The following is a 57,671-nucleotide window of genomic DNA, read 5'->3' as shown; positions in this document are numbered from 1 at the left end:
AAAGGTAACTTTTTTAGTCCGATACAGCGGTTGAACACATGTGAACTCATAGTAGTTACACTGCTTGGAATGGTGATTTCTGTTAAACTATAACAGTTCTGAAAAGCTTGATACCCGATTTTAGTAAGCCCATCGGGAAGATTGATGTCTTCGAGTTTGAGGCAAGAAAAGAAAGCGAAATCACCGATTTCCTTCAAACTATCGGGAAGTGTAATGGATGTGATTTCGCCGTTAAATCTTGTGTTGCGAAAAGCTTTATCCGCAATGGCTGTTACAGTGTAGGATTCTCCATTCAAGGAATTTGTTGCTTTTTCTGGAATAGTTACTTGGGTCAATAAGGTGGTTGCTTCGGGTCCTTTGACTTTGGCGGTTGTGTCACTTGTTATCTCGTATGTAAGACCGTTAAAGTTAAATGTATCGCCCGTCTCCGCCGCAAATGCAGAGACTGCCCCGACAGGCAGAAATGTCAGTGCCATGCTGAATGCCAGCAGCAGGCTGATAAGTCGCGTTTTCATATAAATTCCTCCTTGATACGACTTTTGCGGGTGGATCTTGTCTGCGCGGATCGTGGACAAAAAAGATTCACAATTCCTTATTCTACCCCCCCAACAGAAATCAAGGATTTTAGACAAGATTGGAAGGATGCCTAAAAATGGCAGAGATTTTTAGAGGATCTTAGAAAAATAACAACAAAAATCCCCGCCGACAGAGGGAAAGCGGAGCAGGGCATCATGGAGGCCAAGAGCGCAGACACCTTCAAGCCCGAAGGCTGGACACCGAAGTTCAACGTGATCGAGACTTGGAATAAGGCATTCCCCAAGCACTAAACAAAAAGCCCCCGGTATTCGCAGTACCGGGGGGCTTTTTGTTGTATTGGGTCAGAGCTTGTGTTATACTGGCAATGCGGCCCTTCTGGCATCCTGTACGGGTTGCGGCTCCCTGCATCTGCTTCGTGCCTTGGGCGGCACTCGCATCTTGCAGGCCGCGGTCCCAACAGCTCCTCCCTGTTTCCGCCGCTGGCGGCGGTCGTCGTCGTTGCATAGCACAGGTAGTAGCCTATTATCTGTGCAAGTGGCTTGACAGCCTGATGTGCAAGGGCAGTAAGCACTAACAAAAAGACCCCATCTGGAGCGGCAACTCCGGATGGGGTTCTTTTTTGCGTGGAAATCCATGATGAACAGCATATCATCACATAGCCTACTTTTAGTATATGCAATCCCGCGCAAAAGTCAAGCGGGCAGATAAAAATTAACAATTTGCCGTTGGAATGGCCCGCAAAAACCCCCGCTGACAGAGGGAAAAGTGTCAACGGGGGTCGGGGTGATGTCGTATTTCGGTGGGAACTCCTTCAGTCAGAACCTGACGGTTCTGCCAGCTCCCTCGGTGAGGGGGGCTGTCTGCGCAGCAGACTGGGGGGAAGTTGACGTTTGCCGTTTAATCGTCTGCGCTCTCGTCCAGATTGCCCAGCTTCTTGGCCTGCTCCACAACGGCAGGCACCAGCATCTCGGGCAGAACCTCGTAGCGGGCAAACTCGGTGGTGAACCAGCCGCGGCCCTGCGTGGTCTGCCGGATGAAGGTGGTAAAGTTTGCAAGCTCTGCCAGCGGCACTTCAGCGATGATGGTCTGCAGGCCGTCATCGTCCGGCTCCATGCCCAGCACGCGGCCGCGGCGCTTGGTCACATCGCCCATGATATCGCCGGTGTTGTCGTTCGGCACATGAGCCTTCAGGGTGTGGATGGGTTCCAGAATGACCGGGCCGGCCTCCGGCATAGCGGCCTTGTAAGCCAGCTTTGCGGCCATAATAAAGGCCATCTCGGAGCTGTCCACCGGGTGGTAGCTGCCGTCCAGCAGGGTGGCTTTCAGGCCCACCACGGGGTAGCCTGCAAGCACGCCCTTTTCGGCGGCAAGGCGCACGCCCTTTTCAACAGCCGGGAAGAAGTTCTTGGGCACGCTGCCGCCGAATACCTTCTCCTCAAACACCACCTGCTCGCTGTCACAGGGCTCGAAGTTGATGATAACATCACCGAACTGGCCGTGACCGCCGGTCTGCTTCTTATGACGGCCCTGCTTCTGGCAGGCCTTGCGGATGGATTCGCGGTAGGCGATGCGGGGTGCTTCCAGCCCGATCTCCACGCCGAACTTGTTCTTGAGTTTGGCCTTCACCACGTCCAGATGCTGCTCGCCCAGACCGCCGATCACCTGCTGATGGGTCTCGGCGTTGTTCTCGTAGCTCAGGGTGGGGTCTTCTTCCATCAGGCGGGCCAGCGCGCTGCTGATCTTGCCCTCGTCGCCCTTCTTGGCCACAGTGACGGCCATGAACAGGCTGGGCTTGGGGAACACGGGGGCGGGCAGTTTGACCACGCGCTCAGCGTCGCACAGGGTGTCGCCGGTCTTGGCGCTCACCAGCTTTGCCACTGCGCCGATGTCACCGGCAATGATGCCGTCGGAGTCCACCTGCTTTTTGCCAATGACGGTGAGGGGCTTGGAGATCTTCTCCACATCGCCGGTGCGGGCGTTGGTGAGGGGTTCGCCTGCAGTCACCTTGCCGCTGACCACGCGCAGGTAGCTCAGCTTGCCCACGAATGGGTCGGCCACGGTCTTGAACACGTAGGCGGCGGTAGGCTCGTCCACGGTGCAGTGCAGTTCCACCGGCTCGCCGGCGGCATCCTCGGCCAGCGTGCTGGCTTCGTGCTCCGGGCTGGGCAGCAGCTTGTGCATGTTGAACAGCAGCATATCCAGCGCCTGCTGGTTCACGGCGCTGCCGCAGAACACGGGGGTGATCAGGCCGTCCTTGACGCCCTTGCGCATGCCTTCCACGATCTCCTCGGTGGTGAAGGCTTCGCCGCCGAAGAACTTTTCCATCAGCTCATCGTCCGTTTCGGCGATGGCTTCGCTCATGGCCTCGATCAGGCCCTGAAAACGGTGGCCGATGTCCGGCAGGTCCACCTGGATCTGCTTGCCGCCCTCGTACTTGAAGGCCTTCTGGCTGAACAGGTTGATGTACACGAGGGTGCCGTCGTCCAGCTTGGCGGGCACCACGCAGGGGCAGACGGTGGAGCCGAACTTGATCTTCATATCCTCAAGGATCTTGAAGTAGTTGGCATTCTCCAGATCGCACTTGGAGACGAACACCATGGTAGCCTTGCCATTCTTGCGGGCCAGCTGGAACGCCTTTTCCGCGCCCACAGTCACGCCGCTGCGGCCGGACACTACCACCAGCACGCTCTCGGCGGCACGGATGCCCTCGTACTCACCGGCCTCGAAGTCGAACAGGCCCGGCGCATCGATCAGGTTGTACTTGATGCCCTCGTACTCCACGGGGACGACCGATGCAGACAGGCTGGCCTTGCGCTTTGCTTCCTCGGGGTCAAAGTCCGAAATCGTGGTGCCGTCCTCGACCCGGCCCATACGCTCGGCAGCGCCCGAAAAATAGACCAGCGCCTCGGTGAGCGTGGTCTTGCCGCTGCCGGCATGACCGGCAATCAGGATATTGCGGATGTTGTTGCTTGCGTATTTCATATCGGTTTTTCCCTCATTTCCGCCGCACGGAGCATTCTCTCCGCTTTTGTGGCATATTTTACAAAGATAATACCACACTTAAAATGATTTTTAAATATTTCGTTTGAAAATTCTGACGAATCAAGCGCCAAACTTCGGGGCAGTGTTTTGTGCAAGTTGCACGGCAGTGCCAAAGTTTATTGTAAAATCCACAGCGATACGCTATAATAAAAGGCAGAATACAGGCACAAGGAGCATACCGAAATGAAACGTACCGATTACATCAACTGGGATGAATATTTCATGGGCATTGCGCTGCTCACGGCCATGCGCTCCAAGGACCCCAACAGTCAGGTGGGCGCGTGCATCGTCAGCTCGGAAAACAAAATTCTGTCCTTGGGCTACAACGGTATGCCCATTGGCTGCAGCGACGACGAGATGCCCTGGGAGCGGGAGGGCGCACCGCTGGACACCAAGTATATGTACGTGTGCCACGCCGAGCTGAACGCCATCCTCAACAGCGCCCACAATAACCTGAAAGGTGCGCGGGTGTACGTGACGCTGTTCCCCTGCAACGAGTGCACCAAGGCCATCATCCAGTCGGGCATTGCCGAGGTGGTGTACTACGGCGACAAGTACCACGACAGCGATTCCAGCGTGGCGGCGCGGTTCATGTTCAAAAAGGCCGGCGTGAAGCTGACTGCCTATCAGTCCACCGGACGGAAGGCAGAGCTGGAGCTGTAAGCTTCCTCTTGACCTTCCCGATGCAACGTACTATAATAGAATCATAGCTTGAATAAATATTCAAGAATGCTTGCATAGAGAGGGAAATATACAATGAGTCTGAAGAACCGCAGCTTTTTGAAGCTATTGGACTACACCCCTGCCGAGATCGAAGAACTGCTGGACCTTGCCGCAGACCTGAAGGCAAAAAAGAAGGCCGGCATCCGCCACAATGACCAGCTGGCAGGCAAGAACATCGCCCTGATCTTTGAAAAGACCTCCACCCGCACCCGTTGCAGCTTCGAGGTCGCTGCCCACGATCTGGGCATGGAAGTGACCTACCTTGACCCGTCCGGCAGCCAGATCGGCAAGAAGGAGTCCATCGCCGACACTGCCCGTGTGCTGGGCCGCATGTTCGACGGCATCGAGTACCGCGGCTACGGCCAGCAGATCGTGGAAGACCTTGCCCACTACGCCGGTGTGCCGGTGTGGAACGGCCTGACCAACGAGTTCCATCCCACCCAGATCCTGGCCGACTTCCTCACCATCCGGGAGCACTTTGGCCACCTGAAGGGCATCAACTTCGTTTACTTCGGCGATGCCCGCTACAACATGGGCAACAGCCTGATGGTGGGCTGCGCCAAGATGGGCCTGAACTTCACCGCCTGTGCACCCAAAAAGTACCAGCCGGACGCTGCCCTCGTGGCCGAGTGCCAGAAGATCGCTGCCGAGACCGGTGCCACCCTCACCTTTGAGGAGGACCCCGCCAAGGCCGCCAAGGGTGCCGACGTGCTGTACACCGATGTGTGGGTGTCCATGGGTGAGCCGGTGGAGGTGTGGGCTGAGCGCATCAACGACCTTGCCGCCTACCAGATCAACCAGCGGCTGATGGACATTGCAGGCCCGCACGCTGTGCTCATGCACTGCCTGCCCGCCTTCCACGACCACAAGACCACCGTGGGCAAGGAGATGGGCGAGCGCTTTGGCCGCGATGCCATGGAAGTGACCGATGAAGTGTTTGAAGGCCCCCAGAGCATCGTGTTCGACGAAGCCGAGAACCGGATGCACACCATCAAGGCCGTGATGGCTGCGACCCTTGGCTATGTAAAATAACGGATCACAAATAAAAAAGGGAGGCTGCGTTTGCAGTCTCCCTTTTGCTTTTCCTGTTAGGCTTCCTTCAGCTTCAGCACGCCAGCCTGTACCAGACGCTTGCGCAGCAGTGCACCCACGATGCAGCTCACCACGATCTTGGCGAGGTCCAGCGCAATGAACGGGTACACGCACACCGAAAGCGCATAGCCCAGCTCGCACTGCATCTGGAACACGAACCATGCGGTGCCCAGCACGTAGCAGGCGGCATCGCCCAGCACAAGGCCGATGCCGGCGATCACCGGCTGGCCCTTGCTCTTTTCGATGAACAGACCGCCGATGAAGGCCAGCAGCAGGTAGCCAACCAGATAGCCGCCGGTGGGGCCTGCCAGCTTGGCAATGCCCGCGCCGTAGCCGGAGAACACCGGCACGCCCACAAGGCCGATGAGCAGGTACACCGCCACGCTCAGGGTGCCGAACTTGGGCCCCAGCAGCCATGCGGTCAGGCAGATGACAAAGTTTGACAGCGAAATGGGAATGGCTCCGATGGGCACGCTCAGCGGGCCAAGCACGCACAGCGCGGCGGCCATCAGCGCAGTGACAGCCATCTGATAGGTGGTCAGTTTTTTGTTTTTCATAGAATAGAATTCCCCTCTGTTAAAAATTTACAAGGCATCTGTGCCCGAGTATAACGCGGCAGAGGGAAGACGGTCAACAATGAAGTTACAGCAGGGTTTACAATAGGGCGTGTTGTAATGCGTCGTAGAATATGGTAAGATGATAACAAAAAAGATTGACCGCCCTGCTTCCAAACTGTGCGGTCAATCTTTTTGATAAACGGGATGGAAAGCTGACCCTTGCAGTCAGCGCCCCTTCTATGTTTAGAATACCGCATCAGCGTTATTTATCAAGGAGGTTCCCCATGGGTGGAGGACATGTTTCGCGGCCGGACTTCGGGATGCCGCAGCCGGACCCGGCCTACCCACTGACCGAGTTCTACCTGCTTTTGCAGCACGCACTGGACAAAGCGGGCCGCTTTGCGCTGCCTGCGCTGTATGCCCGCGTGCAGGCACCGGCCCGGCACATCTATCTGGACGAGGCGCGGGAATATTTGAGCCTTTCGCCTACCGGGCGGGAGGGGGATATCCGCCTGCTGGCCGAGGGCAGTCTGCAGCTGCTGTACAGCACCCTGCACGTCCAGCCGGACGGCACGCCTGCAGCCCTGCTGCTCACCGAGGAGTGCACCCGCGCCACGGTGGCGGTGCAGCTGCTGCCGCCCTTTGTGTGGGAGGACCCGCTGCCGCCGCTGCCGGACACCCCTGCGGCGCTGACGCTGCAGCTGACCATGCAGGATGTGATGCAGGCCGATACCGACCCGGAAGCGCTGGGCAGAAAGCTGGCTGGCACAGCGGCGAACAAGCGCTGGCTGCACCATCCGAAGGCCGAGACCTTCCTTGCAGAACGGGTGGCCCTGCTGCAGAGAGTATATAAAAGGTGATTTTCATAAATTTTTCCAGCAATGCAATCTTCGGGGGCGTTCAGCCGTGTATAGGGTGAATGTCCCCCGTGGAACACGAATTCCACCAGCCCTGTACAGGCGGTAAAGGAGAGCTTGAAACTATGGGACAGCTGACCAGAAACGAAGTATTTACGCTGGCAGTGCAGAAATACAGCGATGCTGTTTACCGCGCTGCCATACACAACAGCCGATGCACAGCCGATGCCGAGGACGTGGTGCAGGATGTCTACGAGAAGCTCCTGCATTATAATGGTACGTTTGAGAGTGAGGAGCACCTCAAGGCGTGGCTGCTGCGGGTGGCCATCAACCGCTGCCGGGACCTGACCCGCGCAGCCCATCAGAAGGACACCGAGCTGGACGAGAACCTGCCCGCGCCCGATGCGTTTGAGGACGGCAGTGTGCTGGACGCAGTGCGCGCCCTGCCGGAAAACTACCGCAATGCCATCTATCTGCATTACTACGAGGGGTACACGGCGGCGGAGATCGGCCGGATGATGGGCGCACCGTCCAACACGGTGCTGAGCTGGCTGCGGCGTGCCCGGGCGCAGTTACATACGATGCTGAAGGAGGAGATCGAAGATGAGGTGGTATGAGTACAAGATGGAGACGGACGACCTCTACGCCCCGGACGATCTGAAGGCAAAGCTGCTGGCCATGACAGACCAGTTGACCGAAGAAGAAAAGGCCCAGCCCATGATGAAAACCGACGCACCGGTACCGGCTCAGTCCGCCCCGGTGCAGCCGAAGAAGAAACTGATCCGCTTCCCCGCAAAGCGGGTGGGCGCACTGGCGGCCTGCCTTGCTGTGTGCGTGGTAGGCTATGGTGCTTTTGCCACCGGACAAATCGGCCTTGGCGCAAAGAGCAGCAGCCCGGCGGTCTATTATTCTGCGGACAGCACTGCGGCGGCGATGGCGGCAGGCGGCGCGGACCGCGCCGCTGTGGACAGCCCCATGGCAGCCGATTACAGTCTGAACACCCTGTCGCTGGAAAGCGGCGCAGACAACGGCACCGCTGTTTATTCGGAGGACGACGCGGCAGCAGCGGCCCACAGCACCGACCACGCAAAGATCATCTACACCGCGAACCTCAGCCTGGAAAGCAAGGACTACGATGCAGCCCGCGCTGCGTTGGATGCTGCCCTTGCTGAAGCGGGCGGCTATCTGGAATCCAGCAGTGAATACTCGGATGCCGGTGACAGCCGCAGTGTCAGCCTGACCTACCGGGTGCCGCAGCAGAACTACGAGAACTTTCTTGCCGCCGTGGCCGAAGCAGGCAACGTGACCTACAAAAACCAGCAGGCCGACGACGTGACCGCCCAGTACATGGACGTGGAGACCCGGCTTGAGAATCTCAAGAACCAGCGAACCCGCCTGCAGCAGCTGCAGCAGCAGGCCGACAACCTCTCCGACCTGCTTGAAATCGAGTCCAGCCTGACGGATGTGCAGAGCCAGATCGAGAGCTGGCAGAGCCAGATGGACTGGTACAACGATCAGGTGGAAGAGTGCACCGTGTGCGTGAGCCTGAGCGAGGTGAGCACCTACTCGCCGCCCAGCGAGGGCTTCGGCAGCCGCTTTGTCAGCGCCCTTTCCGCTGGCTGGCAGAACTTTGTGGATGGCCTGCAGCAGGTCATCGTTGCCCTTGCCGGTGCATGGCCGGTGGTGGTGATCGCAGCCGCCGCCTGCGCAGGGTTCGTGGTTTGGAAAAAGAAGAAAAAATAAATCAAAAAAATACTTGACATCCGCCCGCCCTTGTGGTATTATACTTGAGCAGTCAGCGAGAACCGCTGAGAGCACAAAGTAAATATCGCGGGGTGGAGCAGTCTGGTAGCTCGTCGGGCTCATAACCCGAAGGTCGTTGGTTCAAATCCGGCCCCCGCAACCACCAAGCGTTCTGAGATCTCTCAGAACGCTTTTTTGTTGTCTGTATCCGATACGAAGAAGGGGCTGCTGCACATCGTTTTAGCCGAAAGTGCAGCAGCCCCTCTTACTGTATCAAAAATTTACACCCACTCGCCGCTGAAATGGTAGCTGCCCACAAGGCCTGCCAGATTGAAGGTCTTGCTGGGGGCTGCGCTCGTTCAATGATGGCGGCAAAATTGTACTGCGCAGCGGTGCTTTTTCTATATTTACCATTTACAATCTGCCGTCCTCCACGGCACGGGCGTGCTCGGCGAGAGCAAGGGTCTTTAGTGTCTGGATCTCGGGCCGGGTGTCGCCCCGGCGGGTGAACAGGCAGGTGGGCATGCCCTACATCACCCACGGCTTCCTGCGGGCGGACAGCCGCAACAGCATGGGCTTCATCCTGCTGTACGGCAAAAAGAACGTCTCCCGCTACGGCTTCCGTCACTCGGTGCTGGAGGCCACACGCCGCCCGGTGTGCCATGTCATCATGCAGCGCTGCGCGGGCAGGGATATGCTGGACGATGCCGCTGCCGAGGCCCAGCTGGCCGAGGCGGATGAACTGTTGACGGCTGTGCTTTTTGTTCCGATGGGTGGAAAGTTCTTCCGCTTTCTTGTGATCGTGAAGGTTTTTGCCAGATTTTGTTTACGCACCCGGAAAAAGATGGTATGATAAACTAGGTATAATCAGGTGATATGGTAGCTGGAACGTCCTGCTGCGTGAGCGCCCTCAGTGGAGAAAATCGATGAAAAAATATCTCAAAGCGGTCGTGTCCGGGCTGTGCGCCGCGAGACCGTGGAGCAGCGCATCGCCGAGGGTCAGAGCGCTGCGGACGCAGAAGCCGAGTTCCTGACCAACGATCACTTTGAGGCATGGTATCAGGATATCTGCGGTCAGCTCAAACAGTACGAGGACTGAGCCGACGGAACACGCTGAGGAAAAGAGGTGATGGCGATGCTGCGCAGACAGAAGGATACGGATGCCGCCCGGCGCAAAAAAACAGGCAGGCCTATCTTCCGCACCATTTTTAACGCCATGATGCTGGTGACGCTGGTGGAGGTGGTGCTGCTGGCAGTCAGCATTGCCATTACCAATGTGGACGGCAGGCTGAACTAGAACGCCAAGGACATGCTCAACATGCAGGTGCGCAACCGCGTCAGCTACGTGCAGGACCTGATGCAGGATGCACAGAATCTGACCGATCTGTCGGAGCACATCAACAATACCGTTCTTGCCATGTAGGAAGAAGGCCAGCTCGATCTGGCCGAACTGAACACGAGCCGTGAGAAGAGCGACGCACTGCTCACGGCCATTGCGCCGGAGTTGGTTAACACCCTGCGAGCAAAACCGGTCAGTGGCATCTTTGTGGTACTGAACACCGTGAATCTGCACAACCTTGATGTGGGCTGCGGCCTGCCCGGCATCTACCTGCGGGATCTGGACCCGGATGCCCGCCCTTCGGAGGACAACGCCGATCTGATGATCGAGTGCGGCAGCTCGGCGGTGGTCAAAAAGCTGGGCATCACCACCGATAAAAGCTGGCAGCCCACCTTGCGCTACTACGGCCTGAAGGACAACGGCTTTTTCAAGACTCCCTTCCAGACCGCGTGGGAGGACGGCGCAAGGCTGAACGCCGAGGATTACGGCCGCTGGACTACCAGTGCCTATAAGATAGGCAACGACAGCCGCACCGCCATTGCCTACTCCCAGCCGCTGATCCTGCCGGACGGCACGATCTACGGTGTGGTGGGTGTGGAGCTGCTTACCAGCTGCCTGCAGACAAAGCTGCCTTACAGTGAACTGCAGGACGGCAATACCGGCACCTACTTCTTAGTCTCCACCACTGCTGATGAGGAAGATACCTCCTTTATCGTCAGCAAGGCGGTCACTTCCAGCGAGGATATGATCACTTCGGAAGCACCGGCCGGCATGATGAACTGCGAACTCCGGGCGGACGAGTGCTGGCTGACGCTACGGAATAAAGACTATTATGCCGTGGCCCTGCCCATTACCCTGTACAGCCGCAACGCGCCATTTTCCAATGAGCGCTGGCTGCTGATCGGCACCGTGAACAGCAAGGTGCTGTTTGCCTTTGCAGACAATGTGCGCAACGTGATCGCCATTGCCATTGTGTTTACGCTGGTGCTGGGCGCGCTGGGCAGTCTGGTCGTTGCCCGCAATCTGGCCCATCCGGTGGAGCTGCTGTATCACGAAGTGGTGGACGGGCAGGAGAAAAAGCAGTTCCCGCAGCTGTCCCATACCAACATCCGGGAGCTGGACCGTCTGGCCGATGCACTGACCAGCTTGAACAGCGAGCTGCTGAACAACTCCACAAAGTTTTTGCGCATCATGGACATGGCCAGTGTGGAGCTGGGCGGCTATGAGCTGAGGTTCGACACTGGCAGTGTGTATGTTACCGATAACTTTTTTGCGTTGCTGGGTGCCCCCCAGCCCAAGGATCACTTCCTGAGTGTGCGCCGCTTTGAGGAAAAGCTGAGCAACATCCAGCTTTCCCATCCCTGTACCACCACGGCAGAGGGAGACAAGATACTCACCATCCGCAAGGAGGGCGAGACCCGCTACATCATGCTGCGCGTCACCAACGACCAGACCACGCAGGTGGGTCTGGCCGAGGACGTTACCGCAGCCACGCTGGAGCGCATGCGTATTGAGCACGAACGCGATTACGATATCCTGACCGGCCTGTATAACCGTCAGGCCTTCCACCGCGTGAGCGAAGAGCTGTTCCGCGATCCGCACCAGCTGGGCGTTGCAGCTCTGCTGATGATGGATCTGGACAACCTCAAGCACATCAACGATACCTACGGCCACGACTGGGGCGACCAGTACATCCACCGCACTGGCCGCTGCCTTGCGGAGAACACACCCAACGGCACTGTGGTGTCCCGCCTTTCCGGCGATGAGTTCGTGCTGCTGTTCTACGGCTATTCCAGTCAGGATCAGATCCGTGAGAAGATCCGCACCCTGAGCAGCGCCATGCAGAAGAGCGTTGCCATCCTGCCCAGCGGCAATGAGCTGCGTATCAGCATTTCCGGCGGTGTGGCGTGGTACCCGGCCAACGGCACCGATATGGACATCCTGAAAAAGTATGCCGACTTTGCCCTCTATCAGGTCAAGCGCACCAACAAGGGACATCTGGAAGAGTTCAGCATGGAAATCTACCAGCAGGAAGCACAGGCCGCACAGCTGAGACGCGACTTCCAGCAGCTGCTTACCGAGGAGCGGGTGTACTATGTGTTCCAGCCCGTCTTCTCGGCCCGCACCGGCAAGGCGATGGCATACGAAGCCCTGATGCGCTCCGATATGGAAGCGCTGCGCTCGCCCGCTACCATCATGAAGCTGGCGCGGGAGCAGGGCGCACTGTGCGAGATCGAGCGGCTGACCTTCTTCAAATCGCTGGAGAACTTCGACCACCTGCGCAGCGAGGGCCTTGTGCGCAGGGACACGATGCTGTTCATCAACTCCATTGCAAGCATCTGCCTGCCCAGAGAGGACAGCGAGTATATGGATAGCCGCTGGCATGAACTGCGCCGTCAGATGGTCATTGAGATCACCGAGGAAGAGGAGATTAACCACGAAGCACTGGAGGTCAAGCGCCATGCGCCGGGCTTCTCCGGCATGTTCGCGCTGGACGATTACGGCAGCGGCTTTGCCAACGAGAACAGCCTGCTGGAGCTTTCGCCCCGGTTCATCAAGGTGGATATCGCCATCATCCGCGGCATCGATACCGACCCGGACAAGCAGCAGATCGTGCAGAACATCGTGGCCTATGCCCACCCGCGCAACATGAAGATCATTGCCGAGGGCGTGGAGACCGCCGCCGAGCTGCGCAAGGTCATCGAGCTGGGCGCGGATGCGCTGCAGGGCTACTTCCTTGCAAAACCTGCCGCCGTGCCGGCCAAAATGGCACCTGCCGCCCGCAAGGTCATTGCCGAGTACAGCTCTGCATCCGACAGCGGCTGAATACGAACATAAAAAGTCCCGCAGAAATGCGGGGCTTTTTGCATCTGCCACTGGCGTATTGCAGTTTGCTGCGGTATACTGGAACCGGGCAAACAACAGCACAGGAGGTGCTTTTTTATTATGGTACAGGTAGACCTTATCACCGGCTTTTTGGGCGCAGGCAAAACCACCTTTCTGCGCCGGTATGTCCGGTATCTGGTGGCACAGGGCCACAATGTCTGCATTCTGGAAAACGACTTCGGCGCAGTGAACGTGGATGCCATGCTGGTGCAGGACCTTCTTGGCCCGAACTGCGACCTTGAGACCATCAGCGGCGGATGCGACTGCGACACCCACCAGCGCCGGATGCGCACCAAGCTCATTGCCATGGCCATGCGCGGGTTCGACCGGGTGGTGGTGGAACCCAGCGGCATCTTTGATGTGGACGAGTTTTTTGATGTGCTGCGGGACGACCCGCTGGACCGCTGGTATCACATCGGCAATGTGATCGCCATAGTGGATGCCATGCTGCCGGAAACGCTTTCGCCGCAGGCTGAGTATGTGCTGGCATCCGAGACGGCCAACGCGGGCCGGGTGCTGGTCAGCCGTACCCAGTTGGCCGGGCAGCAGCAGACCGCTGCCGCCGTGGCCCACCTGACCCGTGCGCTGGAGGGCTGCAAGTGCTCCCGCCGCTTTGCGCCGGAAGAGATCATCACCAAGGACTGGGCACGGCTTACCGATGCCGACCTTGCCGCCATTGCGGCCTGCGGCTGCAGGCAGGCCAGCTGCGAAAAGCTGCATTTTGACGAGCACGAAGCCTTCAGCTCTCTGTGCTTTCTGGAGCAGCACCTGACGCTGCAGCAGCTGCAGGCCGCTGCCGACCATCTGTTTGCGGATGCCGCCTGCGGCCATGTGCTGCGGGTGAAGGGCTTTGCACCGGACCCGCAGGGCACCACCGGCTGGCTGGAGCTGAACGCCACCGCTGCCGGCAGAACACTGGAACCCATCCCGCAGGGGCAGGATGTGCTCATCGTCATTGGCGAAGGACTAGACAGGGCAAGAATCGAAACGCAGCTTCACCGCTGAGCTTTCAACGAACGTTGTAAAACTGGTGCAAAAAAGGAGAACAGAATCATGAAAAAGAACCCGCAGATGCCCTCGGCGCGGCGCATCCTCGGCATGGTGGTCGGTATTGTGATCATCGGGCTGGGCATTGCACTGTTCAAGCAGTCTCACCTTGGCAACGACTCCATCAGCGCACTGAATATGCGTCTGGCCGAGATGCTGGGCATCTCGCTGGGCGTGCAGAACCTGTGCACGAACATCCTGTTCTTTGCACTGCAGTTCTGGTTCGGGCGCAAGTACATCGGCCTGGGCACCTTTGTCAACGGCATTGGCGTCGGGTTCATTGTCACGGCCTTCTACGACCCCATTGCAGCCCACTTTGGCCCGGCCGAGGCGCTGGGCCTGCCGGTGCAGCTGCTGTGGGTGGCGCTGGCGGTGCCGGTCACGGCGCTGGGGGCTTCGCTGTACCAGACGGCAGATCTGGGCATCGCCCCGTACGATTACCTCTCGCTGGGCCTGCGGGACTACACCCCGGTGCCGTACTTCGGCTGCCGCGTGTTCACCGATGCACTGTGTGCGCTGCTGTGCTGGCTGCTGGGCGGCCTTGTGGGCATCGGTACGCTGATCTGTGCCTTCTGCCTGGGGCCCTTCATCCAGTTCTTCAACGGGCTGGTGTCGGAGCGGGTGCTGCACTACAAGCCGGGCGGCCAGTAAGATCGGGAAATCAAAAAGGCGTGCACCTCCTTTGCGGAAGTGCACGCCTTTTGCTGTGCAGAAATCAGAACTTGAACAGCGGGGTGCCGGCCAGCACATCGCCCTCGGCCAGCATCTTCAGCTCGCCCATGTCATCGCCGTTGGTCACGATGATGGCGGTAGCGGTGGGATGGCCTGCGGCGCGGATGGCGTCCAGATCCACCTTCAGCAGCGGGGTGCCGGCCTTGACCTTATCGCCCACCTTGACCAGTGCCTTGAAGCCCTTGCCCTGCATCTCCACAGTGTCCATGCCAACATGGATCAGGATCTCGATGCCGTCCTCGCTGGTCAGGCCCACGGCGTGCAGGGTGGAAGCCACCTGTTCCACGGTGCCGTCAAACGGAGCATACACGGTCTTGCCGGTGGGCTCGATGCCGCAGCCGGGGCCAAGGATGCCCTGTGCAAAGGTCTCGTCGGGGATGTCGGCCTGTGCCAGCACCTTGCCGCGGATGGGGGTCAGAACGGTCTTGCTCTGACCGAAGAATTTGACAGTCTCTTCCTGCTCGGTCTTGCCGCCGAACAGCTTATCAAAAAAGCCCATGTTAAAATACCTTCTTTCCGATCATTTCATAGAGCCAGCCGGCCGAAACGCTGTCCTGCAAGGCCCACCGTCTCCAACCCATTGGTCTACCCAAAAGATACCACATTGTGAAAGAAATTGCAATTGGTATCCCGCATAAAACCGCCAAAAATCTTTGGCGGCATCACATCAGGTCGATCAGCTGCTCGATCTCCTCCATGCGGGTGGCCCAGCTGGTGGCAATGCGCATCACGGTGTGGGTGTCGTCGTACTTCTCCCAGAAGCCGAACTTCGCCTTGCCTTCCAGCGCTTCCAGCTGGCTGTTTTCCAGAATGGGGAACACCTGATTGGTGGGCGACTCCATATAGAAGCGGTAGCCCTTGGCAGCAAGGCCCTCCTTCAGACGGTCGGCGGTCTCGATGGCGTTCCGGCTGATGCGGGTGTACAGATCATCGGTGAACAGCACATCGAACTGCAGGCCCATCAGACGGCCCTTGGCAAGCAGCGCGCCCTGCTGCTTGACCATAGTCATAAAGTGGGCCGGTGCGCCGTGGGGAAACACCACGGCCTCGCCGCACAGCGCGCCCACCTTGGTGCCGCCGATGTAGAACACATCGGTCAGGCGGGCGATATCCTGCAGGGTAACATCGGTGCCCTTGGCCATCAGACCGTAGCCCAGGCGTGCGCCGTCCATGAACAGGGGCATGTGGTACTCCTGACACACAGCGTGCAGCTCTTCCAGCTCAGCCTTGGTGTACAGGGTGCCGTACTCGGACGGGTGAGAGATATATACCATGCCGGGAAACACCATGTGGTCGTGGTTGGCATCGGCATAGAAGGTGGCGCACCAGTCGCGCACATCCGCGGCGCTCACCTTGCCCTCGTGGGCGGGCAGGGCAATGACCTTGTGGCCGGTATACTCAATGGCCCCGGCTTCGTGTGCAGCCACATGGCCGGTGGCAGCAGCCATCACGCCCTGCCAGCGCTGCAGCATGGACGCAATGACGATGGCGTTGGTCTGGGTGCCGCCGGAGATGAAGGTCACGTCTGCATCCGGACAGCCGCAGGCAGCGCAGATCTTTGCTTTGGCGCTGGCGCAGTAGGGGTCGGTGCCATAGCCGGGCACCTTTTCAAAGTTGGTCTCGGCCAGCTTTTGCAGGATGGCAGGGTGTGCACCCTCACAGTAGTCGTTCTCGAAATACAGCATATCGTTACTCCTGATCCAGTGAGATAAAGTGTTGATAGGGCTATTCTACTACGGGGGAGAGGGAGTGTCAAATCACGTCCCTCTTTACGGCAAAGGATTTTTACTGTATCTTTAGTTTTTCTATGGTATAATGCGGGAAACGGAATATATTATTTGGGAAGGGGAATGTGCATGAAAAAACAGACGCTTGTGCGGGATGCCACCGTAATGCTGCTGGCTCTGTTCGCCGCCTATGCCATGGTGATGCTTACACAGGCCGTTATGGGCCGCATTGAGGGCGTAGCAATGCTTATCTTTATGCTGGCGGTATTCGTCACCTCTATGTATACAGAAGGTTATGCGTGGGGCGTGGCGGCTTCGCTCATCAGCGTGCTGGCTGTGAACTTTGCCTTCCTCTCACCGTATTTCGCCTTCAACTTTACCCTGTCGGAAAACCTGTTCTCCGGCCTTGTGATGCTGGTGGTGTCCATCATGACCAGCACCCTCACCACCCGCATCAAAAAGCAGGAACAGCTGCGTATGGAAAGCGAGAAGGAGAAGATGCGTGCAAACCTTCTGCGCGCGGTTTCTCACGATCTGCGCACCCCGCTCACCTCCATCTACGGTGCCTGCTCCACTGTGATCGAAAATTATGACTCGCTGGATAAGGAAAAGACCATTAAACTGCTTGGCGAAGCCTGCAGTGATGCCCAGTGGCTGACCCGCATGGTGGAGAATCTGCTTTCCGTCACCCGCATCGACAGCGAGAAGGTGACGGTGCAAAAGACCCCCACTGTGCTGGACGAACTGCTGGATACGGTGCTGGTCAAGTTCCGCAAGCGCTACCCGGAGATCCCGGTGGAGCTGGAAACGCCGGATGCCTTTATCGTGATCCCCATGGATTCCATGCTGATCCAGCAGGTGCTGATGAACCTGCTGGAAAATGCCGCTCTGCACGCCGAGGGCATGACAAAACTGACCTTGAAGGTGTTCACGGTGGGCAATCGTGCGGTGTTCGAGGTGACGGACGATGGCTGCGGCATCCCCAGAGAACGGCTGAAAACGCTGTTCTCCGGCACCGGCGGCACCGACCCGGATGTACCGGCAGACAGCCGCAAGCACGGCATGGGCATCGGCCTTTCGGTGTGTGCGGCCATCATCAAGGCGCACGGCGGCGAGATCAAGGCCGAGAGCCGTCTGGGTGAGGGAACGACCATCCGCTTCTGGCTGGAGACCGAAGAAATTGAAATGGAGGATGCAGAAGATGAGCAATAACAAATTCAAGGTCCTGATCGTAGAGGATGAGGCAAATATCTGCAGCTTTATCGAAACGCTGCTCACCACCAACGATTATCAGGCTCTGGTGGCTCATACCTGTACCATGGGCCTGACCCTGTTCGCCTCCCACAACCCGGATCTGGTCATTCTGGATCTGGGCCTGCCGGACCGGGACGGGCTGGAATTCATCCGCACCGTGCGGCAGAAGTATATGACCCCCATCGTGGTGCTCTCGGCCCGCACCGACGAGATGGATAAGATCGAAGCGCTGGATCTGGGTGCCAATGATTACATCACCAAGCCCTTCAGCACCGGCGAACTGCTGGCCCGCGTGCGCGCTGCCCTGCGGCTGAACCGCTACAGTGCCATGCACGGCGGCAATGCCCCGGCGGGTGAGTTCCGCGCACAGGGAATGCGCATCAACTATGACCGCCGTAAGGTGTTCGTGGACGAGCAGGAGATCAAGCTGACCCAGACCGAATACAACATTGTGGCGTTCCTTTCCCAGCACGCGGGCCGCGTGATGACCTATGCGGCCATCGTCAAGGCCATCTGGGGCGATACCGACATCGGCAGCACCAAAAAGCTGCAGGTGAACATGGCCAATATCCGCAAAAAGCTGGGCAGCCGTCCGGGCAGCAATGCCTATATCCTCAATGAGCTGGGCGTGGGCTACCGCATGATCGACGAGGATGCCCGCAGCGGGGAGATCAACGAATGATACTTGCACTGATCCTGTTTGCTGTTACCTATGTATTGATGCTGCGGCTGCAGCAGTACCGCCCGTGGGTGGCACTGTGCAGTGCGGTGCTCTTTATTGTGCTGGGCGAGGCAGGGGTCTACGAGTTTTCACTCCGCGCCGCGCTGCAGGCCGTGGATTATAATGTGCTGCTCATGATGGCGGGCACCATGGGTACGGTGGCACTGTTCATCGAGAGCAAAATGCCTGCCCGCCTGGCGGAAATGCTTATCGTCCGTGTGCCGGATGTCAAGTGGGCGGTGTGTATGCTGGCGCTGTTCGCCGGTGTCATCAGTGCTTTTGTGGACAATGTGGCCACGGTGCTCATGGTGGCACCGGTGGGCCTTGCCATTGCCCGCAAGCTGAAGATCTCGCCGGTGCCGGTGCTCATTGCCATTGCGGTGTCCTCCAACCTGCAGGGCGCGGCCACGCTGGTGGGCGACACCACCAGCATCCTGCTGGGCAGCTTTGCCGACATGAATTTCTTCGATTTCTTCTGGATGCGGGGCCGTCCGGGCATCTTCTGGGGCGTAGAGCTGGGAGCACTTGCTTCGCTGGCAGTGCTGCTGTGGCTGTTCCGCCGCGAGACCCAGCCTATCGCCGCAAAGGTGGAGACTGAGGTGGAGGACGATGTGCCCACTGCCCTGATGCTGCTTACGGTGGGTCTGCTCATTGCGGCATCCTTCCTGCCGGAGCCTGCAGCCGGGCCGCTGCACACGGTGTACGAGCTGCGCAGCGGCCTTGTGTGCATGGGGCTGTGCCTGTTTGGCGTGGCGCGCGCCTGCCTGCGGGCAGGGTCAGCAAAGCCGCTGGCGCATGTGCTGGGCGAGCTGGACTGCGATACCCTGCTGCTGTTGTTTGGCTTGTTCATCGTGATTGCGGGCATCCACGCGGCGGGTGTTATCGACGCAGCAGCCCGGCTGTTCCATGCCGTGGCAGGGGAAAGTCCTTTCCGACTGTTCACCCTGCTGGTGGTGGTGTCGGTGGTGCTTTCGGCCTTCATCGATAACATCCCTTACGTGGCCGCCATGCTGCCGGTGGTGCAAAGCATCGCCGCCCTGATGAACGATGGCATGGGCGTGGAACCCTATGTGTTTTACTTCGGCCTGCTCACCGGTGCAACGTTGGGCGGCAACCTGACCCCCATCGGTGCTTCGGCCAATATCGCGGCCATTGGCATTCTGCGCAAAAACGGCGAGACCGTCACCACCTGCGACTTCCTGCGCATCGGCGTGCCCTTTACGCTGGCCGCCGTGCTGGCAGGCTATGCGTACCTGTGGCTGGTGTGGGGCAAAGTCTGATCTTCTGGCCTCCGGAACGGCTGCCTGCTGAAGAAAAAAACAAAGAAACTCCGACCCTCTGCACCGCCGGAAAATCGGCCTGCAGAGGGCTTTTTTCGCGAAAGTATGACGCTTTGTAGTGGGGAAAAAGTTTTTTTGAAAAAATGCTTGACAATTCTGCCATATCTGGTATAATAACTATCGTTCCGAGCGTCACAGCTCACGAATACAACAGAATATGCGGATATGGCGGAATTGGCAGACGCGTTAGATTCAGGTTCTAATCGGGGCAACTCGGTGGAGGTTCAAGTCCTCTTATCCGCACCAAGAAAAACCAGTACACAATGTGTACTGGTTTTTCTTTTTCGGTGCGGAAGAGAACTTGAACAGCAACGACGACGACCGCAGCCAGCGGCTGAAACAGGGAGGAGTTGTTGGGGCCGCGTTCTGATTTTTCAAAGCCCTGCCAAGGGGTTGTAGAAAAATCAGCAAACGCAACCCGTAAGGCCCTGACCGCCAGATTCCGCCGCGGTTCCCAACCCGTAGGAATGTCTACCGGGAGGCAGACTGTCCACTGTCTTTTTTGTTTTACACGGCAGTTTCCCTTTAGCAGTAACAGCGGATAAGAGGACTTGAACAGCAACGACGATGACCGCAGCCAGCGGCTGAAACAGGGAGAAGTTGTTGGGGCTGCGTTCTGATTTTTCAAAGCCCTGCCAAGGGGCTGCAGAAAAATCAGCAAACGCAACCCGTAAGGCCCTGACCACCAGATTCCGCTGCGGTGCCCAACCTGTAGGAATGTCTACCGGGAGGCTGCTGCTTATTTTGCTTCACCCAATAATTCCCCTTTCGTAGTAACAGCGGATAACATGGATATCGGCTGCGTGGAACTGCTGCTCCGGGATGGGAGAAAAATTTCCATTGACTGCACCGGGGTCGAGGATGCGCTGAATGTGACCATGGCGCAGAGATCAGAGTTGGATTACCTCATCTACAACGACCCGCTGGGCTATGCTGATTTGATACTGAACGGCGACCCGGAGGAATATTTGAAGAATGCGGCCGGGAGCCATGGGTTAGAAATCTGAATGAATGCTGGACATTACCGCTTTTTTGAGCTGGTGATGTCCGGCATTTATTATTTGGTGTTGATCGATCCATTTTAATGGAATCTTTATACTTCTACAATTTTTTTTACGGCTCTTTTATCTATTCCATGCTAATCTTTATGCACACGGATAGGTAAAGGAGCTTTTATGATTCAATATCCTCGTTACAAGCGGCACCGTTTTTCTTCTTTTCAGGTTATTATTGCAGGTTTTGCGGCAGTCGATCTGGTGGGCGCATTGCTTCTGATGCTCCCGATCGCTGCACAGCAGCGGTGCGTCACACCGTTCCATGAGGCACTGTTTACCTCCACCTCTGCCCTTTGTGTGACCGGACTTGTGGTTCAGGATACCGGAAGCTACTGGTCGGCTTTTGGGCAAAGCGTGATCCTTCTTCTGATCCAGATCGGAGGATTGGGCGTCATTACGGTGGGCGCTGCCTTTGCGCTGCTTTCCGGGCGAAAGATCTCCCTCAAGCAGCGCAGCACGATGCAGGAAGCTACTGCTGCCCCGCAGATGGGCGGCATCGTGCGGCTGACAGGCTTTATTCTGCGGATCACCGCCCTGTTTGAATTGGTCGGTGCTGCACTGCTGCTGCCGACGTTCTGCGCCGATTATGGTTTGCGCGGGATCTGGTACGCGTTGTTTCATTCCATTTCGGCGTTCTGCAATGCGGGGTTTGACCTGCTGGGAACAGAGGGTGCAAAATTTGTTTCGCTGACACGGTATGCAGGTGACCCATTGCTTACCACAGTGATTGCGGCCCTGATCGTCTTTGGCGGCCTTGGCTTTCTGACATGGGAGGACATTTGTACATATCGCCTTGATTTTCACCGTTATCGGATGCAGAGCAAGGTGATCCTTGTCACAACGGCATTTCTTCTGGTACTGCCGACGCTGTACTTTTATTGCTTCGAGTTCACGGCAGGCTCTGCCCGGCAGCGCATTTTATTGTCGATGTTTCAATCCGTTACCCCCCGTACTGCCGGTTTTAACACTGCTGATCTTGCTGCGATGGGCAGCACTTCACAGGCATTGATGGTGGTTCTGATGCTGTTGGGCGGTTCGCCCGGCTCTACGGCAGGCGGCATGAAAACCACAACATTTGCCGTTCTGCTGGCCAATATGTGGGCGACCTTCCGCCGCAGAGAAGATGCCGAATTTTTCGGGCGGCGCATAGATGGTTCTGCGGTCAAGAATGCTGCCACGATCGCAGGGATGTATTTGACGCTGTTCTTCCTCGGAGCCTTTGTCATTGCTGCGGCCGAGCAGCTGCCGATGTCAGTCTGTCTGTATGAGACTGCTTCGGCTGTGGCAACGGTGGGTCTGACATTGGGTATCACGCCGCAGTTGGGCATCCTTTCGCAGGGGGTGCTGATCGCACTGATGTTTTTGGGACGTGTTGGCGGATTGACGTTGATCTATGCGGCATTTGGCAGCAGCCCTGCCCACTCTCGTCTGCCGCAGGAGAAGATCGCAATCGGATAAAGGAGACAAGTATGAAATCGATTCTTTTGATTGGGCTTGGCCGTTTTGGCCGCCATATTGCGCAGGAACTGAATGAGCTGGGTCATCAGGTCATGGCAATCGACAGCAACGAAGACCGTGTGAACGCCGTGCTTTCCTATGTGACGAATGCACAGATCGGTGACAGCACCAGCGAATACTTTCTGCGCTCCCTTGGTGTTGGCAATTTTGATGTGTGTATCGTAACCATCGGCGGCAATTTTCAAAGCTCGTTGGAAACAACATCACTGCTCAAGGAGCTGGGCGCAAAGCTTGTGGTCTCGCGTGCAGAGCGGGATGTACAAGCCAAGTTCCTGCTGCGCAACGGTGCGGATGAAGTGGTCTACCCGGAAAAGCAGCTGGCAAAGTGGGCGGCGATCCGATACAGCTCCGAACACATTCTGGATTATATCGAGCTGCAGGACGACCACGCCATCATGGAAGTGACCATTCCGCCGGAATGGATGAATCGCACGATCGGTGAGATCAATATCCGAAAAAAGTATAACATCAACATTCTTGCGCTGAAAAAAGACGGGAAGCTCGATATGAGCATTACGCCGGATACGCAGCTGTGCCGGGATGAAAGCATGCTGGTTTTGGGAAAATACGCATCGATCCAGAAGTGTTTCCGGCTCTGAAAAGATAGGACGGATCATATGGATGTCGTTTTGTTACTGATGGTTCTTGGAGTTATGTTGAGTGGTTTTTGGGCAGCAGATGCGCTGGATCACATGCGGAAGGAGATCCTTCAACAGGAAGGAAAAAGACGCGGCTGGTGGTCGTGACCATCAAATTGTGCTATACTGTGGGCAAGGCAGGTGATTTTTATGAATCAGAACGACCCACCCACTGAACATATTCTGGCGTGTCTGTCGTCCTCTCCCTCCAATGCAAAGATCGTGCGGACGGCAGCAACGATGGCAAAGGCGTTTGGAGGGACCTTTACAGCTCTGTATGTCCGGACGCCGGATTCGGATCAGATGGGACAAGAAGATCGTCGGCGTTTGCAGCAGCACATTCGTATGGCAGAACAGGCAGGTGCCGACATTTCTACGATCTACGGGGATGACATTCCGCAGCAGATCGCAGAGTTTGCCCGCATCTCCGGCATTACAAAAATCGTACTGGGGAGCTCCAGCGTACATCGCCGCCATTTCTGGAGTGGACCGTCACTGACTGAAAAATTGACGATGACTGCGCCTAATCTGGATATTTACATCATCCCGGATGCTTCTGCAGAGAACGGCTACGGTTCAGGACGGAAGCTGTTCACCCGTCCGCTTCTGCCGTCTGTCCGTGATCTGCTGATTACCGCAGGCATCCTGAGCTGTATCACGCTCATCGGCTTCTTTTTCCTGCAGCTGGACTTTGCGCGTTATAACATTATTATGCTCTATATGCTGGGGATGCTGTTCACCGCATTGTGTACCAGCGGTTACACCTGCGGTGTGCTGGGGTCCGTTGCCAGTGTAGCATTGTACAATTTCTTCCTGACCGAGCCATACCTGACATTCCATGCGTATGACCCCGGTTATCAGGTTACGTTTGCCCTGATGCTGACCTCCGCAATTATTACCTGTACGTTGACGACACGGTTGAAAGACCATGCAAAAATGTCTGCGCAGGCAGCATTCCGGACAAAAGTACTATTTGATACGAATCAGCTTTTACAGAAAGCCAAAAGTGAAGAAGAAATCTTTTCACTGACGGCATCCCAGCTGATGAAGCTGCTGAACCGGAGCCTGATCGTCTACCTGGAACAAAATGGAGGTCTTGGGGCAGAACAGGTTTTTGGAGTTGACGGGGAAACGGCGCAAAACATCTTTTCTGCACCGGAAGAACGGGATGCAGCAAACTGGACGTTTGCCAACAAAAAGCGTTCCGGTGCAGGCACGGATAGCTACCCGGATGCAAAGGGACTTTATCTTGCACTTCGGACCGGAGGCGGCGTGTTTGGAGTGATCGGGATCGATCTGTCCGAAAAACCGCTGGATGCCTTTGAAAACAGTGTGCTGCTTTCCATTCTGGGCGAAGGTGCGCTGGCCATCGAAAACCGCAGAAATGCGCTGGAAAAAGAGCAGGCAACCGTGCAGGCAAAAAATGAAGAGCTGCGGGCAAACCTGCTGCGCACGATCTCCCATGACCTGCGCACCCCGCTGACCTCCATTTCCGGCAATGCCAGCAATCTGCTTTCCAACGGAGAAACGCTGGATACAGAGACCCGGAACAAGATCTGCACCGATATTTTTGACGATGCGCAATGGCTGATCGGTCTGGTGGAAAATCTGCTTTCCATCACCCGCATTGAAGATGGGCGGATGAATCTGCAGATCTCGCCGCAGCTGATGGACGAAATGATCGAAGAAGCACTGCACCATGTCAACCGGAAAAGCTGCGAACACACCATCACAACACAGTATGGGGACGAGATCCTTCTGGTCAATGTGGATGCACGGCTGATCATGCAGGTCGTTGTCAATCTGGTGGATAACGCCATCAAATACACCCCCGTTGGCTCGGTCATTCAGATTTCGGCTTACCGGAAAGACCATCAGGTCGTAGTGGAAGTGGCAGATAACAGCCCCGGCATTCCGGATCGCGCAAAAGCACAGGTGTTCGAGATGTTTTATACCGGGCAGAGCCGCATCGCAGACAGCCACCGCAGCCTTGGCTTGGGCTTGCCCCTCTGCCGTGCAATCTTGACGGCTCACGGCGGAACATTGACCCTGCGTGACAACATTCCCAATGGCAGTGTCTTTTCCTTTGCATTGCCGCAAAGCGAGGTGAACATTCATGAATAAGCCGTCCATTCTGGTCGTAGAGGATGATGTTCCTGTACGGTGTCTGATCACAACGACCCTGAAGACCCACGGCTATAAATATCTGACTGCTTCCAATGGGGAAACGGCGATCATGATGGCCACCAGCCACAATCCGGACATCATGCTGCTGGATCTTGGGCTGCCCGATATAGATGGCATCGAGGTCATCCGCAGCGTCCGCACATGGTCGAACCTGCCCATCATTGTCCTGAGTGCCCGGAGCGAAGATTCTGATAAGATCGAAGCACTGGACAACGGCGCAGACGATTATCTGACAAAGCCGTTTTCCGTGGACGAGCTGCTGGCAAGACTGCGTGTAACGCAGCGCCGATTGAATCTGCTGGCTTCTGACGGTATAAACAGTCCGGTTTTTGTCAATGGTCCTTTGAAGATCGACTTCTCGGCCGGGTGCGTCTGGCTGGGTGAGAATGAATTGCATCTGACCCCCATCGAGTACAAACTGCTGTGTGTGCTGGCGCATAATGTGGGCAAGGTGCTGACGCATACATCCATCACACAGCAAATATGGGGAAGCACGCAGGAAAATGACATTGCTTCCTTGCGTGTTTATATGGCATCCCTGCGCAAAAAATTGGAACGATACCCGGATGCGCCGCATTTGATCCAGACCCATGTTGGTGTCGGATACCGGATGCTTCGTGTGGAAAACGATGAAGCATAGTAAAAAAAACAGGGTGCGCCCTGCGGACGCACCCTGCCAAAAGCCACATGCGATAGCGATATGTACAGCAGGGAGTTCCCCACCGGAGGGAACTTCCTGTTTTTCGTTGTTTGCATGATGAGCCTGCTCTGCCTGCCATACTGAGGCATTTTTATGCGTTATTTTTTCATGGAGCTGTTTTGCAGCAGCCCCTCTCTGCCGTTAGCGGTTCTTATAAAGTTTCAGGTGCGGTCAACGCGCTTTTTGCCGAGGTATGCGGCTTTGACCTGTTCATTGGTCAGCAGTTCAGCACCCGTGCCGGAAAGGGTCAGGGTGCCGGTCTCCAGCACATAGGCGTAATCGGCCACCTTCAGGGCCATGTTGGCGTTCTGTTCGTTCAGCAGCACGGTGATGCCCTGCTGGTTCACGGTGCGGATGATATCAAAAATCTCCCGCACCACGATGGGCGCAAGGCCAAGGCTTGGCTCGTCCAGCATGAGCAGCTTCGGCTTGCTCATCAGGGCGCGGCCCACGGCCAGCATCTGCTGCTCGCCGCCGGAAAGGGTGCCGGCGCTCTGCCAGCTGCGCTCCTTCAGGCGGGGGAACAGACTGTACACCCACTCAAGGTCTTTTTCGGTTTCGGCCTTATCCTTGCGCAGGTATGCGCCGATCTTCAGATTTTCCAGCACAGTCAGGTCGGCAAACACCCGGCGGCCCTCCGGCGACATGGCAATGCCGCTGGCCACGATCTGGTCGATGGGCTTGCCCAGCAGTTCCTGCCCGTTCCACAAAATGGAGCCGCTCTGTGCCTTTACAAGGCCGGAAATGGTGCGCATCAGGGTGGACTTGCCTGCGCCGTTGGCACCGATCAGGGTAACGATCTTGCCGTCCGGCACGTTCAGCGACACACCGCGCAAGGCCTGAATGCCGCCATAGGAAACATGTAAATCCTTGATCTCAAGCATCTTCGTCCACCCCCAGATAAGCGTCGATCACCCGCGGGTCGTTCTGCACCTCGGCGGGCGTACCCTCGGCGATCAAGCGGCCAAAGTCCAGCACATAGACCCGGTCGGAAATATCCATCACCAGATCCATGTGGTGCTCGATCATGAACACGGTCAGTCTGAAATCAGTGCGGATACGGTCAATAAAGGCGGTCAGTTCTTCGGTCTCCTGCGGGTTCATACCGGCAGCAGGCTCATCCAGCAGCAGCAGCTTCGGCTCGGTGGCAAGGGCGCGCGCGATCTCCACCCGGCGCTGCAGGCCGTAGGGCAGGCCAGTAGCCAGTTCATTGCGCACATCCTCAAGTCCCAGCATATGCAGCAGGTTTTCGCACTCCTCGCGCTGGCGCTTTTCCTCGTCTGCATTCAGCCGGAAGGTAGCGCTCAGCAGGTTGGCCGAGCGGCGGCAGTGCTTGGCGATGAGCACGTTCTCAAACACGGTCTGGCTCTTCCATAGACGGATATTCTGGAAGGTGCGGGCAATACCCATCTGGGTGATCTTATCGGGCGTGGGGGCGATCATGTGGGAATACTTGCTCGCGTTCTGGCCCTTATAGAGCTTTTTCATCTTGCCGTGGGGCGTGTTCTCAATGATCTTGCGTCCCTCGAACCACACCGCGCCGTTGGTGGGCGCATACACGCCGGTGACAACGTTGAACGCGGTGGTCTTGCCAGCACCGTTGGGGCCGATGAGGGAGACGATCTGATCTTTATCCACCTTCAGGTTCAGATTATCCACAGCCACCACGCCGCCAAACTGCATCGTGGCGTTTTCAATGGTCAATACGTTTTCACTCATTTGGAACGCGCCTCCTTTTTGGCAGTTTTTGCAGTGGATGCGGGCTTTTTCTGGAACAATTCACGGTCGCCCATGATGCCCTTGCGGAAGAACAGCACCACCGCCATAATGATGATGCTGAACACCACCATGCGGAAGCCGGAACGCAGCAGCGGCACACGGAAGCCGCCGATCCAGGTCTCGTTGTCGAGGAAGCGCAGCAGCCACTCGGAGCTGGCGATGAACAGGAAGGACGCGATGATGGAACCGGACACCGAGCCAATGCCGCCAATGACCACGATCAGCAGGATCTCGTAGGTCATGCTGGATTTGAAGGTGGTGGCCTGCACGCTGGCCTGATACATGGCAAGCATTGCGCCGGAGATACCGGCAAAGAAGCTGCTGATGATAAAGCTCATGCGCTTGTGGCTGGCAAGGTTGATGCCCATGGCTTCGGCAGCGATCTCGTCATCACGGATGGCTTTGAAGGCACGGCCATAGGTGGAGTTGATGAGCAGCAGAATGATGGCGATGCAGATGCCGGAGAAGAGGAAGGGCATCACGGTTTCCAGATGCAGAGTTACACTGCCCAGTGAAAGGTTGAAGCTGGCAAAGCTGGTAAAGCCGTACAGAAGGTTGGAGCCGTTGGTCAGCGGGCCAAAGCCCTCGTAAACCACGGCGGCACGGATGATCTCGGCAAAGCCCAGTGTAGCAATGGCAAGATAGTCGCTCTTGAGCTTCAGCACCGGCAGGCCGATGAGGAAGGCGAACAGCGCTGCGATAAAACCGGCCAGGATCAGGCAGAACACAACACCCAGCAGCAGGCCGAAGCCGCCCAGAGGTTTGGAGAGCAGTTCCGGGATGGAGAAGCCGATGCCGCCGTTTGCATAGCGCTGATAGATGGACTTCTGCGAAGCGGCGGGAATGGTGAGGATGGCGTAGGTGTAGGCACCCAGCAGCATAAAACCTGCCTGACCCAGACTGAACAGGCCGGTAAAGCCGTTCAGCAGGTTCATGGAGACAGCCACCAGTGCATAGATGGCACCCTTGCGCAGCACGGTGAGCAGCATGGAGGGCACAAAGCTCAGGTTATCCAGTGCCAGCAGCACCACCAGCAGAGCGGCCAGCGCCAGTGCGGCCCGGAGATAGATGCGTTTTTTCTCTTGTTTCATGGTCATCACACTTTCTCGGTCAGGTTTTCACTGAACAGGCCGGTAGGCTTGACGGCCAGCACCACGATCAGCAGTGCAAAGGTGAACGCATCACTGAAGGTGGTAGCGCCTGCACCTTTAATAAGGCTCTCGCAGATGCCGATGATGAAGCCGCCGATCACCGCACCGGGAATGGAGCCGATGCCGCCGAACACCGCAGCCACAAAGGCTTTCAGGCCGGGCATGGCACCCACAGTGGGGGTGACTGCCGTGTAGTTGGAAAAATACATCATGGAGCCGATGGCCGCAAGAAAGCTGCCCACCGCAAAGGTAAAGGAGATGACATTGTTGATCTTGATGCCCATCAGCTGGGCGGTCTCAAAATCGCGGGAAGCGGCGCGCATGGCCATGCCGATCTTGGTCTTCTGGATCAGGGTAACAAGTGCTGCCACCAGCACAATGACGAGGAATGGCGTTACCACCGTCACCCGCTTGGTCTGGCAGCCCAGCACCGTGACGGTGTCGCTGATCCACGGCAGGGCAGGGTACTGCTTGGCCAGACCGCCGGTGACATACCACATCGAGTTCTGCAAAAGGTAGGACATACCGATCGCGGAGATCATTACCGACATGCGCGGCGCAGTGCGCAGGGGCTTGTAGGCGATCTTTTCCACTGCGATGCCCAGCAGTACCGTTGCCACCACCACCAGCGGGATGGAAATGGTCAGCGGAAGGGAAGCAGTAGCGTACACCATCAGAAAACCGGCTACGGTAAAGATATCGCCGTGGGCAAAGTTGATCAGGCGCAGGATGCCGTACACCATCGTGTAGCCAATGGCGATCAATGCATACTGGCCGCCCACCGAGATACCTGCCAGCAAATAGGGCAGAAACTTTGCAGCCATAAGGGGGACCCTCCATTTCTTACAACTTTTAATAAAATAAACTCCTCCAGTCACCTCCGGTGACAGCCCCCTCCCAGAGGGCCAAACCTGCCGGAAAGCTACAAAAAGGCTCCCTCAATGAGGGAGCTGGCAACGCCGTCAGGCGTTGACTGAAGGAGTTTACAGGTTTTATCAGCCTTCCACGCTCTGAGTCTTGACGAACTCAAATGCGCCGTCGGCAGCTTTCTTGATGTAAGCCATATCCTTGTTGGCATCACCGGTGGTCTGGTCAAAGGTGATGTTGCCGGTCACGCCGTCGTAGTTTACGCCGTACAGAGCATCGCGGATGGCGGTGCCGTCGGTGCTGCCTGCTGCCTTGATGGCTTCCAGAGCCACCATGTAGCCGTCGTAGCCCAGTGCAGAAACAGCTGCCACGATGTCATTGCCGCCGTTGTTGGTCAGCTTCTGGCTGTCGGCGTTCAGCCACTCCTTAAAGCCGGTCACGAACTCCTTGGCTGCGCCGGAATCATCGTTCTCGTCAAAGAAGGTGGAGCAATACACCTGCACGCTGGTGCCCTTCTGGGCATCCAGAATAACGCTGGACTCCCATGTGTCGCCTGCGGTAATGGGTTTGTCAAAGCCTGCAGAAGCAGCCTGTGTGATGATCTGGGCTGCGTAGGTGGTAGCGCAGGGAGCAAAGATCACATCTGCACCGGCGTTGATGGCGTTCTGGATGTAGGCGGAGAAGTCCGAGGTGCCCTCGGGGAACTGCTCGCTGGTAACAGTGCCGCCCAGATCCTCAAAAGCGTTGACGAAGTAGGTGGCCAGACCGGAGCCGTAGTCCTCGCCCAGCATGCTCAGCACGTAGGCGTTGGCAGCACTGAATTCATCCTTTGCAAAGTTTGCCATGACCGAGCCCTGGAACGGGTCAAGGAAGCAGACACGGAAGTAGTAGGGGTTGGCCTCAGTCACGGCGGGGTTGGTGCAGGAGCAGCCAATGGCCGGGATGGAAGCGGACTGGAAGGTGGGAGCGGCTGCAATGGAAACACCGGAGCCGTAGCTGCCCAGCACGATGGAGACTTTTTTGGAGACCAGCTCCTGTGCAGCGGTCACGGCCTTATCGGTGCTGGACTGGTTATCCACTTCCACCAGCTCCACGTTATAGGTCTCACCGCCGATCTCCACGGTGGGAGCAAGGCTGTTGGCATACTCGACACCCAGCACTTCCTGCTTGCCGCCTGCGCCGTTATCACCGGAAGCCGGTTCAAACACGCCGATTTTAATGGTCTTTCCGCCTGCAGAAGAGCCGCTTGCGGAACCGCCAGAAGAAGAGCAGCCTGCCAAAGCTGCTGCTGCGGCGGTGATGCCTGCCGCTTTCAGGAAATCACGACGCGAAATGAATGCTTTCATAAGAATTGCCTCCTCTATTATTTCTTAACACTTTCCCAGATAAAACAAGAAAAACCCGCAACGGCGCAGTGATCCTCAGATCCTGCATCGTTGCGGGTTTCTTAGCATTGTTTTAGCACATGAAAAGGAACTTGTCTAGGCTGAATTTGAATTTTTTTAAATTTTCGTCAGATGATAAAAAGAAACTGTACTTGAACAGCGTGCATTTTGGGCGGTTTTGATACAGACTGTCTTTTAAATGAATACAGATTTGCCGTAAGGGCCATACTTCAATCCGCTGCACGTCCCAGCCGCATCTTGAAATCGCTGTAGCCGAACTTCACCAGCTCCCGGCAGGTGCCGTTTTCGTCCATTGCCCAGATGGGCGGCAGCGGCATCCCGTTGAAGGTGTTGTTCTTGCAGGTGGTGTAGATGGCCATATCGCCGAAAATGAGCCTTTGCCCCTCGGTGAGCGGGGAGGAAAAGCTGTAGTCGCCCACCACATCCCCGGCAAGGCAGGTGGGGCCGCCAAGGCGGATGAGGTACGGCTTTTCGCCGGGGTCCCCGGCATCCAGCAGCGGCGGGCGGTAGGGCATCTCGATCACATCCGGGGTGTGGCAGGCCGCAGACATGTCCAGAATGGCAAGGCTCGTCTCGCCATTTTGCAAAGTATCCAGCACAGTGGTAACAAGATACCCGGCGTTCAGCGCCCATGCTTCGCCCGGCTCCAGATACACCTGCACGCCGTACTTTTTCTGTGTTTCGGTAATGCACTGTTCCAGCGTGGCAAGGCGGTAGCCGGGGCGGGTGATATGGTGCCCGCCGCCAAAGTTGAGCCACTTCATCCGGGGCAGAAGACCCCCGAACTTTGCTTCCACCGCCGCCAGCGTCAGGGCCAGTGCATCGGCATCCTGCTCGCACAGGGTGTGGAAGTGCAGTCCGTCCAGTAATTCGGGCAGGGCCGGGTCTGCCTGCACGGCGGCATCCCACTGGGCGCGGGTGGTGCCAAGGCGGCTGCCCGGGGCGCAGGGGTCGTAAATTGCATGGCCTTCCTGCGTGGAGCACTCCGGGTTCAGCCGCAGGCCCACGCTCTTGCCCGCCGCCTTTGCTGCCGGGCCGAACTTTGCCAGCTGGCTGGGCGAATTGAACACGATGTGGTCGGCGTACTGCAGCAGCTCCGCGAACTCGTCTGTCCGGTAGGCCGCGCAGAACACATGGTTCTCTTTTTCCGGCAGCTCTTCTTTGCCAAGGCGGCTCTCGTACAGGCCGCTGGCCTCGGTGCCCGCCAGATAAGGAGCCAGCACCGGGTAAACATTAAAGTTGGAAAAAGCCTTCTGCGCCAGCAGAATTTTGCAGCCGGTGCGCTGCTGCACCCCCAGCAGAAGTTCGCCGTTGCGGCGCAGCTGCCCTTCGTCCAGCAGGTAGCAGGGGGTGGGCAGAGAGGCAAGCGCTTCCCAAGAAAGGTTTGCAAGGCCCGCAAAGGGCGGGCGGGTATCGGCCAGCCGCATCAGTCCACCAGCGCCGGGCTGTGGCTCTCGGAACGGGGCAGGCCGTACTTGTCCAGAGCGTCCAGATACGGGTCCGGATCAAACTCTTCCACAGTGTGCACGCCCTTGGTGGTCCACTTGCCGGTGAGCAGCATCAGTGCGCCACACATGGCAGGCACGCCGGTGGTGTAGCTGATGGCCTGACTGCCCACCTCCTTGTAGCACTCCTGATGGTCGCAGACGTTGTAGATGTAGTAGGTCTTTTCCTTGCCGTCCTTCTTGCCGGTGAAGATGCAGCCGATGTTGGTCTTGCCCTTGGTGCGGGGGCCAAGGCTGGCGGGGTCCGGCAGCAGAGCCTTGAGGAACTGGATGGGCACGATCTCCTGCCCGTTGAAGTTGACCGGGGTGGTGGACAGCATGCCCACATCCTCCAGACAGCGCATGTGGTCGAGATAGCTCTGGCCAAAGGTCATGAAGAAGCGGATGCGCTTTGCCTCCGGGATGTTCTTGGCAAGGGACTCGATCTCCTCGTGGTGCAGCAGGTACATATCCTTGTCGCCCACCTGATCGAAGTTGTATTCCCGCTTGATGCTCATAGCCGGGATCTCCACCCAGTGGCCATTCTCCCAGTAGCTGCCGGGAGCGGACACCTCGCGCAGGTTGATCTCCGGGTTAAAGTTGGTGGCAAAGGCATAGCCGTGGTCGCCGCCGTTGCAGTCCAGAATATCAATGGTGTCAATGGTGTCGAACTCGTGCTTTTTGGCGTAGGCGCAGTAAGCCTGGGTCACGCCCGGGTCGAAGCCGCTGCCCAGCAGGGCGGTCAGGCCGGCTTCCTCAAACTTCTTTGCGTAGGCCCACTGCCAGCTGTAATCAAAGTAGGCGGAGAAGCCTGCTTCCTTGCAGCGCTTCTCGTAGATGGCACGCCACTCCGGATCGTCGGTGTTCTCCGGCTCGTAGTTGGCAGTGTCCATATAGTTTACGCCGCAGGCAAGGCAGGCATCCATGATGGTCAGGTCCTGATAGGGCAGGGCAATGTTCATCACGAGGTCGGGCTGATAAGCCTTGATGAGGGCGATCACTTCGTCCACCTTGTCGGCATCCACCTGTGCGGTGGTGATCTTGGTAGCGGTTTTGGGGGCCAGTTCTGCAGCCAGCTTGTCGCACTTGGACTTGGTACGGCTGGCGATGCAGATCTCGGTGAACACCTCGGGTACCTGACAGCACTTGTGGATGGCAACGGAGGCCACGCCGCCGCAGCCGATGATCAGAACTTTGCTCATGATTTTTCTCCTTTATGTCAATGTGTGCAAATTCGGTCAGACCTGAAAGCCGGGCCAGCCCTTGTCCAGCGCGATCAGCGTTTCGCGCAGCACCTTGCAGGCGGTGGCGGTGGAAACGCCGGTGGTATCCAGCGTGGGAGCCAGCTCGTTGAGGTCTGCGGCTACGATGTTGGCTTTCGTCACGGTGCGGATGGCATCCAGCAGCTGCAAAAAGCTCACGCCGCCGGCTTCGGGCGTGCCGGTGCCGGGGAAGCAGGAGGGGTCCAGACAGTCGAGGTCGATGGTCAGGTAGACGGGCACCTTGCTCTCGCACAGCTGTTCCGTCAGCTCGGCAAGGCCGGTAAAATCGAATTTGTGCATCTCGGTGTGCTGGGCTGCAAACTCGAACTCGGCGCGGTCGCCGCTGCGGATGCAGAACTGATGGATGCAGCCGTCGCCCACCAGCTCATGGCAGCGGCGCAGCACGCAGGCGTGGCTCAGCTTTGCACCAAGGTAGTCGTCCCGCAGGTCGGCGTGGGCATCAAAGTGCACGATGTGCAGATCCGGATATTTCTTCACAGCAGCCCGCACGGCACCCAGCGTCACCAGATGTTCACCGCCCAGCAGCAACGGGAACTTGCCGTCCTGCAGGATCTCCTCTGCGCGGGCTTCGATGTCCGCAAGGGCGCTCTCGCTGGAGCCGAAGCACAGCTCCAGATCGCCGCTGTCGAAGATGTCAAAATCGGTCAGGTCGGCATTCTGGTAGGGGCTGTAGGTCTCCAGACCATAGCTTTCGTGTCGGATGGCCGCCGGGCCGAACCGTGCGCCCGGGCGGTAGCTGGTGGTGGAATCGTAGGGCGCACCGTACAGCACGATGCTGGCGGCGCGGTAGCTGCTGTCACAGCCGATGAAGTTTTCAATGTTGGGTTGCATCAGTGTTCCTCCACTTCCCGCAGCATTTCCTCAAGGAATGCCGGCAGGTAAAATGCGCCGACATGCAGCCGGGCGGTGTAATAGCGGGTGCGCATGTTCAGCGCCTTCCATGCGTCTGCATCCAGATCATCGATGGGATGATACTTTTTGCTGGCAAAGCCGAACAGCCAGTACCCGGCCGCAAAGGTGGGAATGTGTGCCTGATACACTCGGCTGATGGGAAAGGTGGACGCAATGCGCTTGTGGCTGCGCTGCATGGCGCTGGCATCCTCGGCATAGAAAGGGCTGCCCTGCTGGTTCACCATGATGCCGTCCGCTTTCAGGGCATTGAAGCAGCTGCCGTAGAACTCGCGGGTGAACAGACCCTCGGATGGGCCGAAGGGATCGGAGGAGTCCACGATGATGAGGTCGTACTCCTCCTCGCAGCGGCGGATATACTTGAGGGCGTTCTCAAAATAGATGTGCACCCGGCGGTCATCCATACGGCAGGCGTTGCTGGGCAGGAAGGCGCGGCAGGCTTCCACCACCTGCGGGTCCATCTCCACAAGGTCGATGCGCTCCACCCGGTCGTAGCGGGTCAGCTCCCGCACCACGCCGCCGTCACCGGCACCGATGACAAGGATGTCTTTTGCCTGCTTGTGCACCGCCATGGGCACATGCACGATCATCTCGTCATAGATGAATTCGTCGCGCTCTGTCAGCATCACATTGCCGTCCAATGTGAGCACCCGGCCAAACTCCGGCGTTTCAAAAATATCGATGCGCTGGTAATCGCTCTGCTTGGAGTAGAGCTGTTTGTTCACCCGGATGCTGTGCTTCACGTCCGGGGTGTGAAACTCAGAAAACCAAAATTCCATCTGCATTCCCTCCTTATGCCAGAACGTTCAGCCGCTCGATGTCCGGGTCCTCGGGGCCGGTCATGCTGCAGCCCTTGGCCTTGGCGTACTCGATGTAGTTCAAAATTTCCTTGGTGATGCGCTCGCCCGGGGCCAGAATGGGAATGCCCGGCGGGTAGCACATGACGAACTCGCTGCACACCATGCCCTCGGTCTCCCGGAGCGGCAGGCTCTTTTTGGGCGCATAGAACGCTTCCTGCGGGCTGGCAGCCACAACAGGGTCGATGTATTCCTGGCTCAGCAGGCCGGAGCCGTCGGTCTGGTAGCGGCGCTTGATCTCGGCCAGCGCGCTGACCAGACGCTCCACCTCCTGCGGGCGGTCGCCGATGGAAAGATAGGCAAGGATGTTGCCAATGTCGCCGAACTCGATCTGGATGTCGTACTCATCGCGCAGGATGTCGTACACCTCAATGCCTGCAAGGCCGATATCCAGCGTGTGGACGCTGAGCTTGGTGGTATCAAAGTCAAAAACGGAGTCGCCGTTGCACAGCTCCTTGCCAAAGGCGTAGTAGCCGCCCACGGCGTTGATCTCCTCTCGGGCATACTCGGCCATGTCGGCCACTTGGTGGAATACCTGCCGCCCGCGCTGCGCAAGGTTGCGGCGGGAGATATCCAGACTGGACATGAGCAGGTAGCTGCCGGAGGTGGTCTGGGTCAGGTTGATGATCTGCCGCACATAGCCCGGGTGCACATTGGGGCCGATGAGCAGCAGGCTGGACTGCGTTAAACTGCCGCCGCTCTTGTGCATGGAGACGGATGCCATATCAGCCCCTGCCGCCATGGCAGACACCGGCAGGCCGCCGCCAAAGTAGAAGTGGGTGCCGTGGGCTTCGTCTGCAAGGCAGAGCATCCCGGCATCGTGGGCCATTTTTACGATGGCGCGCAGGTCAGAGCAGATGCCGTAGTAGGTGGGGTTATTCACCAGCACAGCCACAGCATTCGGATGCTCTTTAATGGCCTTTTCCACCTGTTCCCGCTTCATGCCCAGCGAGATGCCAAGGCGCTTGTCCACCTCGGGGTTCACATACACCGGCACTGCGCCGCACAGTACCAGTGCGTTCAGCACACTGCGGTGCACATTGCGGGGCAGAATGATCTCATCGCCGCGCTTGCAGGCGGTAAGCACCATGCTCTGCACACTGCTGGTGGTGCCGCCCACCATGAGGAACGCGTGGGCAGCGCCAAAGGCATCTGCGGCCAGCTCCTCTGCTTCCCGGATGACCGATACCGGGTGGCAGAGATTATCCAGCGGCTTCATGCTATTCACATCCACGCCCACGCACTGCTGGCCCAGAAAGGCGGTCAGCTCCGGGTTGCCGCGGCCTCGCTTGTGGCCGGGCACATCAAAGGGCACCACCCGCATTTTGCGGAACTGTTCCAGCGCTTCATAGATGGGCGCACGGTTCTGGTTCAGCCGGAACCGTGTTCGGTTCTCACTCATGTTTTTCCTCCGTCCCTGATCCCGATGCAAACAAAAAAGCGCAAGTACCGCACAAAAAGTGCAGACTTGCGCTTTGAAAAGCATTTGAATGCGCTGCCAAAGACCCCCGGAAGAAACACCAGAGTACAAAGGCCGCTTCGCATGATTCAAAAAAGACGGGATTATGAGAGTCTATATAGCAATTCTGCTTTTACTGCTCTTTATTGACCGTTTCACAAGTCTGCACACTGACTGCGCAATTTCATGGTTGTAAAGGAACCAACTTATAAAATTTGAGCTGCTACACTCAATCAATAATGGCGGCTGTGCCGCCGGTCGGCAGTGGACCCGGCTGTCCGTATGGCCTTAGCCCCGCTGGGCGGTCCATGGTAAATTGCTTTGAAAAGACTCTGCCATGCTTTGTCTCTCAAAATCAAATGTGATTTTATCATGCACAGAAAGCGTTGTCAATGATTTTTTTGAAGAAAAATTTAAAAAATCAATGCACAGAGTACCAACCTGAATACTGTTGCAAAATATTATGATGCACGGTACACTATGGTTCTTATTGTTCTGCTGATCCTTGCACTGCTGGAGATCGTCCCGCTGAACGGTGCCGCAGCTGTTCGAATCCACCCGCCCAGTGAGTCTGGCTTTGCAGTAATACAAAAACCTCAGCGTACTTTCATACGTTGAGGTTTTTTGGTGGGCGCGGGTGGATGTCGCGAGCCGCGCATCTAAAAAAGCCCCACAGGGGCTTTTTTGCCCGCCGGACTATTCGGCGGGCCGATGCTGTTTGAACCCACCCGCCCAGTGAGTCTGGCTTTGCAGTAATACAAAAACCTCAGCGTACTTTCATACGTTGAGGTTTTTTGGTGGGCGCGGGTGGATGTCGCGAGCCGCGCATCTAAAAAAGCCCCGCAGGGGCTTTTTTGCCCGCCGGACTATTCGGCGGGCCGATGCTGTTCGAATCCACCCGCCCAGTGAGTCTGGCTTTGCAGTAATACAAAAACCTCAGCGTACTTTTATACGTTGAGGTTTTTTGGTGGAGCGAAGCAACCCAAATCCGAACCATTGCCCTCTGGGGCATCTTTGGCGGCGATTTCATCGAAAGTGATGGTTTTTGTGCCGTCTTTGTAGTTGAATGTGATCAAAACTTTTTCATCATAGAGATAAACGGCGTTCACGAATGTATTGATAAGCGTTTCCCGGTGGCTTTTCACGTTCGGTTCGAGCTTGCGGAGCCGGGTCAGCCAGAAACGGATCTGATTCTCACTCAGCCGGGGCTTTGCAATTTTCTCCTCGGCAATGCGGACTTCCAGTTCTTTCTGCTGTTCTTCCAGCTTTTCCAATCTTGCCTTTGTGGAACTGGTCAACACACCCGCTTGGATGGCGTTCAGCATATTCTCAATGCTGTTCTCCACTTCTTTCATCTGCTTTTCCAGCAGGGGCAGAGTGGTGTTCTCCTGTTCTTGCAGTTCCAGCACCTCGGCAACGATGGCATCGATCACGGCATCGTCCTGAATCAGCTTCATGGTTTCCGCCACGACCAGATCTTCCAGCCACTCCTTGCGGACGGTCTTTTTCTTGCAGGTCTTGGTGCGTTTGGCGTTGGCACACTTATAATAATGGTGCACCGTCTTGTTCCGGCTCGTACCGCACTCGCCGAACATCATGGCTCCGCACATTCCGCAGAACAGCTTGGTGGTCAGAAGGTAATCGTCCTCAGCCTTGTGGTGAGCAGGTGCGCGGCGGTTCTTCTCGATTTTCGCCTGCACTCGGTCGAACAGCTCCTTGTCTATGATGGAGGGAATGCTGTCCGGCATCACAATGTCTTTGAAGCGGTTCTCACCGATATAGCGACGGTTCGACAGAAGCTTCCAGACGCTATTGTAGGTGAACTTCTGGTTGCGATTGGTGGTCACGCCGCTGTCGTTCAGCCAGTTCATGATTTCCTTCATGCTCGCACCATCGTCGTATTTCTGGAACACCTCGACCACAAAGGGGGCTTTCAGCGGGTCGATTTGAAAGAACTTCTCCTCATCCACCTTGAAGCCGATGGGAACGGTGCCGCCGTTATACTTGCCCTTCAGAACATTCTCAGTCATGCCGCGCACAACTTTTTCAGAAAGTTCTGCCGAGTAGTATTCAGCCATGCCGGTGAGCATACTCTTGACCATGATACCCGCAGGGCTATCAGAGATAGGCTCCGTGGCAGATACCAGCTTGACATGATTTCGTTCCAACTGGTACTCATAGTGGGCCGAATCATAGCGGTTTCGGGCAAAACGGTCAAGCTTCCAGACCAGCACAATATCAAACAACCGTTTCTCGCTGTCCTTGATCATCTGCTGGAAGTCCGGGCGGTTATCGGTTTTTGCGGAAAGGGCGCGGTCAATATAGTGCTTGATGACCGTGATACCGTTCTTCTCCGCATAGGCGGTGCATTCCCGGATCTGCCCTTCGATGGATTCTTCTCGCTGATTGTCACTGGAATAGCGGGCGTAGATCACGGCAGTCATGGCAGGCACCTCACTTTACACATCATAGAACGGCAGTGCGTTCATTCAAAACATTGTTTCGTATAATGTATATACCATATTCTATAAGAATTTGCAATACATTTTAGATGAAAAAGTGAGACACTATATCCAGAGAGGCTTTTAGGTCGATACATATGAATAGTGGTGGTTATCACGGTGATAACCACCACCATCACCCCGCAACGATCAGTGCCATCAGATAAAACTCAGTCGCATCGGGCGTGTCGGTCGGCAGAATCGTCAACTCCACGGTGTGTGTTCTATGTTCCCCGTGGTGCAGGATAGGCTGCAAATACAGGCAGTCGCCCCAGTCCTCGTCAAAGTTACCGTCCAGCAGAACAGGGTGGGCGGCGTCGCCGTCCAGAACCAGCTGTGCCCGCAGCGCAGGGCGACAAATGGTCTTGCGATACTGCACCGCAATGCAGGAAGCATCCACCGTAAAGGTGAGCTTATCACCGGGCTTGTGTCCAAGCCAGCCGTTTTTCCAGTGGTCGAGATGGCCGGTTTTCTCGGCAGTGTCGGCACGGAAACCGTCCAGCTTGGGCGAAATTTCCCGAATCGTCAGCCGCCGGGCGTTTTCATAGGCGTTGGCGGTCAGCGGAGACGGAAACACGGCTTCTGCTTCCGGCTTCTCCCGGTGTGCATTGACGTTTTCCAGCAGCTTGATGATCTCCCCAGCCACCAGTCCATGCCCGAAATCATTGGGGTGCAAGCCGTCCGGCGAGAGCTGCGGGCGGGTGTAGGTTCCGGCTTTCAGCTCCCGGTAAATGCTGTCCCGGATGCTGACGTGAGGCACACCGTAATGGTCACCGATGGCTACATGGTCGTCCTCGGCGGTCAGACCGGTATCATAGTAAATGTTGTTCAGCAGTACCACCGCCGGGCGAGACGGCCAGCCCAGCAGCTTACGCACTACACCTTCATAAGTTTCCTGTCGGAAAGCACGTTTTGTATCGTTGACGCTGAAATCCACCACAACAAAATCAGGCTGATACATCAGTACATCGGTGACAGCACGGGAAACACCATAAAAGGAATCCGTGCCGCCGATGCCGCCGTTGACATAGTGGAATGTTGCCTGCGGGAAGGTGCGGACGAACCACTGGTACACCCGGTAGGCGTAGCAGGTTTCCGGTGTGGAAGAAAGACTTCCCTGCGTGATGGAGCCACCCAGAAATCCGATGGTCAATTCTTCACCCTGCGCGGCACGGCGAAGCAATTTTTTCAGACGTGAATAATTTGCAGCTCTCATTCTAAGATACCTCCCTGATATGCATTCTGAATGACTTTTGCGGCAGGACGCCCGGAGACGGCATAGGCGCTGGGCTTTCCGGGGTCGGCGGGCCAATCCCAAACGCCAAAACCCAGCACCCACGGACGTTTGGCACAGGCGTGGAACATGGCTTCGTACCAGTCCGCCTGCTCCAGATCGTTCCGGGAGCCTTTCAGCTCCCAGTTATTGGGCACCGCAGAGGAGCCGGTGACATTCATGCAGCCGGCCTCACTGAAAAGGACAGGCTTTCCGAATTTCTGGCTGACGGCCTCGATGCGGTCCAGCTGATTTTCCCAGTCATTCAACGGATAATAGCCGCTGGATGCGATGCAGTCCACGGCATCCCACCATGCCACATGATCCTCGCCGTATTTATCGCAGTTGTAGCTCACCGGGCCGTGATACTGCTGGCGCACCGCCGCGATGAGGGTACGCCATTCGGCTTCCCGATGCTCGGTCATAGTCATTTCACAGCCGGTCAGGAACAGCCCGCAGCCCTCGGCCTGCGCCAGTGCAGCGTAGTGGGTCTGGAATGCCGTGTAGCTGGCAAACCACTCGCTCCATTTCGTTTCACAGGGCACATCGTGGTCAAAAAAGCTGATGCGTGCCCGCCAGACCCCATTGGCACAGTTGACGGTAGGTTTCAGTGCCACCTGCAAGCCCAGCTGCTTTGCAAACCGGATGGCATTGCAAAGCTCCTCGTCTGTTGGGGTGGCATCGGTTCGCCAGTCGATTTCCTCGCTGTAAGGCGTGGCCTGCACCCCGCTGGGCGACAGGATGACCCAATTCGCTCCGGTGGCTTCTGCCATATCCGCCATACTGCGGCGGGCAGCATCCCCTGCAAGCATTCCCCGGTGGGGAAAGGGCGCAAAATTGACACCGTAAAATTTTTCATTCCAGTTCATAGACAGACCTCGCTGTATCGTAAAATCAAGCGTCAGATTGCACAATCAGTATAACGATTTTTTGTTGTTCCCGTCAATATGCCCTGCGATTTTCGGCGGATGGTACAAGCGGGCATTTCAAGTGCTGGTCAACCTGACCGAAAAATCCGGGCAAAACAAGCTCAATCAAAACCTAAAGTAAAAATTAGTCTTTTGTTAGCCTAAAATTTTAGCTTGAGCTTTCTGCGAAAATCTGTTATTATCGGGCAAAACAAACGCAGGAGGAAGCAGATATGGAAGCGTTGCAGAAAAAATCTCTGGCAGAACTGCCGCAGGTACGCGCATTGGGGCGGCATACGCGCCGTGATCCCTTGACATTGTTCTGGACTGCCAGCGGTATTGAGCTGGACTTTACCGGCAGCGAACTGTGGGTGAACTTTTTTGCGGATTATGAGGTCATGGAGCCTTGGGTCAGTGTAGAGCTGAATGGCGCATGGATCGCACGCTTTGCGGTGAACCCGGGGCAGAGCAAGGTCTGTTTGTTCCGGGGGATGACCCCGGGTAAGGCAAAGCATATCCGTCTTTTGAAGGATGTGCAGGCAATGCACGATGACCCGGCGCATCTGCTGCAGATCACCGGGCTGGAATATGCGGGCGGCGATTTTCTGCCCCTGCCGGAGCCGAAATATCGGCTGGAATTTGTGGGCAACAGCATCACCAGCGGTGAGGGCGCGATTGGCGCTGTACAGGAAGAGGACTGGGTAAGTGCGTTCTTCTCGGCGGAAAATCATTACGGCCGGATGACGGCAGACGCATTGGGCGCAGAATACCGCTGCATCTCCCAGAGCGGCTGGGGCATCGTGTCCAGCTGGGACAACGATATCCGCCATGTGCTGCCGCCCTATTACACGCAGGTGTGCGGCGTAGCGCAGGGAGAGCGGAACGCCGCCCTTGGTGCACAGCAGCCCAATGATTTTGATGCTTGGAAGCCGGACGCCGTGATTTTTAATATCGGCACAAATGACGACAGTGCTTTCAATAACCCCCCATGGAAAGACCCGGACACCGGAAAAGAGTACAAGCTGCGCTTGCTTTCCAACGGTGATTTTCACCCGGAGGACGCACAGAAGGTCACAGACGGGGTGCAAAGCTTCCTGACGGTTGTGCGGGAGAAGAACCCGCAGGCGGTGATGGTCTGGTGCATCGGGATGCTGGGCGGCCGCATCCTGCCGCTGCTAAAACAGGGCGTGGAGCAGTACAAGGCCGCGACCGGAGACAGCCGAGCCTATCTGCTGGAACTGCCCGAAACGACCCCGGAGACAGTCGGTGCGCGCCAGCACCCGGGCGTAGAAAATCACCGGCAGGCGGCTGCCGTCCTGACCGGATTCCTGAAAAAGATCCTGTAAAAAGCGAAAAAACGAGACAGACGCTCCCGCGTGGGAAAACGTCTGTCTCGTTTTTGTTTGTTTATCTGTGATTGGGGTTATTCCGCCCGGGCGGCGCGGTACCACTGCACCAGCTTTTCGGCGTCCTGCAGGCCCTTGTGATACATGGCATCCAGACTCTGTTTGTCCTTGGTCAGGGTCGCCATACCCTCGGTGCTGTCGGGCGCAATGACGCAGGCGGTGCCTGCCTGCTCCAGCTTCAGGGCCCGGCGCACTGCTTTGTTGTAGCGCTCGGCCCGCAGGGCCAGCCCCCGCGCGGCCGCCGGGTACCGGTGCCGCAGCAGGCGGGCCAGCTTCTTGTCCCGGCTGCCGGTCTGCTCCGGCGCAATGGGCTTGGTGAGGATCACCGCCACATGGTCGCAGCCCATGGCCAGCGCCTTTTCCAGCGGCACCGGGTCGGCCAGTCCGCCGTCATAATAGGGAACACCGTCGATATAGTAGGGCCGGTCAATCACCGGGATGCAACAGGACGCCATCAGGGTGCGGTAATCGTTCTGGTGGACATCCTCTTTGGTGAAGTAAACCGGCTTTCCGGTGCAGGCATCGGCGGCCACGATCACCAGTTCGGCCGGGCTGGCCGTCACGGCGGGGTAGTCCAGCGGGTTTTCACCGTCGGCATTGCTCAGGGCCCCGTAGACATATTCCAGATCCAGATAGGAGTGCTTATGCACCAGATTACCCACGCTCATGTACTCCCTGCGGAAGGAGTAGTCCAGATAGAACGGTTTGTTCCGGCCGTGCTGCCCTGCCACATAGGAACTCATGTTGGCGCTTCCGGCCGACACGCCGATGCAGCAGTCGAACTGCACGCCCTCTTCCATGCAGCGGTCCAGCACACCGGCTCCGTAAATGCCCCGCAGGCCGCCGCCCACGTCAATGATGCCAAATTTCATCGGATCTGCCCTCCAGCTTTCCTTTTTTCGTCTCAGTATAAAACGTTTTTGGGAAAAGCACACTAGACAGCTTGCTGCATTTGCTCAAAAGAACAGCAGACCCGCGCGGCTGATGCAGGCATCGGGGGTCGTTCAGGTCGATTCTCTCCGCACGAACCCGCCGGGCACGATGACCGTGGGGGCAACGGCAGGCTTATGGGCCATTTTGCGGCGCAGCTGCGCCACCACCGTTTTTGCCATGCCATCCAAGTCCACCCGATAGCTGGTCAGCTGGGGGCTGCAGATGGTGGAATATCGGTAGTCATCGTAGCCGGTCACTGCCACATCCTGCGGCACCCGGTAGCCGTTGCGCTTGAGGGTCTCCACCAGATTGTACGCCACCTCGTCGCAGTTGCAGACAAAGGCTTCCGGCATCTCGTGAGGCAGGGTGAACGGAATAAAGAGCCCTCGGTCGTCCCGATCCTCCAGCCGCCAGTCGTCCCGGATGGGCAGCCCGGCGCGGAGCAGGGCTTTGACATAACCCAGATAGCGGTCCATGATGGAGCTGGTGGACAGCACACTGCCCACAAAACCGATGTTCCGCCGCCCGGTGGAGATGAGATGCTCGGTCATCATATAGCTGCCGCTGGTGTTATCGCTGAGCACGCAGTCGGCGGCAATGGCATCATCGTAAAAATCCAGCAGCATAAAGGGCACGCCCGTCTGCACCGCTGTGGCAAGGTAGCGGCGGCTGATCTCGCCCATAAAGATGAGGCCGTCCACCTTGCGGTTTACAAGGAAGGAGGGCATATTGCAGCTTTTTTCTGCCTGCGGCAGAACGATCTCCATCAGCACCGAGATGTCCTGCTCGGCGGCGCATTTAAGCACCGCCCGGTACAGATTGGAATAAAAGGCGTTCTCGTTGAAAAAACGATCTGCCACCAGAATACCGATGCTCTCGCCGCCGGGCTGTGTATGCGCCCGGGCAGGGGGCTGATAGCCCATCTCCTCGGCAACGGCAAGGATCTTTGCCCGCATCTCGGCGCTGACGCCTTCTTTGCCTGCCAGACCCTTGGAGACGGACACGGTGCTGATGCCCAGCCGCTGCGCGATATCGGCCATGCGTACTGCTTTTGCCATGTTCCTGACCAGCTTTCTTCTTTCATTTTAGAATGAGGTAAATAACGTTCCGGTTAACTTTATGGTTAGCATAGCAGTTTTTAGTCGTTTCGTCAATGAAAAGCCAGTTAAAAAGTGCAAAATCAGCCTTAGACTAAGCGATTTTTAAGTTAATTTTATTTGAAAAAGTTAATTAAATTATTATTTAAGTTCAAAATCCGTGATGTATCCCGGATTTACGGGTCAGTTTTCACAAGAAAATTGCCGAATTGCCACCAAAACACCGAATCTTTTTGGTAATATTGACAGTGAATCTCAAAAGGAATATACTTAAACCACAGAAAGCGAAGGATAACGGTTAGCTAATTAAAGCTAAATTTAGCTTTCGCGAAACGGAAAAGGGTTCCACAAAAAGAAGGAGGACATCCCTATGCGTAAGATCAATCGTCGTAGTTTCCTGAAGGCTTCCGGTATTCTGGCAGCTGCTTCTGCTCTGGCCGCCTGTGGCGGTTCCGGCTCCAGCACCGCTGCTTCCACCGGCAGCGCAGCCGGTTCCGCAGCTGATGCCGGTGCAAAGGCTTATAACGAGCTGACCGTGGGCACCGACAACACCGATCTGAAGGCTGATCTGAAGATCATCAGCCACCGTACCGACCTGATCGACGACGGCACCTTTGATGGCTACATTGCCGCATTCCAGAAGCTGTATCCCAACATCACCATCAAGTACGAGGGCATCACCGACTATGCCAACGACATGACCACCCGTCTGACTTCCAACGACTGGGGTGATCTGTGCATGATCCCCACCACCATCCCCCTGACCGAGCTGGGCGATTACTTTGAGCCGCTGTGCGCTTTGAGCGACATCGAGAACGAGTACAACTTCGCTTCCAACCGCTCCTACAACGGCACCGTGTACGGCATCCCCTCCACCGGCAATGCACAGGGCATCGTCTATAATAAAAAGGTGTTCGAGGCTGCCGGCGTGACCAGCTTGCCCAAGACCCCGGATGAGTTCCTGGATGCCCTGCAGAAGATCAAGGACTACGACCCCTCCATCGATCCCCTGTACACCAACTACGCCGCAGGCTGGACCATGAGCGCATGGGATGCCTACATCGGCGGCGGTGCCACCGCAGACCCCGACTGGATGAACATTACCATGCCCCAGACCAAGGATCCGTTCCAGAAGGGCATTCTGGGTGCAGACGATATGGGTCCCTACGCCGTGTACTACATCCTGTACGAGGCTGTCAAGCGCGGCCTGACCGAGGCTGACCCCACCACCACCGACTGGGAGGGCTGCAAGCCCCGCATCAACAACGGCCAGATCGGTGCCATGGTGCTGGGCAGCTGGGCCATCGTCCAGATGCAGGCCGCAGGCGACCATGCGGATGACATCGGCTATATGCCGTTCCCCATCACCGTCAAGGGCACCCAGTACGCCAGCGCAGGCGCTGACTACTGCTTCGGCGTGAACAAGAACACCACCGATGACAAAAAGCTGGCTGCCATGCTCTACATCAAGTGGCTGACCGAAAGCTCCAACTTCGCCTTTGATCAGGGCGGCGTGCCTGTGCTGAAGAGCCAGCAGTACCCCGATACCCTGAAGGCATTCGACGGCATCGACCTGATCGAGGATACCCCCGCCCCCGCAGAGCTGGCAGACCTTGCCACCGAGGTGCAGCAGGAGGCTGAGCTGATGCTGAACGCCGACCAGACCCACGTTATGCGTGTGGTGGAGGCTGGCATCAACGGCGACGAGACTCTGGACGACATCGTGGCCGACTGGAACGCCGCATGGGACGCAGCTGTGGATGCTTGTGCACCGCAGTAAGCGCTCTATCGTAAGAAATAAGCAGGGTGGGCCCGTGTCCGCCCTGCTTTTGGTGAAAGGAGGTCTTTTACATGGCATCTTCCGCAACCGTATCCGCGCCTAAAAAGCGCAAGAGCTTCAGCGAATACTTTCACAGTATGCGCGGGCAGCAGCTCATCGTTACGCTGGTGTTCCTATTCGTTCCGCTGGTGCTGCTGTTCATGTTCACCTATCTGCCCTTCTTTAAAATGGTGGAGTTCAGCTTCTTCAAAATGAAGTACATCGGCAGGCGCACCTTTGTGGGCTTCCAGAACTACATCTCGGTCTTTACTCGCAAAGACTGCTTCCATGCACTGAGCCTGAGCCTTTACTATATGGCAGGCTCGGTGGTACAGATGGCACTGGCCCTGCTCTTTGCCACCATCCTGAGCTTCAAGTGCAAGGGCAGCAAGTTCTTCCGGGGTGCGCTGTACTTCCCGTGCCTCATCTGCGGCATCTCGGTGGGCTTCATCTTCAAGTTCTTCTTCACCCATGGCTTTGTGCTGGATACCCTGCTGAGCTGGGTGGGATTCAATGTGGATACCCTCCCGTTCTGGCTGCGTGACGAATCCATCAACAATATCGTGCTGGTGGCCTGTTCCATCTGGAAATACATCGGCCAGAACATCGTCATGTTCATCGGTGCTATCGCCTCTGTGGATCCCGTTCTGTACGAGGCCGCCGAGATCGATGGTGCCAACGCATGGCACCGCTTCAAGGATATCATCCTGCCGTCCATCAGCACCATCGTGGTGCTGAACCTCATCATCTCGGTTTCCGGCGCACTGTCCGCCTTCGAGATGCCTTACGTCGTCACCGGCGGCGGTTTCAACACCTCCACCTACTTCGTCGTCATGGACAAGATCGCCCATACTGACCAGAAGGTGGGTCTGGCATCGGCTATGGCTGTGGTGCTGCTGCTGCTCATCATGATCGTTACCTACGCCCAGAAGGCCGTGGAAAAATATCTGGAGAACCGCAGCGGCGGCTCGGCTCAGTGAAAGTGAGGCAGAACCTATGAACGAAACCACTGCGATCAAGACCAAGCGGCTCCTGATCAACCTCTGTAAGTATGTGCTGCTGATCTTCTCGGCCTTTGTGGCACTGGTGCCCATCGTATCCTGCATCTTCACCGCCTTCAAGACGGAAGAGGAGTACGCCAACACCAACGTCATCACCCTGCCCCAGAGCTGGCTCAACTTTGATAACTTCATCACGGCATGGAACAAAGCCAACATGGGCAAGGCTTTCCTCAACAGCTTCATCATCCTGATCTGTGTGCTTGCAGGCAGCATCATGATCAGCGCGATGCTGGCTTATGTGCTGAACCGCTTCAAGTTCCCCGGCAACAGCCTCATCCGCAACCTGTTCACCATTGCCACCCTGATTCCCGGCATTGCTTCGCAGGTCACGGTGTATCAGATCATGACCAGCCTGCATCTGGTCAACTCCATGCCCGGCTACATCATCCTGATGATGGGCACCGATGTCATTACCATCTATATCTTCTTACAGTTCTTCGAGAACCTTTCCCCCACGCTGGACGAAAGCGCCATTCTGGATGGCTGCACCTACTTTGGTGTGTTCTTCAAGATCCTGCTTCCCCTGCTCAAACCTGCCATCGTCACCAGCGCCATCCTGAAGGGCGTGTCCACCTACAACGAATACTATATGGCCAACCTGTATTTGCAGGATAAGACCAAATATCAGGTGGTCGCCACCTCGCTGTATGTGTTCTCCGGCCCCATGGGCAACCAGTACAACTACATCTGCGCCGGTGTCATCATCACCATCATCCCGGCTCTGATCGTCTTTCTGCTCTGTCAGGATCAGATCTACAGCGGCATGGCAGCCGGTGCGGTGAAAGGCTAAAATTGCGATCCACTTTTTCTCCTTCATCATCTGCTGCTTCTCCCGGCTCTCGTGCAGGAGCCGGGAGAGTGTGGCAGAAAAGAGCAACAACCTTCTGTTAAAAGGAGTTTATATTATGAGCAACGTAAAAATGTTCTGCGATGCACTGCCCAACATCCCCTGGCAGGAAAAGCCTGCCGATGTTACCGCCCCTGTGTGGCGGTACAACGAGAATCCCATCATCGACCGCAACCCTGTGGAAGGGGTGGCACGCATCTTCAACAGTGCCGTGGTGCCCTACGAGGGCAAGTTCATCGGCGTGTTCCGTGGCGAGCAGGTCGATGGCATCCCCTACATCTATCTGGGACGCAGCGAGGACGGCATCCACTGGAACTTTGACAAGGACAAGATCCCCTTCGTCAACGAAAAGGGCGAGCCGTTTATGCCGGTGTACGCCTACGATCCCCGTCTTGTGAAGGTGGAGGATACCTACTACATCATCTGGTGTCAGGACTTCTACGGTGCGTCCATCGGCATCGCCAAGACCACCAACTTCAAGACCTTTGTCCGCATCGAGAACCCCTTTATCCCCTTCAACCGCAACGCCGTGCTGTTTCCCCGCAAGATCAACGGCATGTACACCCTGCTGAGCCGCCCGTCTGACAGCGGCCACACACCCTTTGGTGACATCTTCCTGAGCCAGAGCCCGGATATGGAGTTCTGGGGCCGTCACCGCCATGTGATGAGCAAGGGCTCCAACTGGTGGGAGAGCGTGAAGATCGGCGGCGGTGCTGCCCCCATTGAGACCAGCGAGGGCTGGCTGCTGTTCTACCACGGCGTTACCGGCACCTGCAATGGCTTCGTCTACTCCATCGGCGGTGCCATTCTGGATAAGGACGAGCCCAGCAAGGTACTGTACCGCTGCGGCAACTTCCTGCTGACCCCGGAAAAGTGGTATGAGGAGCGCGGCTTCGTGCCCAACGTCTGCTTCCCCTGCGCCACCCTGCAGGATGCCGACACCGGCCGCATCGCTCTGTACTATGGCTGCGCCGACAGCTATGTCGGTCTGGCCTTCACCACCGTAGACGAAGTGGTGGATTACATCAAGACCCACGATAACGCAGGCCCCACCGATCACGAGGTGGGCATCCGCTAAGCGTCAAGCGCAACCCTCTCTGTCAATGCTTCGCATCGCCATCTCTGCAAAAAGAGATTTTACGTCCCCTACCGGGCGCTGGCACGGCGCAAGCCGTGACCGAGAGGGTTTTACTTTGTACAGAAAGGAAGTTCTGTATTATGTCTTCCATCAAACAGGCAGCAGAAGAAATGCTGCTGCAAACCATCATTCCCTTCTGGAAAGGGCTGCGGGACGAGGAAAACGGCGGCTTTTACGGCTACATGGATTTTGACCTGAAGCTGGACAAACAGGCCGAAAAGGGCTGCATCCTGAACAGCCGCATTCTGTGGTTCTTCTCCGAGGCTGCCATGCTCACCGGCCGGGCAGACCTTGCCGAGGATGCCCGCCACGCCTACCAGTTCTTCCTGAAAAACTGCTACGACGAGGCAAACGGCGGTGTGTACTGGAGTTGCGATTACACCGGCAAGCCGCAGGACACCACCAAGCACACCTACAATCAGGGCTTTGCCATCTATGCCCTTTCCGCTTACTACCGGCTGACCAAAGACCCCGTTGCGCTGACCTACGCAAAAAAGATCTTTCATCTCATCGAGCAGCACTGCACTGACAGCGAGGGCTATCTGGAGGCCTTTACCATTGACTGGAAGCCGGAAAGCAACGAGAAGCTCTCCGAGAATGGGGTCATGGCGGCAAAGACCATGAACACCCTGCTCCATGTGTTCGAGGGTTACGCCGGGCTTTATCAGGCAAGCCGTGACCCGGAGGTGGAAAAAGCCCTGTGCCGCATCCTTGATATCTACGAGCACAAGATTTACAGTCCGGAGCTGCACCGGCAGCTGGTGTTCTTTGACCAGCACTACAACTCCATCATCGATTTGTACAGCTACGGCCACGATATCGAGTCCAGCTGGCTCATCGACTGGGGCTGCGATTTACTGGGAGATGCAGCGCTTTCCAAGCGCATCCACGCCATCAACTCCGACCTTGCGGCGCATATCTACAAGGAAGCCTACACCGGCCACTCGGTGGTCAACGAGTGCGACCGCGGCAAGGTGAACACCACCCGTGTGTGGTGGGTGCAGGCCGAAAGCGTGCTGGGCTTCGTGAACGAATACAACAAGAGCGGCGATGCAAAATACCGCGATGCCGCCGCCGATATTTACCACTACATCTGCAACGTGATGGTGGACAAACGCCCCGGCAGTGAATGGTTCTGGGAGGTGGACGCAGACGGAAAACCGTCCAGCCGCAAACCCATCCTTGAGCCGTGGAAATGCCCCTACCACAACGGCAGAATGTGTATGGAACTGATGAGGAGGAATCCCAATGTCACAGTCTAAACTGCATCCCGAATATCTGCGCCAGAAGGCTTTGCAAGACGCATACATTGCCCGCAAAAATAAAAAAAGCGATTTCTATAACGGCATCTACGACCGCTGGGAAAACCCGGTGCTCACCCGGGAATCCATCCCGCTGAGCTGGCGGTTCGATCTGAACCCGGAGACGAACCCCCACTTTATGGAGCGTCTGGGTGTGAACGCCGTGTTCAACTCTGGTGCCATCAAGCTGAACGGCAAGTATTATCTGGTGGCACGCATCGAGGGCAACGACCGCAAGAGTTTCTTCGGTGTGGCAGAGAGCGACAGCCCGGTGGAGGGCTTCCACTTCTGGAAAAAGCCCATCCTCCTGCCGGATACCTGCCCGGAAGAGACCAATGTCTACGATATGCGCCTGACCCAGCATGAGGACGGCTGGATCTACGGTGTGTTCTGCTCCGAGAGCAAGGACAAGACCGTGAACGACCTGTCCGCCGCCGTGGCTGCCGTCGGCATCGTCCGCACCAAGGACCTCAAGACTTGGGAGCGTCTGCCGAACCTTGTAACCAAGCGCAGCCCCCAGCAGCGCAACGTGGACCTGCTGCCGGAGTTCGTGAACGGCAAGTACGCTTTCTATACCCGCCCCATGGATGACTTCATCGACACCGGTTCCGGCGGCGGTGTGGGCTTTGGTCTGTGCGAGGACATCACCCATGCCGTTATCGACGAGGAGATCATCACCAGCCCCCGCCGCTACCACACCATCACCGAGGCAAAGAACGGCGAGGGCGCAACGCCCATCAAGACGGAAAAGGGTTGGCTGCACATCGCCCACGGCGTGCGGAACACCGCTGCCGGGCTGCGATATGTTATCTATGTGTTCGTTACCGCACTGGATGACCCCAGCAAGGTGATCGCAGAGCCGTCCGGCTTCCTCATCGCTCCCCGGGACTGGGAGCGTGTGGGCGACGTCTCCAATGTGGTGTTCACCAACGGTGCGATTGCAGACGAGGACGGCAGCGTGTATATTTATTATGCAGCCAGCGACACCCGCCTGCATGTGGCTTCCACCACCATCGACAAGCTGCTGGACTTCGCCTTCAACACCCCCGCCGACCCGCTGCGCAGTGTGGACTGTGTAAAGCAGCGGTGCGACCTCATCGACAAAAATCTGGAATATCTCAAGAGCATCGGGGAGTAAGCCTTCCCCGGCTCCCCGAAAGGAAACGCCATGAAAAAGACCAACATCGACAGTTCGTTTTACCGTACCATGGGCAGGATCGGAGATCTGCTTTTCGCAAACCTTCTGTGGCTGGTATGCTGCCTGCCCGTCATCACCGCCGGAGCCTCCACGCTGGGGCTGTTCACGGTGGTGAACAAGATGGCAGCAAAAGAGGACTACACCGTCCGCACCGACTTTTTCAAGGCGTTCAAACGGGATTTCAAGCAGGCGACAGCCCTCTGGCTGATGGTTCTGTTCCTCAGTGCAGTCGGCTTTGCCGGGCTGCGGACAGCCACCGCGCAGGATACCGCTTCCAACGGCATTCTGGCGGCGGCGTCCTTCCTGCTGCTGGCAGGCATCGGCTTTCTGAGCTGCTGGGGCTTTGCGCTGCTGGCGCGGTTCTCTTACCCCAAAGCCCTGCTGGCGCTGGCGGACGGCGCACGGATGACGCTGGCAAATCTGCTGCCCAGTATAGGCATCCTTGCCTTTCTGGCATGGTTTCCGCTGCTGGCAAAGGCTGCGCCGGCGTGGTTCGTCTATCTGCTGCCGCTCTGGCTGCTGCTCGGCGGCGCGGGGTCAGCCCTCGGCATGGCCTGCCTGATGCGCCCCGCCTTCGCCCAGCTGGAAAAGGCCGGGCGCAAGGATGAGGCCGAGGAACCGGAAGAAGAAAATTTGGATGGAGGAACCGAAGCATGATCGTTCGTTCCAAGAACTGTTTTACCTTACATACCGCCCACACCAGCTATCAGATGGCGGTGGGGCAGAGAGGGATGCTGCTGCATACCTATTACGGTTCCCGTCTGCCGGATGATGCGCCGAACCTTGCCGACCCCCGCGCACCGCATGGCGACCCCGGCTGCTGGCCGGACCTTGAGCCGCAGGAGCTTTCCGGTGCGGGCACAGCGGACAACCGCACCCCAGCGGTCATCCCGGAATATGCTGATGGGACCGAAGCCGCCGCTTTTGTGTTCGACCATGCAGAAGTGCAGCCCGGCAAACCTCAGCTTCCCGGGCTGCCCATGTTCCGGAACGGTGACGGCGTGGAAACGCTGTCGGTTTTCCTGAAAGATGCCGGCGGGCTTGCGGTGGAGCTGCGGTACAGCGTGTATGAAGCGGATGACCTCATCACCCGGACGGTCATCTATACCAACAATGGGAACGAACCGCTGACCCTGCACAAGGCTGCTTCGCTGTCCATCGACTTTGCGCCGGATGCGCTGGAGCTTATCACCCTGAACGGCACCTGGGCGGCCGAGCGCACCCCGGAGCGTGCAGCTCTGCGCTGCGGTATCCAGAGCATCGGCAGTATGCGGGGCATCCCCGGTCACGCCCACAATCCGGCGGTGGCGCTCTGCCACGCAGATACCACCGAAACGACCGGTAACGCATGGGGCTTTGCGCTGGTGTACAGCGGCAACTTCCTCATTGAGGCCGAGCGTGCCGACGCAGGGGAACGGCTGGTGATGGGCATCCACCCCTACCACTTCCACTGGACGCTGGCTCCCGGCGAGAGCTTTGCCGCACCGGAAGTCGCGATGGTCTATTCGGATAAGGGTCTGGGTGAGATGAGCCGCCGGTTCCACAACGCCATCCGCACCCGGTTGCTGCCGCCCCGCTGGCAGGATATGACCGCGCCCCGCCCGGTGCTCATCAACAGCTGGGAAGCCTGCTACTTCGACTTTGACGAAAAGAAGCTGCTGGAACTGGCTGCTGCCTCCAAAAAGGCCGACATCGACCTCTTTGTGCTGGACGACGGCTGGTTCAAGGGCCGCAACGATGATTCCACCAGTCTGGGCGACTGGATAACGGACAAAACAAAATTGCCGGACGGTCTGCCCGGCCTGTGCAAAAAAATCAACCTGCTGGGGCTGCAAATGGGCCTGTGGGTCGAGCCGGAAGCCATCAGCCCGAACTCGGACCTCTACCGTGCCCATCCCGACTGGGCGTTCACCATTCCGGGCCGGGAGCCTTTGGAGATCCGGCACCAGTACACACTGGATTTCAGCCGTCCGGACGTGGTAGACGGCATCTGGCAGCAGCTGGATGACACTTTGCAGAGCTGCCCGCTGAAATACCTCAAGTGGGACATGAACCGCTCGCTGGCACACGTTTACAACGCAAAGCTGCCCGCAAAGCGGCAGGGCGAAGTGTACCACCGCTATGTACTGGGCGTGTACGAACTGCAGCGGCGGTTGACCGAAAAATACCCCGACCTGCTGCTGGAAAACTGCGCAGGCGGCGGCGCAAGGTTCGACTGCGGTATGCTCTATTACAGCCCGCAGATCTGGTGCAGCGACAACACCGATGCCCGCTCCCGTCTGGTCATCCAGTACGGCACCAGCCTGTTCTACCCCGGCTGTGTGATGGGCGCGCACTTCTCCACTGTGCCAAATCACTGCACCGGCCACACCTCCACCGTGGAAGCCCGCATGGCGGCGGCGCTGAGTGGCACCTTCGGCTTTGAGCTGGACCTGACCAAATACAGCGAGGAAGCGCTGGCAGAGCTTCGCCCCTATGTGGCGTGGTATCGCCGACACGGCGCACTGCTGCGCAGCGGGGAGCTGCATCGTCTGGTAAACCCGGAACCCAATGGTCTGGGTGCAGCATGGATGATCGCCGCAAAGGACGGCAGCGAAGCTGCCGTGTTTGCGGTAGGCGATGCCCTGACCGGCTGCCACGGCACAGCAAGCGCCAACAGCCGTCCCCGCCTTGTGCTGGCAGGGCTGGACCCGGCGGCACAGTACACCGACGAAGACGAAAATACCTACAGCGGCGTACAGCTGCTGACCACCGGTCTGGAGCTGCCCGGCGGCTGGGGTCAGACGCCCGCAAAGATCTGGTATCTGAAGAAAGTGTGAGTTTATGTTAGAAGAAAAAATCAAACAGGCCTATGACCGCTGGCTGGCACAGCCGGAAATGCCTGCCGACCTTGCCGAGGAGCTGAACAGCATCGCAGGCGACGAAGATGCCATCACCGACCGGTTCTACCGGGAGCTGGAATTTGGCACCGGCGGCCTGCGGGGCGTTATCGGCGCAGGCACCAACCGGATGAACGTTTATAACATCCGCAAGGCGACGCAGGGTCTGGCCAATTACCTGAACGCCTCCGACTTGCCGAAGAAAGTTGCCATCGGCTACGACAGCCGCATCAAGAGCGATGTGTTCGCCAAGGAAACGGCGGCTGTCCTTGCCGCCAACGGCATCAAGGCTTACATCTACCCCCGCTTGGAGCCCACCCCGGCACTGAGCTGGGCGGTGCGGTACTACGGCTGCGGCGCAGGCGTCTGCGTCACCGCCAGCCACAACCCCGCCAAGTACAACGGCTACAAGGTCTATGGTGCGGACGGCTGCCAGATCACGCTGGAGGTGGCTGCAAAAATCCTCGCCGCCATCGAAGCCGTGGACTGCTTTGCGGTGCAGCCTGCCGATTTTGACGCAGCTCTTGCGGAGGGAAAGATCGAGTACAGCTCGGAAGAGTGTCTGGACGACTTTGTGGATGCCGTCTATGCCCAGCGTGTAGGTGACGGTGCAGGCATTGCTGACCTGAAACTGGTCTACACCCCGCTGAACGGTTCCGGCCTGGAATGTGTGAAAAAGCTGCTGAAAAAGCTGGGCGTTTCTCATGTGACGGTGGTGCCGGAGCAGGAAAAGCCGGACGGCAATTTCCCCACCTGCCCTTACCCCAACCCCGAGATCCGGGAAGCCATGCAGAAGGGTCTGGAGCTGTGCGACAAAGTCCATCCCGACCTGCTGCTGGGAACCGACCCCGACTGCGACCGCTGCGGCACGGCAGTGCCGGACGGCAAGGGCGGGTACCGGCTCATCACCGGCAACGAGATGGGCATCATCCTGCTGGACTACATCTGCCGCACCCGCAAGGCGCTGGGCACCATGCCGGAGCACCCCGTGGCCGTGACCACCATCGTGTCCACCGATATGGCAACGCCGGTGGCAGAAAAATACGGCGTGGAGCTGCGCCGCACCCTGACCGGCTTCAAGTTCATCGGTGAGCAGATCGGCCTGCTGGAAGCCGCCGGAGAAGCCGACCGCTATATCTTCGGTTTTGAGGAGAGCTATGGCTACCTGTCCGGTGCTCACGTCCGGGATAAGGACGCTGTCAACGCCACGCTGCTGGTGTGCGAAGCTGCGGCATGGTACGCAAAGCAGGGTATGACCCTGCTGGATGCCATCAACCAGCTGTACGCCGAGTTCGGCTGCTACCGCAACGCCCTGCACAGCTTCGCCTTTGAGGGCGAAAGCGGGATGCACACCATGCAGGCCATCATGAAACAGTTGCGCAAGACCCCGCCGCAGAGCATTGCCGGAATCGCCGTGGAAAGCGTGCTGGACTACAACGCCGAAGGCACCGGTCTGCCGAAGGCAAATGTCTTGGAGTTCCGTCTGGGTGGAAAGGCAAAGCTGATGGTTCGTCCTTCCGGCACTGAGCCGAAGATCAAGGTGTATCTGTCCGCCGTTGCTCCTACGGAAGCCGAAGCAGATGCCATCAATGCGAAGCTGGGTGACGCCGCTGCCGAGCTGCTGAAGGCATAAATTCTCAAATATTTCTACAAACGGCTGCCTCGTTCCTGCCATAAAAATGGACGGGGCAGCTTTTTTGCACCCTTTTTTCGGAAAAAGTGTCATTTTATGTGCAATTTTAGGCATATTGGAGGTATGCAAGATGAAAACGATTCAACTGAAACCAAGCTGCAAGGACTACCTCTGGGGCGGCGAAAAACTGCGTACCGAGTACGGCATCCAGAGCGAGATGCACCCCTTGAGTGAGGCGTGGATGCTCTCCTGCCACCCGGACGGCCCCAGCTACCTGCCGGACGGCACGACTTTGCAGCAGTACATTGACGCGCACCCCGGCTGCCTTGGCACCGACTGCGTAAAGTTCGAGGAGTTCCCCATTCTGGCAAAGCTCATCGACGCCAAGAAGGACCTGTCCATTCAGGTGCACCCCTCTAACGCCTACGCCCTGGAGCACGAACACCAGTACGGCAAGACCGAAATGTGGTATGTGCTGGAGGCAGAACTGGGTGCGACCCTCTACTATGGCTTCACCCATGAGATCAGCAAAGAGGAGTTTGAGCACCGCATCAAGGACAACACCCTGACCGAGGTGCTGAACGCCGTCCCGGTGAAAAAAGGCGACTGCTTATTCATCCCCTCCGGCACGCTCCACGCCATCCGCAAGGGCATCGTGGTGGCTGAGATTCAGCAGAATTCCAACGTCACCTACCGCATTTACGATTATGGCCGCAAGGGTGCAGACGGCAAGCCCCGCCAGCTCCACATCCCGCAGGCTCTGGATGTGACCGAACGCAAGCCGCCT

50 protein-coding genes and 2 tRNA genes (2 of these 52 running past the window's edge) are annotated in these 57,671 nt (G+C 57.4%); 32 read left to right on the top strand and 20 right to left on the bottom strand.

Annotated features, from left to right (window positions below; genetic code table 11):
* A protein-coding gene (locus ACGHP1_RS13020; RefSeq protein WP_390509608.1) for a leucine-rich repeat domain-containing protein crosses the window boundary here: on the bottom strand, positions 1–515 show its 5' portion. Its footprint begins 19 nt before the window's first position; 515 of the gene's 534 nt are visible here — the first part of the coding sequence; its start codon is at positions 513–515; its stop codon lies off the left edge, out of view.
* Between the two features lie 919 nt (positions 516–1,434).
* The gene (locus tag ACGHP1_RS13015; protein WP_005944998.1) at positions 1,435–3,519 is read right to left on the bottom strand and encodes an elongation factor G; all 2,085 of its coding nucleotides are present in this window, start codon (positions 3,517–3,519) and stop codon (positions 1,435–1,437) included.
* 243 nt (positions 3,520–3,762) lie between these two features.
* On the opposite strand from ACGHP1_RS13015, the gene ACGHP1_RS13010 reads away from it, so the two are divergent.
* A complete protein-coding gene (locus ACGHP1_RS13010) occupies positions 3,763–4,242 on the top strand; it encodes a dCMP deaminase family protein (protein WP_005944992.1) in 480 nt (159 codons plus the stop codon).
* A 93-nt stretch (positions 4,243–4,335) separates the two neighbouring features.
* Positions 4,336–5,334 (top strand): ornithine carbamoyltransferase, encoded by a 999-nt coding sequence (gene argF / locus ACGHP1_RS13005; RefSeq protein WP_390509605.1) that lies wholly within the window; start codon positions 4,336–4,338, stop codon positions 5,332–5,334.
* A 56-nt stretch (positions 5,335–5,390) separates the two neighbouring features.
* Here argF and ACGHP1_RS13000 read toward each other — a convergent pair whose 3' ends face one another.
* Positions 5,391–5,951 carry a biotin transporter BioY gene (locus ACGHP1_RS13000; protein WP_332376647.1) on the bottom strand — a complete coding sequence of 187 codons (561 nt, stop codon included), beginning with the start codon at positions 5,949–5,951 and terminating at the stop codon, positions 5,391–5,393.
* A gap of 284 nt (positions 5,952–6,235) precedes the next feature.
* Here ACGHP1_RS13000 and ACGHP1_RS12995 point away from each other — a divergent pair, with 284 nt between their 5' ends.
* The 10 genes from ACGHP1_RS12995 (at position 6,236) to ACGHP1_RS12950 (ending at position 14,474) form a co-directional block, all read left to right on the top strand.
* Complete coding sequence (locus ACGHP1_RS12995; protein WP_243112001.1) at positions 6,236–6,811, top strand: hypothetical protein; 576 nt, start codon at positions 6,236–6,238, stop codon at positions 6,809–6,811.
* Between the two features lie 122 nt (positions 6,812–6,933).
* Positions 6,934–7,425, top strand: a complete 492-nt coding sequence (locus ACGHP1_RS12990; RefSeq protein ID WP_044954130.1) for an RNA polymerase sigma factor — start codon at positions 6,934–6,936, stop codon at positions 7,423–7,425.
* Entirely contained in the window at positions 7,412–8,551 is a 1,140-nt protein-coding gene (locus ACGHP1_RS12985; RefSeq protein ID WP_390509604.1) for a DUF4349 domain-containing protein, read from the top strand. Before ACGHP1_RS12990 ends, ACGHP1_RS12985 begins: the two co-directional genes overlap by 14 nt.
* An 86-nt stretch (positions 8,552–8,637) precedes the next feature.
* A tRNA-Met gene (locus tag ACGHP1_RS12980) sits at positions 8,638–8,714 on the top strand.
* A gap of 360 nt (positions 8,715–9,074) precedes the next feature.
* On the top strand, positions 9,075–9,404 hold the full coding sequence (locus ACGHP1_RS12975; protein ID WP_390509603.1) for a hypothetical protein: 330 nt from the start codon (positions 9,075–9,077) through the stop codon (positions 9,402–9,404).
* Positions 9,405–9,464: 60 nt separating this feature from the next.
* Positions 9,465–9,650: a hypothetical protein gene (locus ACGHP1_RS12970; RefSeq protein ID WP_390509602.1), complete on the top strand. Its 186-nt coding sequence runs from the start codon at positions 9,465–9,467 to the stop codon at positions 9,648–9,650.
* Positions 9,651–9,686: 36 nt separating this feature from the next.
* Positions 9,687–9,848, top strand: a complete 162-nt coding sequence (locus tag ACGHP1_RS12965) for a hypothetical protein (RefSeq protein WP_390509600.1) — start codon at positions 9,687–9,689, stop codon at positions 9,846–9,848.
* Positions 9,849–10,097: 249 nt separating this feature from the next.
* Positions 10,098–12,716, top strand: a complete 2,619-nt coding sequence (locus ACGHP1_RS12960; RefSeq protein ID WP_390509599.1) for an EAL domain-containing protein — start codon at positions 10,098–10,100, stop codon at positions 12,714–12,716.
* A 120-nt stretch (positions 12,717–12,836) separates the two neighbouring features.
* Positions 12,837–13,781: a GTP-binding protein gene (locus tag ACGHP1_RS12955; RefSeq protein ID WP_120121288.1), complete on the top strand. Its 945-nt coding sequence runs from the start codon at positions 12,837–12,839 to the stop codon at positions 13,779–13,781.
* Positions 13,782–13,829: 48 nt separating this feature from the next.
* Positions 13,830–14,474 (top strand): YitT family protein, encoded by a 645-nt coding sequence (locus ACGHP1_RS12950; protein WP_097777278.1) that lies wholly within the window; start codon positions 13,830–13,832, stop codon positions 14,472–14,474.
* A gap of 64 nt (positions 14,475–14,538) precedes the next feature.
* Here the strand turns inward: ACGHP1_RS12950 and ACGHP1_RS12945 are convergent, their stop codons facing one another.
* Positions 14,539–15,054 (bottom strand): PTS glucose transporter subunit IIA, encoded by a 516-nt coding sequence (locus ACGHP1_RS12945; RefSeq protein ID WP_005944949.1) that lies wholly within the window; start codon positions 15,052–15,054, stop codon positions 14,539–14,541.
* Positions 15,055–15,217: 163 nt separating this feature from the next.
* Positions 15,218–16,240 carry a low specificity L-threonine aldolase gene (locus ACGHP1_RS12940; protein WP_207698448.1) on the bottom strand — a complete coding sequence of 341 codons (1,023 nt, stop codon included), beginning with the start codon at positions 16,238–16,240 and terminating at the stop codon, positions 15,218–15,220.
* Between the two features lie 171 nt (positions 16,241–16,411).
* Here ACGHP1_RS12940 and ACGHP1_RS12935 point away from each other — a divergent pair, with 171 nt between their 5' ends.
* From ACGHP1_RS12935 to ACGHP1_RS12895, 9 genes are all read left to right on the top strand, one after another.
* Positions 16,412–17,494 carry an ATP-binding protein gene (locus ACGHP1_RS12935; RefSeq protein ID WP_154259355.1) on the top strand — a complete coding sequence of 361 codons (1,083 nt, stop codon included), beginning with the start codon at positions 16,412–16,414 and terminating at the stop codon, positions 17,492–17,494.
* Complete coding sequence (locus ACGHP1_RS12930; protein WP_044954127.1) at positions 17,484–18,218, top strand: response regulator transcription factor; 735 nt, start codon at positions 17,484–17,486, stop codon at positions 18,216–18,218. Before ACGHP1_RS12935 ends, ACGHP1_RS12930 begins: the two co-directional genes overlap by 11 nt.
* Entirely contained in the window at positions 18,215–19,537 is a 1,323-nt protein-coding gene (locus ACGHP1_RS12925) for an SLC13 family permease (RefSeq protein ID WP_223388680.1), read from the top strand. Before ACGHP1_RS12930 ends, ACGHP1_RS12925 begins: the two co-directional genes overlap by 4 nt.
* 219 nt (positions 19,538–19,756) lie before the next feature.
* A tRNA-Leu gene (locus ACGHP1_RS12920) sits at positions 19,757–19,843 on the top strand.
* Between the two features lie 542 nt (positions 19,844–20,385).
* Positions 20,386–20,604, top strand: a complete 219-nt coding sequence (locus ACGHP1_RS12915; protein ID WP_097781473.1) for a DUF6061 family protein — start codon at positions 20,386–20,388, stop codon at positions 20,602–20,604.
* Positions 20,605–20,772: 168 nt separating this feature from the next.
* Entirely contained in the window at positions 20,773–22,110 is a 1,338-nt protein-coding gene (locus ACGHP1_RS12910; protein WP_390509597.1) for a TrkH family potassium uptake protein, read from the top strand.
* 11 nt (positions 22,111–22,121) lie between these two features.
* On the top strand, positions 22,122–22,769 hold the full coding sequence (locus tag ACGHP1_RS12905; RefSeq protein WP_005926948.1) for a TrkA family potassium uptake protein: 648 nt from the start codon (positions 22,122–22,124) through the stop codon (positions 22,767–22,769).
* Between the two features lie 189 nt (positions 22,770–22,958).
* Positions 22,959–24,932: a DUF4118 domain-containing protein gene (locus ACGHP1_RS12900; protein ID WP_390509596.1), complete on the top strand. Its 1,974-nt coding sequence runs from the start codon at positions 22,959–22,961 to the stop codon at positions 24,930–24,932.
* Positions 24,925–25,635, top strand: a complete 711-nt coding sequence (locus tag ACGHP1_RS12895) for a response regulator (protein ID WP_097776326.1) — start codon at positions 24,925–24,927, stop codon at positions 25,633–25,635. The genes ACGHP1_RS12900 and ACGHP1_RS12895 overlap by 8 nt, the downstream gene beginning before the upstream one ends.
* A gap of 221 nt (positions 25,636–25,856) precedes the next feature.
* On the opposite strand, the gene ACGHP1_RS12890 is transcribed toward ACGHP1_RS12895, so the two are convergent.
* The 13 genes from ACGHP1_RS12890 to ACGHP1_RS12830 all read right to left on the bottom strand — a co-directional run bounded on the left by ACGHP1_RS12890 (position 25,857) and on the right by ACGHP1_RS12830 (position 41,533).
* Positions 25,857–26,579: an ABC transporter ATP-binding protein gene (locus tag ACGHP1_RS12890; RefSeq protein ID WP_097775012.1), complete on the bottom strand. Its 723-nt coding sequence runs from the start codon at positions 26,577–26,579 to the stop codon at positions 25,857–25,859.
* Positions 26,572–27,414 carry an ABC transporter ATP-binding protein gene (locus tag ACGHP1_RS12885; RefSeq protein WP_390509595.1) on the bottom strand — a complete coding sequence of 281 codons (843 nt, stop codon included), beginning with the start codon at positions 27,412–27,414 and terminating at the stop codon, positions 26,572–26,574. Before ACGHP1_RS12885 ends, ACGHP1_RS12890 begins: the two co-directional genes overlap by 8 nt.
* Complete coding sequence (locus ACGHP1_RS12880; protein ID WP_390509594.1) at positions 27,411–28,571, bottom strand: branched-chain amino acid ABC transporter permease; 1,161 nt, start codon at positions 28,569–28,571, stop codon at positions 27,411–27,413. Before ACGHP1_RS12880 ends, ACGHP1_RS12885 begins: the two co-directional genes overlap by 4 nt.
* Entirely contained in the window at positions 28,571–29,449 is an 879-nt protein-coding gene (locus ACGHP1_RS12875; RefSeq protein ID WP_005943319.1) for a branched-chain amino acid ABC transporter permease, read from the bottom strand. Before ACGHP1_RS12875 ends, ACGHP1_RS12880 begins: the two co-directional genes overlap by 1 nt.
* Before the next feature lie 171 nt (positions 29,450–29,620).
* Complete coding sequence (locus tag ACGHP1_RS12870; RefSeq protein WP_044953856.1) at positions 29,621–30,838, bottom strand: ABC transporter substrate-binding protein; 1,218 nt, start codon at positions 30,836–30,838, stop codon at positions 29,621–29,623.
* Positions 30,839–31,107: 269 nt separating this feature from the next.
* Positions 31,108–32,325, bottom strand: a complete 1,218-nt coding sequence (locus ACGHP1_RS12865; protein WP_390509593.1) for a carboxynorspermidine decarboxylase — start codon at positions 32,323–32,325, stop codon at positions 31,108–31,110.
* Positions 32,325–33,584 (bottom strand): saccharopine dehydrogenase family protein, encoded by a 1,260-nt coding sequence (locus ACGHP1_RS12860; RefSeq protein WP_005943308.1) that lies wholly within the window; start codon positions 33,582–33,584, stop codon positions 32,325–32,327. Before ACGHP1_RS12860 ends, ACGHP1_RS12865 begins: the two co-directional genes overlap by 1 nt.
* 36 nt (positions 33,585–33,620) lie before the next feature.
* Complete coding sequence (gene speB, locus ACGHP1_RS12855; protein WP_390509591.1) at positions 33,621–34,496, bottom strand: agmatinase; 876 nt, start codon at positions 34,494–34,496, stop codon at positions 33,621–33,623.
* Positions 34,496–35,353 carry a polyamine aminopropyltransferase gene (gene speE, locus ACGHP1_RS12850; protein ID WP_044953854.1) on the bottom strand — a complete coding sequence of 286 codons (858 nt, stop codon included), beginning with the start codon at positions 35,351–35,353 and terminating at the stop codon, positions 34,496–34,498. The genes speB and speE overlap by 1 nt, the downstream gene beginning before the upstream one ends.
* Before the next feature lie 13 nt (positions 35,354–35,366).
* The gene (locus ACGHP1_RS12845; protein WP_097775018.1) at positions 35,367–36,833 is read right to left on the bottom strand and encodes an aminotransferase class I/II-fold pyridoxal phosphate-dependent enzyme; all 1,467 of its coding nucleotides are present in this window, start codon (positions 36,831–36,833) and stop codon (positions 35,367–35,369) included.
* A 1,004-nt stretch (positions 36,834–37,837) separates the two neighbouring features.
* Complete coding sequence (locus tag ACGHP1_RS12840) at positions 37,838–39,334, bottom strand: recombinase family protein (RefSeq protein WP_390509590.1); 1,497 nt, start codon at positions 39,332–39,334, stop codon at positions 37,838–37,840.
* 193 nt (positions 39,335–39,527) lie between these two features.
* Positions 39,528–40,607, bottom strand: a complete 1,080-nt coding sequence (locus ACGHP1_RS12835; RefSeq protein WP_390509588.1) for an SGNH/GDSL hydrolase family protein — start codon at positions 40,605–40,607, stop codon at positions 39,528–39,530.
* On the bottom strand, positions 40,604–41,533 hold the full coding sequence (locus tag ACGHP1_RS12830; protein ID WP_390509587.1) for a glycoside hydrolase family 113: 930 nt from the start codon (positions 41,531–41,533) through the stop codon (positions 40,604–40,606). Before ACGHP1_RS12830 ends, ACGHP1_RS12835 begins: the two co-directional genes overlap by 4 nt.
* Positions 41,534–41,805: 272 nt before the next feature.
* On the opposite strand from ACGHP1_RS12830, the gene ACGHP1_RS12825 reads away from it, so the two are divergent.
* On the top strand, positions 41,806–42,918 hold the full coding sequence (locus ACGHP1_RS12825) for a GDSL family lipase (protein ID WP_390509585.1): 1,113 nt from the start codon (positions 41,806–41,808) through the stop codon (positions 42,916–42,918).
* A gap of 77 nt (positions 42,919–42,995) precedes the next feature.
* Here ACGHP1_RS12825 and ACGHP1_RS12820 read toward each other — a convergent pair whose 3' ends face one another.
* On the bottom strand, positions 42,996–43,850 hold the full coding sequence (locus tag ACGHP1_RS12820; RefSeq protein WP_390509584.1) for a patatin family protein: 855 nt from the start codon (positions 43,848–43,850) through the stop codon (positions 42,996–42,998).
* Between the two features lie 132 nt (positions 43,851–43,982).
* Positions 43,983–44,969 (bottom strand): LacI family DNA-binding transcriptional regulator, encoded by a 987-nt coding sequence (locus ACGHP1_RS12815; protein ID WP_097777015.1) that lies wholly within the window; start codon positions 44,967–44,969, stop codon positions 43,983–43,985.
* Positions 44,970–45,378: 409 nt separating this feature from the next.
* On the opposite strand from ACGHP1_RS12815, the gene ACGHP1_RS12810 reads away from it, so the two are divergent.
* From ACGHP1_RS12810 to ACGHP1_RS12765, 10 genes are all read left to right on the top strand, one after another.
* Positions 45,379–46,788, top strand: coding sequence for an ABC transporter substrate-binding protein (locus ACGHP1_RS12810; RefSeq protein WP_390509583.1), 1,410 nt, complete (start codon positions 45,379–45,381; stop codon positions 46,786–46,788).
* A 71-nt stretch (positions 46,789–46,859) separates the two neighbouring features.
* On the top strand, positions 46,860–47,807 hold the full coding sequence (locus tag ACGHP1_RS12805) for a carbohydrate ABC transporter permease (RefSeq protein ID WP_390509581.1): 948 nt from the start codon (positions 46,860–46,862) through the stop codon (positions 47,805–47,807).
* A gap of 16 nt (positions 47,808–47,823) precedes the next feature.
* On the top strand, positions 47,824–48,678 hold the full coding sequence (locus ACGHP1_RS12800; protein WP_390509579.1) for a carbohydrate ABC transporter permease: 855 nt from the start codon (positions 47,824–47,826) through the stop codon (positions 48,676–48,678).
* 115 nt (positions 48,679–48,793) lie between these two features.
* On the top strand, positions 48,794–49,813 hold the full coding sequence (locus tag ACGHP1_RS12795) for a glycosylase (protein WP_390509577.1): 1,020 nt from the start codon (positions 48,794–48,796) through the stop codon (positions 49,811–49,813).
* Positions 49,814–49,953: 140 nt separating this feature from the next.
* Positions 49,954–51,135, top strand: a complete 1,182-nt coding sequence (locus tag ACGHP1_RS12790) for an AGE family epimerase/isomerase (protein ID WP_390509575.1) — start codon at positions 49,954–49,956, stop codon at positions 51,133–51,135.
* Positions 51,122–52,312, top strand: coding sequence for a glycosidase (locus tag ACGHP1_RS12785; RefSeq protein WP_390509574.1), 1,191 nt, complete (start codon positions 51,122–51,124; stop codon positions 52,310–52,312). The genes ACGHP1_RS12790 and ACGHP1_RS12785 overlap by 14 nt, the downstream gene beginning before the upstream one ends.
* A gap of 30 nt (positions 52,313–52,342) precedes the next feature.
* On the top strand, positions 52,343–53,029 hold the full coding sequence (locus tag ACGHP1_RS12780) for a DUF624 domain-containing protein (RefSeq protein WP_390509572.1): 687 nt from the start codon (positions 52,343–52,345) through the stop codon (positions 53,027–53,029).
* Complete coding sequence (locus tag ACGHP1_RS12775) at positions 53,026–55,191, top strand: alpha-galactosidase (RefSeq protein WP_390509571.1); 2,166 nt, start codon at positions 53,026–53,028, stop codon at positions 55,189–55,191. Before ACGHP1_RS12780 ends, ACGHP1_RS12775 begins: the two co-directional genes overlap by 4 nt.
* A gap of 4 nt (positions 55,192–55,195) precedes the next feature.
* Positions 55,196–56,884, top strand: a complete 1,689-nt coding sequence (locus ACGHP1_RS12770) for a phospho-sugar mutase (protein ID WP_390509569.1) — start codon at positions 55,196–55,198, stop codon at positions 56,882–56,884.
* A 130-nt stretch (positions 56,885–57,014) separates the two neighbouring features.
* Positions 57,015–57,671: the 5' portion of a type I phosphomannose isomerase catalytic subunit gene (locus ACGHP1_RS12765; protein WP_390509568.1), read on the top strand. 258 nt of this gene lie beyond the right edge of the window; only the first 657 of its 915 coding nucleotides appear in the window; the start codon lies at positions 57,015–57,017; its stop codon lies off the right edge, out of view.

It is taken from the genome of Faecalibacterium sp. i21-0019-B1 (genome assembly GCF_042852915.1).
GTDB lineage: Bacteria > Bacillota > Clostridia > Oscillospirales > Ruminococcaceae > Faecalibacterium > Faecalibacterium taiwanense.
This window is presented reverse-complemented; position numbering and strand designations above follow the sequence as displayed.

Excerpts from the sequence above, each read along its gene's own strand:
- ACGHP1_RS13015 (WP_005944998.1), bottom strand. The coding sequence starts at position 3,519 with ATGAAATACGCAAGCAACAACATCCGCAATATCCTGATTGCCGGTCAT.
- ACGHP1_RS13010 (WP_005944992.1), top strand. The coding sequence starts at position 3,763 with ATGAAACGTACCGATTACATCAACTGGGATGAATATTTCATGGGCATT.
- argF (WP_390509605.1), top strand. The coding sequence starts at position 4,336 with ATGAGTCTGAAGAACCGCAGCTTTTTGAAGCTATTGGACTACACCCCT.
- ACGHP1_RS13000 (WP_332376647.1), bottom strand. The coding sequence starts at position 5,951 with ATGAAAAACAAAAAACTGACCACCTATCAGATGGCTGTCACTGCGCTG.
- ACGHP1_RS12995 (WP_243112001.1), top strand. The coding sequence starts at position 6,236 with ATGGGTGGAGGACATGTTTCGCGGCCGGACTTCGGGATGCCGCAGCCG.
- ACGHP1_RS12990 (WP_044954130.1), top strand. The coding sequence starts at position 6,934 with ATGGGACAGCTGACCAGAAACGAAGTATTTACGCTGGCAGTGCAGAAA.
- ACGHP1_RS12985 (WP_390509604.1), top strand. The coding sequence starts at position 7,412 with ATGAGGTGGTATGAGTACAAGATGGAGACGGACGACCTCTACGCCCCG.
- ACGHP1_RS12975 (WP_390509603.1), top strand. The coding sequence starts at position 9,075 with ATGCCCTACATCACCCACGGCTTCCTGCGGGCGGACAGCCGCAACAGC.
- ACGHP1_RS12965 (WP_390509600.1), top strand. The coding sequence starts at position 9,687 with ATGCTGCGCAGACAGAAGGATACGGATGCCGCCCGGCGCAAAAAAACA.
- ACGHP1_RS12955 (WP_120121288.1), top strand. The coding sequence starts at position 12,837 with ATGGTACAGGTAGACCTTATCACCGGCTTTTTGGGCGCAGGCAAAACC.
- ACGHP1_RS12950 (WP_097777278.1), top strand. The coding sequence starts at position 13,830 with ATGAAAAAGAACCCGCAGATGCCCTCGGCGCGGCGCATCCTCGGCATG.
- ACGHP1_RS12945 (WP_005944949.1), bottom strand. The coding sequence starts at position 15,054 with ATGGGCTTTTTTGATAAGCTGTTCGGCGGCAAGACCGAGCAGGAAGAG.
- ACGHP1_RS12940 (WP_207698448.1), bottom strand. The coding sequence starts at position 16,240 with ATGCTGTATTTCGAGAACGACTACTGTGAGGGTGCACACCCTGCCATC.
- ACGHP1_RS12935 (WP_154259355.1), top strand. The coding sequence starts at position 16,412 with ATGAAAAAACAGACGCTTGTGCGGGATGCCACCGTAATGCTGCTGGCT.
- ACGHP1_RS12930 (WP_044954127.1), top strand. The coding sequence starts at position 17,484 with ATGAGCAATAACAAATTCAAGGTCCTGATCGTAGAGGATGAGGCAAAT.
- ACGHP1_RS12925 (WP_223388680.1), top strand. The coding sequence starts at position 18,215 with ATGATACTTGCACTGATCCTGTTTGCTGTTACCTATGTATTGATGCTG.
- ACGHP1_RS12915 (WP_097781473.1), top strand. The coding sequence starts at position 20,386 with ATGGATATCGGCTGCGTGGAACTGCTGCTCCGGGATGGGAGAAAAATT.
- ACGHP1_RS12910 (WP_390509597.1), top strand. The coding sequence starts at position 20,773 with ATGATTCAATATCCTCGTTACAAGCGGCACCGTTTTTCTTCTTTTCAG.
- ACGHP1_RS12905 (WP_005926948.1), top strand. The coding sequence starts at position 22,122 with ATGAAATCGATTCTTTTGATTGGGCTTGGCCGTTTTGGCCGCCATATT.
- ACGHP1_RS12900 (WP_390509596.1), top strand. The coding sequence starts at position 22,959 with ATGAATCAGAACGACCCACCCACTGAACATATTCTGGCGTGTCTGTCG.
- ACGHP1_RS12895 (WP_097776326.1), top strand. The coding sequence starts at position 24,925 with ATGAATAAGCCGTCCATTCTGGTCGTAGAGGATGATGTTCCTGTACGG.
- ACGHP1_RS12890 (WP_097775012.1), bottom strand. The coding sequence starts at position 26,579 with ATGCTTGAGATCAAGGATTTACATGTTTCCTATGGCGGCATTCAGGCC.
- ACGHP1_RS12885 (WP_390509595.1), bottom strand. The coding sequence starts at position 27,414 with ATGAGTGAAAACGTATTGACCATTGAAAACGCCACGATGCAGTTTGGC.
- ACGHP1_RS12880 (WP_390509594.1), bottom strand. The coding sequence starts at position 28,571 with ATGACCATGAAACAAGAGAAAAAACGCATCTATCTCCGGGCCGCACTG.
- ACGHP1_RS12875 (WP_005943319.1), bottom strand. The coding sequence starts at position 29,449 with ATGGCTGCAAAGTTTCTGCCCTATTTGCTGGCAGGTATCTCGGTGGGC.
- ACGHP1_RS12870 (WP_044953856.1), bottom strand. The coding sequence starts at position 30,838 with ATGAAAGCATTCATTTCGCGTCGTGATTTCCTGAAAGCGGCAGGCATC.
- ACGHP1_RS12865 (WP_390509593.1), bottom strand. The coding sequence starts at position 32,325 with ATGCGGCTGGCCGATACCCGCCCGCCCTTTGCGGGCCTTGCAAACCTT.
- ACGHP1_RS12860 (WP_005943308.1), bottom strand. The coding sequence starts at position 33,584 with ATGAGCAAAGTTCTGATCATCGGCTGCGGCGGCGTGGCCTCCGTTGCC.
- speB (WP_390509591.1), bottom strand. The coding sequence starts at position 34,496 with ATGCAACCCAACATTGAAAACTTCATCGGCTGTGACAGCAGCTACCGC.
- speE (WP_044953854.1), bottom strand. The coding sequence starts at position 35,353 with ATGGAATTTTGGTTTTCTGAGTTTCACACCCCGGACGTGAAGCACAGC.
- ACGHP1_RS12845 (WP_097775018.1), bottom strand. The coding sequence starts at position 36,833 with ATGAGTGAGAACCGAACACGGTTCCGGCTGAACCAGAACCGTGCGCCC.
- ACGHP1_RS12840 (WP_390509590.1), bottom strand. The coding sequence starts at position 39,334 with ATGACTGCCGTGATCTACGCCCGCTATTCCAGTGACAATCAGCGAGAA.
- ACGHP1_RS12835 (WP_390509588.1), bottom strand. The coding sequence starts at position 40,607 with ATGAGAGCTGCAAATTATTCACGTCTGAAAAAATTGCTTCGCCGTGCC.
- ACGHP1_RS12830 (WP_390509587.1), bottom strand. The coding sequence starts at position 41,533 with ATGAACTGGAATGAAAAATTTTACGGTGTCAATTTTGCGCCCTTTCCC.
- ACGHP1_RS12825 (WP_390509585.1), top strand. The coding sequence starts at position 41,806 with ATGGAAGCGTTGCAGAAAAAATCTCTGGCAGAACTGCCGCAGGTACGC.
- ACGHP1_RS12820 (WP_390509584.1), bottom strand. The coding sequence starts at position 43,850 with ATGAAATTTGGCATCATTGACGTGGGCGGCGGCCTGCGGGGCATTTAC.
- ACGHP1_RS12815 (WP_097777015.1), bottom strand. The coding sequence starts at position 44,969 with ATGGCAAAAGCAGTACGCATGGCCGATATCGCGCAGCGGCTGGGCATC.
- ACGHP1_RS12810 (WP_390509583.1), top strand. The coding sequence starts at position 45,379 with ATGCGTAAGATCAATCGTCGTAGTTTCCTGAAGGCTTCCGGTATTCTG.
- ACGHP1_RS12805 (WP_390509581.1), top strand. The coding sequence starts at position 46,860 with ATGGCATCTTCCGCAACCGTATCCGCGCCTAAAAAGCGCAAGAGCTTC.
- ACGHP1_RS12800 (WP_390509579.1), top strand. The coding sequence starts at position 47,824 with ATGAACGAAACCACTGCGATCAAGACCAAGCGGCTCCTGATCAACCTC.
- ACGHP1_RS12795 (WP_390509577.1), top strand. The coding sequence starts at position 48,794 with ATGAGCAACGTAAAAATGTTCTGCGATGCACTGCCCAACATCCCCTGG.
- ACGHP1_RS12790 (WP_390509575.1), top strand. The coding sequence starts at position 49,954 with ATGTCTTCCATCAAACAGGCAGCAGAAGAAATGCTGCTGCAAACCATC.
- ACGHP1_RS12785 (WP_390509574.1), top strand. The coding sequence starts at position 51,122 with ATGTCACAGTCTAAACTGCATCCCGAATATCTGCGCCAGAAGGCTTTG.
- ACGHP1_RS12780 (WP_390509572.1), top strand. The coding sequence starts at position 52,343 with ATGAAAAAGACCAACATCGACAGTTCGTTTTACCGTACCATGGGCAGG.
- ACGHP1_RS12775 (WP_390509571.1), top strand. The coding sequence starts at position 53,026 with ATGATCGTTCGTTCCAAGAACTGTTTTACCTTACATACCGCCCACACC.
- ACGHP1_RS12770 (WP_390509569.1), top strand. The coding sequence starts at position 55,196 with ATGTTAGAAGAAAAAATCAAACAGGCCTATGACCGCTGGCTGGCACAG.